The sequence below is a fragment of the Kangiella shandongensis genome (assembly GCF_020005365.1).
GTDB lineage: Bacteria > Pseudomonadota > Gammaproteobacteria > Enterobacterales > Kangiellaceae > Kangiella > Kangiella shandongensis.
The window spans coordinates 57,672-115,342 of the sequence record NZ_JACNML010000007.1 but is presented as its reverse complement, the minus strand read 5'-3'; the positions used below and the strand labels follow the sequence as shown (position 1 = coordinate 115,342).

Annotated in this window: 49 protein-coding genes, 5 tRNA genes and 1 riboswitch (3 of these 55 running past the window's edge); of the genes, 9 read left to right on the top strand and 45 right to left on the bottom strand. The window is 44.9% G+C overall.

Annotated features, from left to right (window positions below):
- A protein-coding gene (locus tag H7708_RS09355) for a DEAD/DEAH box helicase (protein ID WP_223670454.1) crosses the window boundary here: on the top strand, positions 1-19 show its 3' portion. The gene continues 1,310 nt to the left of window position 1, outside the view; the window shows 19 of its 1,329 coding nt (coding positions 1,311-1,329); its start codon lies beyond the left edge, outside the window; it ends in the stop codon at positions 17-19.
- Positions 20-610: 591 nt separating this feature from the next.
- Here the strand turns inward: H7708_RS09355 and H7708_RS09350 are convergent.
- Together H7708_RS09350 and H7708_RS09345 are read right to left on the bottom strand one after the other, a co-directional pair.
- Positions 611-847, bottom strand: a complete 237-nt coding sequence (locus tag H7708_RS09350; protein ID WP_223670452.1) for a TMEM134 family protein — start codon at positions 845-847, stop codon at positions 611-613.
- A gap of 3 nt (positions 848-850) precedes the next feature.
- Positions 851-1,915 (bottom strand): 4-phosphoerythronate dehydrogenase, encoded by a 1,065-nt coding sequence (locus tag H7708_RS09345; RefSeq protein ID WP_223670450.1) that lies wholly within the window; start codon positions 1,913-1,915, stop codon positions 851-853.
- Between the two features lie 85 nt (positions 1,916-2,000).
- On the opposite strand from H7708_RS09345, the gene folE reads away from it, so the two are divergent.
- Positions 2,001-2,555 carry a GTP cyclohydrolase I FolE gene (gene folE, locus H7708_RS09340; protein WP_223670448.1) on the top strand — a complete coding sequence of 185 codons (555 nt, stop codon included), beginning with the start codon at positions 2,001-2,003 and terminating at the stop codon, positions 2,553-2,555.
- A 6-nt stretch (positions 2,556-2,561) separates the two neighbouring features.
- Positions 2,562-4,445: a tRNA (5-methylaminomethyl-2-thiouridine)(34)-methyltransferase MnmD gene (mnmD, locus tag H7708_RS09335; RefSeq protein ID WP_223670447.1), complete on the top strand. Its 1,884-nt coding sequence runs from the start codon at positions 2,562-2,564 to the stop codon at positions 4,443-4,445.
- On the opposite strand, the gene H7708_RS09330 is transcribed toward mnmD, so the two are convergent.
- From H7708_RS09330 to H7708_RS09290, 9 genes are all read right to left on the bottom strand, one after another.
- Positions 4,434-5,144, bottom strand: coding sequence for an ABC transporter permease (locus tag H7708_RS09330; protein ID WP_223670445.1), 711 nt, complete (start codon positions 5,142-5,144; stop codon positions 4,434-4,436). The genes mnmD and H7708_RS09330 overlap by 12 nt on opposite strands.
- Positions 5,145-5,150: 6 nt before the next feature.
- Entirely contained in the window at positions 5,151-7,064 is a 1,914-nt protein-coding gene (locus tag H7708_RS09325; protein ID WP_223670443.1) for a monovalent cation:proton antiporter-2 (CPA2) family protein, read from the bottom strand.
- 1 nt (position 7,065) lies between these two features.
- Complete coding sequence (locus H7708_RS09320) at positions 7,066-7,653, bottom strand: NAD(P)H-dependent oxidoreductase (RefSeq protein WP_223670441.1); 588 nt, start codon at positions 7,651-7,653, stop codon at positions 7,066-7,068.
- Between the two features lie 500 nt (positions 7,654-8,153).
- Complete coding sequence (locus tag H7708_RS09315) at positions 8,154-9,293, bottom strand: ATP-NAD kinase family protein (RefSeq protein WP_223670439.1); 1,140 nt, start codon at positions 9,291-9,293, stop codon at positions 8,154-8,156.
- Positions 9,281-9,865, bottom strand: a complete 585-nt coding sequence (locus tag H7708_RS09310; protein ID WP_223670438.1) for an elongation factor P hydroxylase — start codon at positions 9,863-9,865, stop codon at positions 9,281-9,283. Before H7708_RS09310 ends, H7708_RS09315 begins: the two co-directional genes overlap by 13 nt.
- Positions 9,865-10,785, bottom strand: a complete 921-nt coding sequence (gene prmB / locus H7708_RS09305; RefSeq protein WP_223670437.1) for a 50S ribosomal protein L3 N(5)-glutamine methyltransferase — start codon at positions 10,783-10,785, stop codon at positions 9,865-9,867. Before prmB ends, H7708_RS09310 begins: the two co-directional genes overlap by 1 nt.
- Positions 10,782-11,591, bottom strand: coding sequence for a lysophospholipid acyltransferase family protein (locus H7708_RS09300; RefSeq protein ID WP_223670435.1), 810 nt, complete (start codon positions 11,589-11,591; stop codon positions 10,782-10,784). Before H7708_RS09300 ends, prmB begins: the two co-directional genes overlap by 4 nt.
- 49 nt (positions 11,592-11,640) lie before the next feature.
- Positions 11,641-12,117 carry a SixA phosphatase family protein gene (locus tag H7708_RS09295; RefSeq protein ID WP_223670433.1) on the bottom strand — a complete coding sequence of 159 codons (477 nt, stop codon included), beginning with the start codon at positions 12,115-12,117 and terminating at the stop codon, positions 11,641-11,643.
- Positions 12,114-13,130, bottom strand: a complete 1,017-nt coding sequence (locus tag H7708_RS09290) for an adenosine kinase (protein ID WP_223670431.1) — start codon at positions 13,128-13,130, stop codon at positions 12,114-12,116. Before H7708_RS09290 ends, H7708_RS09295 begins: the two co-directional genes overlap by 4 nt.
- Before the next feature lie 86 nt (positions 13,131-13,216).
- On the opposite strand from H7708_RS09290, the gene H7708_RS09285 reads away from it, so the two are divergent.
- Positions 13,217-14,068 (top strand): 6-pyruvoyl trahydropterin synthase family protein, encoded by an 852-nt coding sequence (locus tag H7708_RS09285; RefSeq protein ID WP_223670429.1) that lies wholly within the window; start codon positions 13,217-13,219, stop codon positions 14,066-14,068.
- On the opposite strand, the gene H7708_RS09280 is transcribed toward H7708_RS09285, so the two are convergent.
- The 3 genes from H7708_RS09280 to H7708_RS09270 are packed head-to-tail and all read right to left on the bottom strand — an operon-like array spanning position 14,065 to position 20,194.
- A complete protein-coding gene (locus H7708_RS09280) occupies positions 14,065-17,505 on the bottom strand; it encodes an AsmA family protein (protein ID WP_223670427.1) in 3,441 nt (1,146 codons plus the stop codon). The genes H7708_RS09285 and H7708_RS09280 overlap by 4 nt on opposite strands.
- Before the next feature lie 26 nt (positions 17,506-17,531).
- Entirely contained in the window at positions 17,532-18,350 is an 819-nt protein-coding gene (gene xthA, locus H7708_RS09275; protein WP_223670425.1) for an exodeoxyribonuclease III, read from the bottom strand.
- Positions 18,350-20,194: a M61 family metallopeptidase gene (locus tag H7708_RS09270; RefSeq protein ID WP_223670420.1), complete on the bottom strand. Its 1,845-nt coding sequence runs from the start codon at positions 20,192-20,194 to the stop codon at positions 18,350-18,352. Before H7708_RS09270 ends, xthA begins: the two co-directional genes overlap by 1 nt.
- 103 nt (positions 20,195-20,297) lie before the next feature.
- On the opposite strand from H7708_RS09270, the gene H7708_RS09265 reads away from it, so the two are divergent.
- Complete coding sequence (locus H7708_RS09265; protein ID WP_223670419.1) at positions 20,298-20,654, top strand: hypothetical protein; 357 nt, start codon at positions 20,298-20,300, stop codon at positions 20,652-20,654.
- Positions 20,655-20,678: 24 nt separating this feature from the next.
- On the opposite strand, the gene H7708_RS09260 is transcribed toward H7708_RS09265, so the two are convergent.
- The 4 genes from H7708_RS09260 to H7708_RS09245 all read right to left on the bottom strand — a co-directional run bounded on the left by H7708_RS09260 (position 20,679) and on the right by H7708_RS09245 (position 23,197).
- A complete protein-coding gene (locus tag H7708_RS09260; RefSeq protein ID WP_223670417.1) occupies positions 20,679-21,038 on the bottom strand; it encodes a hypothetical protein in 360 nt (119 codons plus the stop codon).
- Positions 21,039-21,071: 33 nt separating this feature from the next.
- Positions 21,072-21,578: a hypothetical protein gene (locus H7708_RS09255; protein ID WP_223670416.1), complete on the bottom strand. Its 507-nt coding sequence runs from the start codon at positions 21,576-21,578 to the stop codon at positions 21,072-21,074.
- A gap of 279 nt (positions 21,579-21,857) precedes the next feature.
- Positions 21,858-22,520, bottom strand: a complete 663-nt coding sequence (locus tag H7708_RS09250; protein WP_223670414.1) for a DUF2589 domain-containing protein — start codon at positions 22,518-22,520, stop codon at positions 21,858-21,860.
- A 62-nt stretch (positions 22,521-22,582) separates the two neighbouring features.
- A complete protein-coding gene (locus H7708_RS09245) occupies positions 22,583-23,197 on the bottom strand; it encodes a DUF2589 domain-containing protein (RefSeq protein ID WP_223670413.1) in 615 nt (204 codons plus the stop codon).
- A 222-nt stretch (positions 23,198-23,419) separates the two neighbouring features.
- Here H7708_RS09245 and H7708_RS09240 point away from each other — a divergent pair, with 222 nt between their 5' ends.
- Both H7708_RS09240 and H7708_RS09235 read left to right on the top strand, forming a co-directional pair.
- Positions 23,420-26,533: an nSTAND1 domain-containing NTPase gene (locus H7708_RS09240; protein WP_223670412.1), complete on the top strand. Its 3,114-nt coding sequence runs from the start codon at positions 23,420-23,422 to the stop codon at positions 26,531-26,533.
- Position 26,534: 1 nt separating this feature from the next.
- Entirely contained in the window at positions 26,535-26,891 is a 357-nt protein-coding gene (locus H7708_RS09235; RefSeq protein ID WP_223670410.1) for a hypothetical protein, read from the top strand.
- A gap of 31 nt (positions 26,892-26,922) precedes the next feature.
- Here the strand turns inward: H7708_RS09235 and H7708_RS09230 are convergent, their stop codons facing one another.
- The 3 genes from H7708_RS09230 to H7708_RS09220 are packed head-to-tail and all read right to left on the bottom strand — an operon-like array spanning position 26,923 to position 30,015.
- The gene (locus H7708_RS09230) at positions 26,923-27,444 is read right to left on the bottom strand and encodes a DUF6580 family putative transport protein (protein ID WP_223670408.1); all 522 of its coding nucleotides are present in this window, start codon (positions 27,442-27,444) and stop codon (positions 26,923-26,925) included.
- Positions 27,445-27,454: 10 nt separating this feature from the next.
- Positions 27,455-28,021, bottom strand: coding sequence for a cob(I)yrinic acid a,c-diamide adenosyltransferase (locus H7708_RS09225; protein ID WP_223670406.1), 567 nt, complete (start codon positions 28,019-28,021; stop codon positions 27,455-27,457).
- 14 nt (positions 28,022-28,035) lie between these two features.
- On the bottom strand, positions 28,036-30,015 hold the full coding sequence (locus H7708_RS09220) for a TonB-dependent receptor (RefSeq protein WP_223670404.1): 1,980 nt from the start codon (positions 30,013-30,015) through the stop codon (positions 28,036-28,038).
- Positions 30,016-30,087: 72 nt separating this feature from the next.
- Positions 30,088-30,267, bottom strand: a riboswitch (cobalamin riboswitch).
- Positions 30,268-30,467: 200 nt separating this feature from the next.
- On the opposite strand from H7708_RS09220, the gene metH reads away from it, so the two are divergent.
- Entirely contained in the window at positions 30,468-34,151 is a 3,684-nt protein-coding gene (metH, locus tag H7708_RS09215; protein ID WP_223670402.1) for a methionine synthase, read from the top strand.
- Between the two features lie 418 nt (positions 34,152-34,569).
- Here metH and H7708_RS09210 read toward each other — a convergent pair whose 3' ends face one another.
- The 11 genes from H7708_RS09210 to uvrY all read right to left on the bottom strand — a co-directional run bounded on the left by H7708_RS09210 (position 34,570) and on the right by uvrY (position 42,212).
- Positions 34,570-35,046, bottom strand: coding sequence for a cupin domain-containing protein (locus tag H7708_RS09210; RefSeq protein ID WP_223670400.1), 477 nt, complete (start codon positions 35,044-35,046; stop codon positions 34,570-34,572).
- Positions 35,047-35,387: 341 nt separating this feature from the next.
- Positions 35,388-36,548, bottom strand: a complete 1,161-nt coding sequence (locus H7708_RS09205) for a cation:proton antiporter (protein WP_223670398.1) — start codon at positions 36,546-36,548, stop codon at positions 35,388-35,390.
- 231 nt (positions 36,549-36,779) lie between these two features.
- Positions 36,780-37,115, bottom strand: coding sequence for a DUF6488 family protein (locus H7708_RS09200; protein ID WP_223670396.1), 336 nt, complete (start codon positions 37,113-37,115; stop codon positions 36,780-36,782).
- Between the two features lie 12 nt (positions 37,116-37,127).
- Complete coding sequence (locus tag H7708_RS09195; protein WP_223670394.1) at positions 37,128-37,670, bottom strand: hypothetical protein; 543 nt, start codon at positions 37,668-37,670, stop codon at positions 37,128-37,130.
- Positions 37,671-37,688: 18 nt separating this feature from the next.
- Complete coding sequence (locus H7708_RS09190; RefSeq protein WP_223670392.1) at positions 37,689-38,384, bottom strand: HupE/UreJ family protein; 696 nt, start codon at positions 38,382-38,384, stop codon at positions 37,689-37,691.
- Positions 38,385-38,595: 211 nt separating this feature from the next.
- Positions 38,596-38,682: transfer RNA gene (locus H7708_RS09185), tRNA-Leu, on the bottom strand.
- A gap of 25 nt (positions 38,683-38,707) precedes the next feature.
- Positions 38,708-38,781, bottom strand: a tRNA-Cys gene (locus H7708_RS09180).
- Positions 38,782-38,842: 61 nt separating this feature from the next.
- A tRNA-Gly gene (locus H7708_RS09175) sits at positions 38,843-38,918 on the bottom strand.
- Between the two features lie 150 nt (positions 38,919-39,068).
- Positions 39,069-39,635, bottom strand: coding sequence for a CDP-diacylglycerol--glycerol-3-phosphate 3-phosphatidyltransferase (pgsA, locus tag H7708_RS09170; protein ID WP_223670390.1), 567 nt, complete (start codon positions 39,633-39,635; stop codon positions 39,069-39,071).
- A 74-nt stretch (positions 39,636-39,709) separates the two neighbouring features.
- Positions 39,710-41,563 (bottom strand): excinuclease ABC subunit UvrC, encoded by a 1,854-nt coding sequence (uvrC, locus tag H7708_RS09165; protein WP_223670388.1) that lies wholly within the window; start codon positions 41,561-41,563, stop codon positions 39,710-39,712.
- A 10-nt stretch (positions 41,564-41,573) separates the two neighbouring features.
- Positions 41,574-42,212 carry a UvrY/SirA/GacA family response regulator transcription factor gene (uvrY, locus tag H7708_RS09160; RefSeq protein ID WP_223670386.1) on the bottom strand — a complete coding sequence of 213 codons (639 nt, stop codon included), beginning with the start codon at positions 42,210-42,212 and terminating at the stop codon, positions 41,574-41,576.
- Positions 42,213-42,304: 92 nt separating this feature from the next.
- On the opposite strand from uvrY, the gene H7708_RS09155 reads away from it, so the two are divergent.
- The gene (locus H7708_RS09155; protein WP_223670385.1) at positions 42,305-42,829 is read left to right on the top strand and encodes a hypothetical protein; all 525 of its coding nucleotides are present in this window, start codon (positions 42,305-42,307) and stop codon (positions 42,827-42,829) included.
- 53 nt (positions 42,830-42,882) lie between these two features.
- Here the strand turns inward: H7708_RS09155 and H7708_RS09150 are convergent, their stop codons facing one another.
- Positions 42,883-43,992: an ABC transporter permease gene (locus tag H7708_RS09150; protein WP_223670384.1), complete on the bottom strand. Its 1,110-nt coding sequence runs from the start codon at positions 43,990-43,992 to the stop codon at positions 42,883-42,885.
- Between the two features lie 5 nt (positions 43,993-43,997).
- Positions 43,998-44,894, bottom strand: coding sequence for an ABC transporter ATP-binding protein (locus H7708_RS09145; RefSeq protein ID WP_223670382.1), 897 nt, complete (start codon positions 44,892-44,894; stop codon positions 43,998-44,000).
- Between the two features lie 184 nt (positions 44,895-45,078).
- Complete coding sequence (locus tag H7708_RS09140; protein ID WP_223670376.1) at positions 45,079-47,121, bottom strand: TonB-dependent receptor plug domain-containing protein; 2,043 nt, start codon at positions 47,119-47,121, stop codon at positions 45,079-45,081.
- A gap of 96 nt (positions 47,122-47,217) precedes the next feature.
- Positions 47,218-48,195, bottom strand: coding sequence for a hypothetical protein (locus H7708_RS09135; RefSeq protein WP_223670371.1), 978 nt, complete (start codon positions 48,193-48,195; stop codon positions 47,218-47,220).
- Complete coding sequence (locus tag H7708_RS09130; RefSeq protein ID WP_223670370.1) at positions 48,195-51,374, bottom strand: type I restriction endonuclease subunit R; 3,180 nt, start codon at positions 51,372-51,374, stop codon at positions 48,195-48,197. Before H7708_RS09130 ends, H7708_RS09135 begins: the two co-directional genes overlap by 1 nt.
- Positions 51,371-52,387 carry an SIR2 family protein gene (locus H7708_RS09125; RefSeq protein WP_223670369.1) on the bottom strand — a complete coding sequence of 339 codons (1,017 nt, stop codon included), beginning with the start codon at positions 52,385-52,387 and terminating at the stop codon, positions 51,371-51,373. Before H7708_RS09125 ends, H7708_RS09130 begins: the two co-directional genes overlap by 4 nt.
- 2 nt (positions 52,388-52,389) lie before the next feature.
- The gene (locus H7708_RS09120) at positions 52,390-53,760 is read right to left on the bottom strand and encodes a restriction endonuclease subunit S (RefSeq protein WP_223670367.1); all 1,371 of its coding nucleotides are present in this window, start codon (positions 53,758-53,760) and stop codon (positions 52,390-52,392) included.
- Positions 53,750-55,519, bottom strand: coding sequence for a type I restriction-modification system subunit M (locus H7708_RS09115; RefSeq protein WP_223670366.1), 1,770 nt, complete (start codon positions 55,517-55,519; stop codon positions 53,750-53,752). Before H7708_RS09115 ends, H7708_RS09120 begins: the two co-directional genes overlap by 11 nt.
- Positions 55,509-56,741 carry a PDDEXK-like family protein gene (locus tag H7708_RS09110; protein WP_223670365.1) on the bottom strand — a complete coding sequence of 411 codons (1,233 nt, stop codon included), beginning with the start codon at positions 56,739-56,741 and terminating at the stop codon, positions 55,509-55,511. Before H7708_RS09110 ends, H7708_RS09115 begins: the two co-directional genes overlap by 11 nt.
- A 184-nt stretch (positions 56,742-56,925) precedes the next feature.
- Positions 56,926-57,016: transfer RNA gene (locus H7708_RS09105), tRNA-Ser, on the bottom strand.
- A 152-nt stretch (positions 57,017-57,168) separates the two neighbouring features.
- Positions 57,169-57,245: transfer RNA gene (locus H7708_RS09100), tRNA-Pro, on the bottom strand.
- Between the two features lie 88 nt (positions 57,246-57,333).
- Positions 57,334-57,671 carry the 3' portion of a MerR family transcriptional regulator gene (locus H7708_RS09095; protein WP_068990037.1) on the bottom strand. The gene runs 13 nt beyond the window's last position, so 338 of the gene's 351 nt are visible here — the last part of the coding sequence; its start codon lies off the right edge, out of view — the gene reads right to left on this strand; the stop codon is at positions 57,334-57,336.
- Positions 57,665-57,671, bottom strand: the final stretch of a protein-coding gene (locus H7708_RS09090) for an integration host factor subunit alpha (RefSeq protein WP_046560878.1). Its footprint extends 293 nt past the window's final position; 7 of the gene's 300 nt are visible here — the last part of the coding sequence; the start codon falls outside the window, past its right edge — the gene reads right to left on this strand; its stop codon occupies positions 57,665-57,667. The genes H7708_RS09095 and H7708_RS09090 overlap by 20 nt, the downstream gene beginning before the upstream one ends.

The following is a 57,671-nucleotide window of genomic DNA, read 5'->3' as shown; positions in this document are numbered from 1 at the left end:
AAAGAAGTCTGATAGCTGAGCACGTAACTCACGCTACACACTGTATAATTTACCCTTTTCTTTGCTTGTCCAAAGAAAAGGGCGAAAAGAAAAGACACCCCAAAAGTTAGGTCCAAAAGGCTTCCCTCAAGCACCTATATTACTAACGAGCCGTCAAACGAAACGTCCCTGCTTCGTCTTAACTAAATTGGGCTTTCCTGCCCAATTTTCCCGGTAATATAGATACTTGTAGCTAACTTTGAAGGGGACTTCCCGAGAATGCTTTTCACAGAAGCTCCCTCGATAAGCCATGGTGGAAATCCTTTGTTACCACAGGATGACAAAACAGAGGATTTATCAGTATCGCACCAATTCCCCCATAAAATAGAGCTGAGAATCACGCAAAGTATAGCAATTTGAATCTTGGATGATTCAAATAGTGGAATTCAGTCCAGGGAAGGACTGTATTTCACGGTGCGTCAATACTTAAGTGATTTGAAGGCAGTCGGAAAGACCTCTATTTTGGGGTGCCCTTCTTTGGGTCACTTTTCTTGGGCACGCAAGAAAAGTGACATCAAACTACTTTAGCAAAAACTAAATATTAAAAACCAAGCATAAATAACAGCTAGAACTAACTCTTATACAAATCATACAACACAATAAAAAACCCACCAATCATACTCACCAACCCAGCCACAACAACAAAAATAGAAACTAAACCCAGACTTGTTTGCAAAAAGCCCGATGGTACAAAGGAGGCTAGAAACATTAGCGGTAGACCAATAAAGGCGGCTAGAAGAAAACTTAAAATAACAATTTTCCAACCTCGTTGAATTTTAGCTTTTAAAATATATTTAATCGGATTCATAAATTATAAATTGTCCAAAAATTCTAAACGTTGCGGGTAATTTTTACGCAACCCATCAAATTGATTGTTTATATCTGACTGCACTTCTCGCATGCGCTGGTCATCGGCTTTCAGATCATAATAGGGTTTTAGACTCTGGTATAAGGCGTCTAAAGAGCCGCTCCATTGCCACTTGGGCGCTTCAGGCAACAGCTCCTCAAGCTTAATACTGTCCTCTGCTCCCTGCCACTGATTAAATGCTTGATACAGCTGATAGGTACCGCGAATTTTACCTTCCTGCGAATAGCCGGCGATATGCGGCGTGGCTATCATGGCCTGCTCCATTAGCGGCACATAAACATCGGGCTCACCTTCCCACACGTCCAGGATATAATCGATGCGTTTTCCGGATTGTTTTACTTCAAATGCAGCTCGATTATCGAGTACCGGGCCACGCGATGTATTGATTAATAGGCCCGCGTCGGGCATTGCTCGTAAAAACTCTGAGTCAACTAAATGATGCGTCGGATACTGACCACTCTTCTCCAAAGGTACGTGGCATGTCACAACGTCACACTGCCCAATATCCTCGAGTGACACGAAGTTTCTGCTATCGCCAGCGGCCTCTAACGGCGGGTCGTTCAGTAAATAGCGAATACCTAATCGCTCTAACACCTTGGCCACACGGCTACCGACATTACCTGCGCCAATGATCCCTATTGTTACGGAGCTTAAGTCAACCTGTCGTTGCTCAGCCCAGTAAGCGATACTGGTTAATACGTATTCCGCTACGCCCTGAGCGTTACTGCCCGGCGCACTGGAAAACTCAATGTCTTGCTGTGATAAGTAGTTTAAATCGATATGGTCAACACCGATTGTGGCGGTACCGACGAAGCGAATGGGCGTGTCCTCCAATAATTCCTGATTAACCTGAGTAATGGAGCGTACCAACAGAATATCGGTATCATTTAAGTCGTTTCTTGATATCTGCCGTCCTGCTAAACGTTTGATACCCCCAGATTTACCGGCAATATCGGTAAACAGCTCCTCCACCAAAGGCATATTTTCATCAGCAACAATATTCCACATGCTCTAACACATTTGTCATAATTATTTGGGTATTGTAACGATATCCATTAGAATTACGACTGAAATTGAAACTGGAAATGGCAAGATGTCCGACAAATTAGCGAATTTATATAAAGAAGTATTGGTAGAGATCGGCGAAGATATTTCGCGTAATGGTATTCTCGATACTCCAACCCGTGCCGCTAAAGCGATGCAATTCTTAACTCAGGGCTACGAACAGGACCTGAATGCAGTGGTTAATGGTGCTATTTTTGACTCAGATAACGACTCGATGGTTATCGTCAAAGATATTGAGCTTTATTCAATGTGTGAGCATCACATGTTGCCATTTATCGGCAAAGCCCATGTTGGTTATCTGCCAACCGGTAAAGTCATCGGCCTATCCAAGATTGCGCGTATCGTCGATATGTTTGCTCGCCGTTTACAAATCCAGGAAAATCTGACCAAACAAATTGCCGAAGCGATTCTGGACGTTACGGGGGCCGCCGGCGTTGGTGTTATTATTGAGGCGCAACATATGTGCATGATGATGCGTGGTGTCGAAAAGCAAAACTCCATCATGCAAAGTTCAACCATGCTTGGCCAGTTCCGTTCGTCACAAAATACTCGTAATGAATTCTTATCGTTAATCGAGAAATAATCTACCATGCACAATGCTTTTCTTGGCGTTAAGCCTGCCATTATTGAATGGCGACAACATGATCCAGAAAAGCATCAATGGCTTAAGGCCGACAGGAGCCAGTTAGGTGAAACCAATAACCAACTGGCGCCCTACTCTGCAGTCTTTGACGATATTTATTTCAACCCTGAAGACGGTGTTGCAGAAAGTGATTATGTCTTTCTGCAAGGCAACGATCTGGAAGAACGCTTTACAGCAATTCATAAAAACGAACAGCCCGGACCTTTTCATATCTTCGAAACCGGCTTTGGTACCGGCCTTAACTTTCTACTGACAGCCAAGCTATGGCAGCAAACTCAGCAAAAAAAATCACAGGCCGAACTTCATTTCTGGTCTGTGGAACAGTTCCCAATTAGCCCTGACGACCTGAAAAATATCTACCAGCTACTGGGCGTCGAGTCAGAGCTCAGCCATTCGCTGTTGGAGCAGTACCCTGATGCAATGCCAGGTGTTCACTCCATTGCGGTTGCCCCCAATATCACGTTGCACCTACTGCTCTATCCATTGAGCAAAGCGCTAAGGGAAATTGCGCTGCCCAACGGTTTTGCCTTTGATGCCTGGTTTATGGACGGCTTCGCACCGAGTAAAAACCCTGACATGTGGGCCAAGAACTTACTTCACTTTATGGCACTGTATAGCGCATCGGGAACTACGTTAGCGACCTTTACCGTAGCTGCCGCCATCCGCAAGCAACTGCCTCATTACGGTTTTCAGATTGAGAAACGCCCAGGATTTGGACGCAAACGCGAAATGCTGACGGCAATGTTTAGCGATAAAGAGCTGTCTCAGCCAAAACCCACTCTGGCCGATGATTTTATCCAGCCCCGTACGAAACCACATAAAGTGGCAGTGATAGGAGCAGGTCTCGCGGGCTGTGCCACAGCATACCAACTGCATCAACAAGGTGTTGAGGTTCATCTGTTTGAACAGTCATCTTCGATCTGTGCTGGCGCATCCAATATGCCATCGCTAGTTGCTTCGCCAGCCATGTCCATCGATCATAATGCCTACAGTCAGCTGACGTTTTTAAGCTTTGAGTGGCTGCAAGCATTTGTGCGTATGCACCCTCAGCTTGCTAAAAACACTTTTGCACACCAACTCAGCAATACAAAGTACTCACAGCATCATCTTGAGCAATATCAGACGGTTTATGCAACTCAGAGTTGGGACGCGTCCTTTTTCCAGTTTGAAGATATTGCAGTCAATGATACGGCTAAGCGAAGCTTAAAAATACCGGCCATACAGGTGAATGGTCCCGAGTTTTGCCGTAGCCTTATTGCCGACGTCCCCCAGCAAAACATCCATCTGAATACCGCAATTAACGATCTGAAGGAGCTGAAAGACTTTGAGCATGTGGTTCTATGTGGCGGCTACCAACTGCCTGACTGGGGCTTAAAACTGCCGCACACTGCACCGATGCGCGGCCAACTGACAACCCTTAAAACGACCCTTGGGCATAAGACTCCCGTTAATCATGACGGGCACTTAACGCACTTCAATAATCAGCTTGTGGTTGGCGCCACTTTTGAAAGCAGCGTTGACGATACAGTCCAACGTGCCAGTTCATTACACAACATTGAGAAGGTCAATCGCCGCTTTGGGCTTAATATCAAAGAAAAGCACATAGTTGGAGAGCATCCGGGGATCCGGGCGACCAGTTACGACCGTTTCCCTTTTTGTGGTTATTTTGCTCACACCAACGAGCAAACCCTGTGGCTTAATTATGGCTTTGGCGCACGCGGCTTATGCTTTTCCCTGCTCTGTGGCAAGGTGGTTACTGCCGCGATGCTAGGCCATGCCTCGCCATTACCGAAGACATTGCTCAGTCGTATATCACCGTTACGAATCTGAGTGCGACTGTTTATAACGTCGAAAGACGTACCAGGCCGTTGAAAAAGCCGATGAACACAGAATAGCAACCATGATTACAATCTGGTAACGCACCGCTATTAACGGGCTCACTCCTGACAGGATCTGTCCTGTCATCATGCCTGGCAAGGCCACCAGACCAACTGCCAACAGCCCATTAACCTGTGGGATCATGGCAGTATGAAATGCTTTATTACGAGCCATTTCCGCGCTGTGTCCTGCTTTAACCTCAGTCTCAAAACGCTCCCCTGATAAGCTCAGACTGTTCATGGTATTAGCCAATAGCATACCGGCCAGCGGAATAACGTAACGTGGCTGATACCAGGGACTTAGATCCAGCACGAACAGGATGACTAAAGCCAACATAAAACCACAGCCAATTAGCAGTGCTAAAGATAATTGTCCGATATGAACCAGACTTTTATCGGCCAAAGGCCGCATCGCAATCCAGCCAGCGGCTAACAACATAATCGTCATCACCAGAAGCCCTAACCAAGTCGACGTTTCCTGAAACAAGTAAACCAGAACAAACCCAATGGCTATAAGCTGGCCGAGCATGCGCAGGGTAGCAAAGATCAATTCCAGACTGTTGGTTTTCCATAGGTGAAAAATAATCGCCACCAGTGCCACTGGCAGGCAAGTAATGAGTAACTCTATATATCCAATATCAGGCAGTGTCACGGCTCTCTAGGACTCTTTTGATTCTGCTTGAGGCTCCTTGCCGGAACCTGACTGTTGTGACTCGGTGTCTGAGCTTTCCGGCGAAACCGGCGTATTCCACGAGCGTCCCATCGCCTGACGGTCTTCCAGATCGGCTTTCAATACGGCTTCCAGCATTTCCGCCCGTTCAGCAGCTTCAATCACATACTGCTTATCATCCCCCCACAAGTCCGCCAGTTCTTCCAGGTGTTGCGAGTCGTAATGATAGAAAGCTTTCGCCGTACGGTGCGCCTGATACTTCCTATAGCCCAGCGCGATCAAGGCTTCTCGACCTAAAATGACCGCCGAGCCCAGGGTTTCTCGCATCACAAAGTCTGCACCAGCTTTCCTTTGCTCAAAGGCCTCACGGCGACCTTTGGCGCGAGAAAATATCTTCAAATGAGGAAAGTGCTTACGGCACAGTTCGATAACTTTAAGCGTTTTTTCCTGATTACCAACGGCGATAACCATCATCTTTGCGCTATCAGCACCAGCCACTCGCAGGACTTCCTCATTCGTAACATCACCATAATAGGCTTTGGTTCCGAACCGTTTCACCAAATCGATCTGAACAGCATCATACTCCAACAGTGTGGTGTTAAACCCCTGGGAACGCAGTATTCTGGATACGATCTGACCAAAACGTCCGTAACCGGCGACGATGACTGGAGTTTCACCGTCATCCACCTGATCGAACTCCCGCTGTTCTTTGCCGTATGATAGTCGTGGAATAATCAGCTTTTCACATACAATCAGCAGCAACGGCGTAAGTGCCATCGACAGCGCAACGACTACCGTTAACAGAGAAATAATGTCATTACTGAGTACGCCATTTAAGGAAGCAAAGGTAAAGAGCACGAAAGCAAATTCACCGCCCTGCGCCAAGGCAAAAGAAAACAGCATGTTTTCAATCAGCGACATCTTAAACTGCTTGGCTAATAACATCAGGACACTGATTTTAATCAGGATCAAGAGTACGAGCAGTAAAGCAATCAAACCGGGCGACTGCATTAAAACTTCAAGATTTATACTGGCGCCCACAGTGATAAAGAACAGCCCCAGCAACAAACTCTTGAAAGTTACTAGGCCGACTTCAAGTTCATGTCGGTACTCACTCTCTGCTAGCACCACGCCCGCCAAAAAAGCACCTAAAGCCGGAGACAGGCCAACCATCTCCATGGCAATGGTAATACTGATGACCAACAGTAAGGAGGTAGCGATAAAGATCTCTCTTAATCCCGTACGAGCAATCCAGTTAAATAAAGGCCGAATCAGGTAACGACCACTAATAATGATGCCACTAATTACCACGAAAACCAGTGCAGCCTGCTGCCAGGCCTCAAGTTCTGTATGTCCAATCGACTTAGTCGTTTCAACTGGCAACGTTGCCAACAAAGGCATCAATGTTAGCATTGGAATGACCGCGATATCTTGAAACAACAGAACAGAAAAGGCCGACTTACCAGCATCAGTGCGTAACAAGTCCTTTTCCGACAGAGTTTGTAAAACAATCGCAGTTGAAGAAAGGGCGAGAATTAAACCAATGGCTAAAGCCATTTGCCAGCGCAGATCAAACAATAACGCAACAGCTGTGATCAAAATGGTCGACAACACAACCTGTAGGCCACCCAGGCCCAAGATGGGCATCCGTAATTTCCACAGTTTTTTAGGCTGCAACTCTAAACCAATTAAAAATAGCATCACCACCACACCGAACTCGGCGAAGTGCATAATGTCGTTAACATCCTGACCGACCAGCCCCAAAACAAAGGGACCAATGAGAATACCTGCAATTAAATAGCCTAAGACCGAGCCTAACCCCAGATGCTTCGCAATGGGCACACCAACAACAGCGGCAAACAAAAAGACAAAGGCTTGATGAAGTAAACTTGCTTCTTCCATTTCAAGCCTCCTCTACCGGTTCAGCCCCACCGCTGGCGGCCTTCGCGATATCCAGCCTGTGGACCAGAGACTCAATATACTGACGGTATCGTTGCGCTTCCTTTTCCACTGCACTGTGACCGATGGTTTCAGACTGGTACATAATAAAAGGCTTAACGAACGTCATTCCGCAAAAGTTAGCGGTCTGTTCAAATGGTCGTAACAGTTCTTCAGTGGAAAACTTGTTAAACCCATGGGATGCATAGCTATCTTCTGAGGCTCCGGCGGTAACAGCATTGAGCCAGTACCGATCAGCCAGCTGATAGCCTCCTTCACCGTAAGCAAAGCCTTCAGCCAATACCTGGTCCTGCCATTCTTTCATCAAGGATGGCGAGCTATACCAGTAAAATGGGTGTTGAAAGATAATCAGAGAGTGTTCCAGTAATAAGCGTTGCTCGCGCCGAACATCAATAAAAAAGTCAGGATACTCTTCATACAAGTCATTTACTTTAACGAAATCCAAGTCTTTTACCGCTTCCAGCATGGCCTGATTGGCCCACGACTTCTCTAAAACTGGGTGAACCAAGTTTAATAAGACTCGACTGCTCATCTTCCCCTCTGGCAACAGTAAACAAAGAATATAACTTGTAAGCTTACATTCTCGAGTCTACACAAGTTTGCCTAAAAAAAGAAATTAAGTTTTCGCGATAACTTGATGAATACTCAAGAGATATAAATAACAGGCAAAATAAAAGCGGCCTAAGCCGCTTTATAACATAGGATGAGTCCGTCCCACTGTTGTCCATACCCTACCTTGGATAATAATTCCGTTTATTGACGTCCTTTATTATTATTCCATAATTCGATTTGTAGATAGCGCGTTCTCCCTGAACACGGAAGCTACTTTAGCAAAAAGAACGTTTCTGGCAATCAGGAAAATGATTACAAATTGATGACGCCGACATAACAAAAACAAAAATTTATTATTTATCAATAGGTTGTAAAGATGCATTAAAAATATAAGATTAAGTCGGATAGCCTTTTCAGCGTATGCTTATGGCTTTGTGCGAGATCTCTTACAACGGACAGAGCGAAAAGAGTAACAGTGAGCTATGTCTCAATTCCAACTGGATACAAAACAAAGTCCTCATAACCGGTGATCACCTTAGTCACACCAGCAAAACGCTGGTTAATATCAGGCTCATCACTATCCACAATTAAGGGACGCCCTTCCAGTTCTTTCAGCTTGGTTTTGGTGGCTATTATGCTAATGTCATCCTTATTCAACTGCGACAATACTGCAGAGCTTAGCTGCTGATTACCGCGACCAATGATATGTCCCTGGCCGCCGATGACCGTGATCACCACTTTGACCTGTTTTGGATGGTCTTTTAGTAGCTGCAAGATGTCCGCCTCGGTCATGTCACTGGCAATAAGTTTGCCCTGGTGAACACAATCAATTCCTAACAGTGTATTCTCCAGGCCCAGCGCATCCATCACGACAGCACAGGTCGAGCCAGAACCCACCAGGTAATATCGCTCATCCTCCATATTGTCGATAATAAAGTCCGCAATATCCTGCAAAACAAGCTCTTCTACCTCGCGCCCGCCGGACTTTGTTGCCTGTATATAGCGGTGCTCTGCGGGTACCTGCATCTCACCATACTGCTTCGCTCGCACGACTCCCTGGCGAAAAGCCTCTTCATCGATGTCCATCACCGAGGTTTCCAACAAACTGACCAGCTTCTGATTGAGCATCTTTTCAATCACTAATCCAGCAGCATGTGGGGTTACGGCGTAAACTCCCGAATGGATTTTAACGCCGGCCGGGATGCCAAGAACAGGAACCGCTTCATCCACCGCCTCATAAACATTACGTGCAGTGCCATCACCGCCGGCAAATAGCAGAACTTCGACTCGGTGATGACTGCCGTCAAGGCCGGCCATGGTTTTGGCTGCTTCGATAGTATCCTCAAAAGTCGACGGTTCACGGCTGTCGTGTACCACCTGATAATTGAAACCCATATCCTGCAACAGGTTTTCTCCCATGTCACCCGATGCGGTTAACACCTCTAATTTGTCCTGATAGTCCAGCAGTGACTCTAACGCCACGCGGGCTCTTTCTACAGCCTGCGGTTTTGCACCACGGGCAAAAGCCTCGGTCCGAATAGCTTCGCCGTCGCTGCCCTTAAGGCCAACTTTGCCACCGATCCCGGCGAATGGGTTAATGATAAAGCCTAAAGTAAACATCTGCTCTTCTGCGGTAATTGAATGGGCTGTTGATTGCGGTATAAACGACACAACAGGGCGATAAGTCGCTGCGCTCGATACGGGAAGCCTGCGTTGAAATAATGCTTCAGCTGACTGAAAACAGCATCCCTAAAACATTCCACCTCGCCGTTTTGCAGAGCGGTGTTATTGAAATTATCCAGACTGAGGCGAAAAGGCAGATCGGCAGCCAGGCTAAAAGCCCATTCCAGCGCCTGTGGTTTTTGTTCTACCTGGTAAAACAGCTGCTGAAGCTCTGCACTCCGGCCATCCGGTTCATACCAATAGCCATAATCATCTCGCTGACGACGCTGTTCACCGGCAATACACCAATGAGCTAATTCGTGTAAAGCGCTCGAAAAGTAGTCATAGGTGGAGTAGATAATAGCAAACTCGGAAGCACTCCGGGCAGCACGGTAAAAGGGTTCATCAGCTCCAGGGATTAACTGGATGTTACATTCAGCAAAATACTGATTAAAGTGTTTTGCAAACTCGTAAACACAATGCTCCTGTTCTGAATTGATTTGCTTAGATATCGGCTGCTCAAATAACATTAGTCGATCGCAAAATGCTCCAATAACTGCTGTTTAGTTAATGCGAACACTCCATCCCCGCCCTGCTCGAACTCAACCCAGGTGAATGGTACGTCGGGGAGCGCCTCTTCTAGCGCCGGCCAGCTATTACCTACTTCCACAATCAGGATACCCTGATCGCTTAAGTAGTCTGCCGCTTGCTCTAGAATCTGTCGTGTTAACTCTAAGCCATCGACTCCAGAGCCCAGACCAATCTCAGGCTCGTGGTGATACTCTTGCGGCATATCGGCCAAATCTTCGGCATCAACATAAGGCGGGTTAGAGACAATCAGATCAAAAGACTCACCCTGCAGCTGATCAAACAAATCCGATTGCACGGCACGAGCTTTATGGTAAAGCCCCAAGCGCTCAATATTAATTTCAGCCACAGTCAGGGCATCTTGCGAAACATCGGACATGGTAACTTCAGCATCATCAATATAAGCAGCAACCGCTAAACCGATACAGCCGCTACCACAGCATAAATCCAGCACTTTGGGATTATCCGCTTCCAACCAGGGATAGAAGTCGTTGTGGATCAATTCCGCGATCGGCGACCGTGGTACTAACACGCGCTCGTCTACATAAAATTCGAGGCCTGCGAAGTAGGCTTTATTGGTAATATAAGCCAAAGGCTTACGCTTGGTTACTCGGGTCTCAATGGCATGAAGCAGGTGCTTTTTCTCTTCAGCCAACACCTTAGCATTCAGCATACTCTGCGGATAGTCAGCGGGCAAATCAAGCATTTGCAGTACTACCGCTACTGCTTCATCCCATGGGTTATCTGTGCCATGACCGAAATACAAGTCGGACTGGTGAAACTGAGTTGCCGCAAAGCGTACAAAGTCAGCGATGGTTGATAACTCCAGTTCGGCTTGTTGGTAAATATTGGATTCATTCATGACGCTTTCTCGTTTAGCAGAGTCTGTAAAGAATTATACACTAAATCACGCAATTCATTACGTTGATCTACGGCATAATCACGACAATCGATCGCCTTGCCTACATTCACCGTTACTTCCTGATTTAATCGCATATTGAGCCACTTCTTGTCGGGCAACACTTTATAAATATCCTGAATCGCAACCGGGATGATCACGGCATTGGTATCAATAGCCAGACGAATGGCGCCTTTCTTCAAGGGTAACAACTCGCCCGTTTTTGAGCGTGTTCCTTCCGGGAACATGCAAATTCGTATCCCACTTTCCATTTTACTCTTAGCAGTGGCCAGATCCTGGATAGCTTGCTGTCGATTTTGCCGATCGACCGACAAAATCTCAGCGGCTTTCATCGCACTGGAAAGCAAAGGCACTTTAAATAATTCTTTTTTGGAAATCATGCGGATACTTCCCGGCAAAGCGGCAAATATCAGTGGAATATCATAGGCACTGGAATGGTTCGCCAAAATAATGACGCGTCGTCCTTCTTCGATTTGTGAGTCAAAATCACCTTTGACCGTCCAGCGTAACCTGATGCAGCTTACCAGGCTTTTCCCCCAGCGATGGATAACACTGTCGACCTTAGGTCGCAACACTTCAGTATTACGCTTTGAAAACAGCGCATGATATAAAGTAAGCAGGCAATACTTCCCCGTCGAGGCAATTGAAAACAAAATAACCCACAAGGCTCTGAGTAGACCAGCTTTTTTAACTTTTTGTTGTTCCACGGCAAATGTCACGCAAACGTCATAAACCGCAATGCTAGCCATTTTTGCCGCGGACTTCCAGTGATAACGTTATTTACATTGTATCAACGACTTACTCAGGACTGTGGAAAATAATTTTTTTACCCGTTTGAGAAGCATTATCAGGATCAATGGAGAGGCAACCCATCGCTGCCGTTGGAAAATACTGGGACTCACCGCCTAGCCAAGAAGCCCAGAGATTAGAAACTAATGGCATATGACTAATCAAGACGGTTGTGCCGTTGGTAGTTTGCTCAACATAGGGAATCGTAATATCGGCATTAGCGTCTGGAGCGACCAGCGGCTCAGTTTCCCGGCTCCAACGCCCCCCCATCACTTCTTTTAGCGTTTTCTCGAAGGTATCGGCCGTTTGCTGCGCCCGTAGTATGGGACTAACCAATAAGGTACTCAGAATGTCATCTTGCTGCTTCAGCTGTTCAGCAAACCAATGAGCCATCTGTGCGACCTGTTGATGCCCCGCATCGGATATTTGACGCTCCCCATTAATATAAGGAGCGTCGCCATGTCGCATAATCCAAATCGATTTCATGACTTCAGGTTAAATTCCTTCTGTGCAAACTGTACCAACTCATCAACCGCAGTGGGCTTTAAGCGCGGGCCAAACTGGGTGACTAAGTGAGCGGATGCAAAGCTGGCGAGCTTGCCCGTTTCCGCCCAGTTCAGGCCATTAGTTAAGCCAAACATAAAGGCGCCAGCAAACATATCACCCGCGCCATTAGTATCCACGGCCTTAACGTTAAAAGGTTCGATCCGGTGGTTCTGCTCACCGTTAAAACTCAGAGCCCCCTGTTTACCCTGAGTAATAATCACTTGTTTGGCCTGTTGCGATAACACCTCAAGCGCTCTTTCAACAGTCTCAACCCCAGTGTATTCCAGCGCTTCATCGTCATTACAGAATAACAAATCCACCCCGCCATCTAAAACCTGCTCGATCTCGGGTTTGAAAAAGCGAACCATGTTCGGATCGGACAATGTCGTCGCCACTTTGACGCCTTCCTCACGCGCAAAGTTACGCGCCTTGATTGCAGCCTGGTGAGCTTCCGGGGAGCTGACTAAATAACCTTCAATATATAAATACTGGCTAGCTGCTAAAGCATCATAATTAACGTCCTGCTCTTTCAGCTCGCTGCTGATCCCCAGATAAGTATTCATAGTGCGATCGGCATCCGGCGTGATCATGACCAGACACTTGCCGGTCTTACCGTGGTTATCTTCCAGATGCTGAAGCGTATTTGCGACACCCGCATTATTTAAGTCATCGGAATAAAAGACGCCCGCTTCATCTTTAGCCACCTTGCATGAATGAAAGGCCTTGCCTCCTAGTTGGGCCAGCGCAATCACGCTGTTGGCAGCCGAGCCGCCAGAAGCCCGTTGGTGAATATTACCTTCTAAGTGACCTAACAGATAATCATGACGCTCTTCATCCACCAGCGTCATCACGCCCTTTTCAACGCCCAGACGCTCCAGCTCAGTCTCCTGAACTTCGACTTCGATATCGACCAGGGCATTACCCAGGGCATACAAATCATATTTTTGTGTCATGCTTAAAATCTTCATTAGAGTTTGCACTGATTATGCTATAATTTAGCTTAAGATTAAACGCAAACGACTCATCTTCGTGAAACATTATGCCAGCACTTTTTGTTGATCAACTTACCGTCATTGATTTCGCCTTCTTCGATGTTCACCGGGGAATTGTTGGGGAAAGCTGGATTGTTGACTTGATTCTCGAGGGTGAGCTCGATGAACAGGGCATGGTTTTCGACTTTGGCGATGTCAAAAAGCGTATCAAGCAAGCCATCGATGCCTCTGTCGATCATAAGTTTGTCGTACCCACACAGAGCGAGCATGTGTCATTTGAACGTAATGATAAAGGACTGCACTTAACCCTGTCCGACACCTCCAGTAACCGTTATTACCACCAGTCTCCTGAACAGGCCGTAGTCTTACTTGAATCCCCGGAAGTGTCCATGGAAGCAGTAACCAAGGTACTCAATAAAGCCTGTTTAGAGGTTGTGCCAGGCAATGTCGCTAAGATCCATCTTAAATTGAGCACCGAATCGATCGAGGGCGATTATTATCATTATGTACACGGCCTGAAAAAGCATCTGGGTGACTGTCAGCGCATTGCCCACGGTCATCGCTCACAAATCCATATATTCAAAAATGGCGAGCGTAGTCAGGAACTGGAAGCGCTATGGTGTGAAAAGTGGGAAGATATTTATATCGGTACCGAAGAAGATCTGGTGAGTACTGAAGTAGAAAACCCGAACGATTACTATCGCTTTGCTTACACCAGCGAGCAGGGGTACTTCTCACTGGAGCTGCCTAAAAAACGGTGTCACCTGATGAAAAGTGATTCTACTGTTGAGCTAATTGCTAATCATATTGCAAAACAACTCAGACAGATTGAGCCGAATGCTCAAATAGTGGTAAAAGCTTTTGAAGGTGTGAATAAAGGTGCTATCGCTAACGCCTAAACGCCCTCATCATTTTCAGTTTCATTAGTGGAGTCTTCGCTACCGCTTTCCTCTCCCTCTTCATTGAAAGTGCGCTGTTTATCTTTCGGAATGATCTCAACGCCCTCCTCAGGGTGAGGCACCTCGCCATCATAAACCGACGAACAGGCGCCGCCAGTTAATAAGCCAACGCCTTGCTTAAATAAGCCCACCACCGAACCGGTGACCGCGTCAAATGCCGCAGTAAAGGTTTCAATCTCAGGAGAAGCCAAACTACCGTTTAAGGTTTGTCCGTATTCGCTACAGCCTTTTTCGTTAATGATGTCGAATTCAAAATCATTAAACTCTTGCTTACCCAGGTCGATTTGACCGTTAAAAGCAAAACGATATTTTTCCGTCGCTACCGCAACATCTTTAGTTTGCAGCACGCCCTGATCAAGCGTCATATCAACGTGCATATTAGGGATTAAAGTATCACCTCTATCGGCACCAAGCTGGCTCAAGGTATCCTGCAGACTGACACCCTGCGATGCCAGTAACCCAACCGGGCCAGCCAGCAGGAAACCGCCAATATCCAGCAGACCAAAACTTTGACTGTCGAGGAAGCTGCGTAGCACTTCATTAACGTTGAGGCGATGCAAGGTCACCAATGTCTGGTTTTCCACTAAAATCGAACCTTGCAGACTCGACAGAATACTCTCTGGCTCTAAGCCGTCGAATTCAAGGTTGATATCCCCATCGAGCTGACCTGATAAAGCGGCGCTTTTTTCATCGGCTGGTTCAATGAGTTTTTCCAGCGCCAGATCGTTAAAGGTCGAAACGTAAGTTGAGTGATAAGGCTGCTGGCTTAAATCAATATTCCACTCAGCGCTTAAAGGCGCTTCGTTGTAGGTCAGACGTAAAGGTTTGACGCGAATATTCTGGTTGCTTTGAACGGCTGTTACCGTCAAGTCGCGAATGTCGTTTTGTTTTTGCTGAACATGCTCAACATTTAAGGCTATCAGTGAAAACGCATTTTCCAACTGTGAGCCATACCACTGGTCAATGGTTTGGTTATTTTTCACCAGCATTAACTCAGTAGCACCTAAATATAGATTGTTAACCCGAGTTTGAACCTCACCCTCTTCTGTCTGCTGAGTAACTTCAGCATTCGTATTTTGCAACTTTAAATCTGCGACTTTAAACGTTCTCAGTATGAAAGCTTCTGTCTCAGATTGAGTTTTCGCCACAGCCCCTTCATCCGAAGAAGTGTCATCGGCAACAGCTTTAGGCAGCGTCAGTTTAAATTCGGCCGACTCAGTGATGAAGTGATCCAGACTCAAATCTCGCTGTCGTAGTACCCCTTGCGTACTTAACCCTCGAATAGTGCCCTGTGGTATCGTGATACTTGCTATGTTGAAACTAAGCTGGTTCGAACCTGACTGCATAAAGTCAGCAGGTTGACTTAAGAGCTGGCCATTACGAATTAACGGTAAACTTTGTAACCGTATGTCTGCATTGCTGATACTGTACTGCTCTTCCTGTTGCTGATAAGTAAAGCTAATATTGTTTAAATCAATGCCCTGCAACTCAACGGTGTCTATCGGCAAAGGTTGATCCTGCGCCTCAGCGGACTGTACTTCGTCCTTTGCTACCACGGCTAAATCGGCCTGCTGTAGAGCAAGACCATGAACCAGTATGGTTTGATTTTCTATCGATGATGCAGCCGTTATCCCCTGTAGGCGACCCTGAGGAAGAGTTATGGTAGCAGCTTCCAACTCTAACTCTGTCTTACCCTGCCATTGATTGGGTTGTGCAATCACCCACTGTGAGCCGGCATACACAGGGACAGTCCTAAGGTCAATATTTACCCCTGTCCCCGCATAAGTTGAGTCATCTTGCGTGACCTCGAAACCAGCGCCTGATACAGCTAGCTGCTCCAACTGAATGCTATTCAAAGCAAATGGCGTCGCTTCCGAAGCGCTTGCCGTTTCTTCAACAGCTGGTGAGTCGGGCAACCGATAACGAATTACCGGGTCCATCAAAGCCAATGTTTTTACCGATAAATCAGCACCCTGTAACGAAAGATGGGAAGCGACTTGCTCAATCTGGCCAAAGTTACCGTTATAACTGGCATTCTCAAGCTGAATCGTAGCGAGCGTTTGCCCAACGTCGAGTTTATTATCATCGAAGATTGGCTTATTGTTTCGAATTAAAGGGAGTTCGGACAGCTCAATATTCACCCCCTGAACCTGATGATGCTCTTCTCCCTGAGTGTATTCGAATGAAGCCTGTTCAATCGTACCATTTTTTAATACCGCACGTTTAAACGGCAGAAAAATTGCGGGGGCAGAAGTTTCTGGTGATGAGCTTTCAGCAGTACTTGACTGCACAGTTACTGTCGGCTGTTTTATATGCAGTTCAGGGAAAGTAAAAGTGCTCTCCTTCAGCCGGCCTTTAAGCTCCAGAACTTGATAGCCCAGCACTGACGATTCCATAACGTCAGTGCGCAGCTCAAAGCGACTGTTTTGGCTCTGGTAAAACTGTGGCCAGTCGAGCCATAACGCCTGCTTGTCTTTGACCAGTAACAACTCGTTAAATGAAGCCTCAATATTTTTTATCGAAAGCGGCTCTTTATCTTTAATCGCCAGATTGGTTTTGCCAAGCGCAATATGTTTAATCATCACATCGTTAAATGGCAGTTGCAGCGGCTCGCTGTCAGCTTGAGCCACTGTTGCTGGCGCTGAACTGGTTGCTGAATGGTCCAGTAAGTCGATCATTAAATTCGAGTGACCAGACTTTAAACTTTCAATGATCAACTGCTCTTTATCTACAAATGCATGCAGCTCTAATTGGTTTAATTGGCTTTTGTCTGAACTTAGAGAACCAATTGATGCATCCACTCGAGTTTTACTGGCTTTAACCAGTCGTTCCAGATCTCCAAATAATAAGAAACCTTCCTCAGCGACAGGTAAATCAAGGATCTGAACATTGGCATTCTTTATAACAAGGCTAACGCCATCCTCATAAATAAAATCAAAATTATTGATATCGATGGCGGTGACGTTAATAAAGTCAAAAAGCAGCGACGAATCTTCTGACTCGGGTTCATCCGATTCTTTAAGCTGAAATTCAAAGGGGTAACGTAGCTTAGTATTGGTCAGTTCAACCCTTTCCACCGTCAGACGGCTTGACCAGAGCTCGCTGTAATCAAGCTCACCTTTAAGGCTATCGAACTGTATATAGGGCTTATCCTTAGGGCCAATAACACTGGAGCTAACGTTAATGGTTCCACTGAAGAGCGATACGTCTAACTCGCCAATATCCGCCTTAAGGCCGAAATTATCGCTAATATAGCCTTCCAGATAAGCTTCTGAGTTAACCAGATAGACCAGAACGGAAACGGCTAGAAACAGTAAAACGAAAAGGCTTAATAATACCCACAGAACTCGTTTGAACCATTTCCAGCTCTTCGTCATAACAAACTCCCTCTCCAGTTTTGAGGCTATCTATCTAAATCAAACTCCGTCCATACTGGTGCGTGATCCGATGGACGCTCCATAGAGCGTATATCATAATCAATATCCGAAGCCACCGCACGTTGATTAAGCCAGTCACAGGCAAAAATAGAATCAATTCTCAACCCACGCTTCGGCTCACGCTGGAACCCACGACTCCGATAGTCAAACCAGCTGAATTTATCGTCTTTGTCCGGATTTATCGTACGGTAAGTATCATACAACCCCGTACTTAACATGCGCTGAACCCATTCGCGCTCTTCCGGTAAGAAGCTACACTTACCTTCACGCAGCCAACGCTTACGATTTTGCTCGCCAATACCGATATCAATATCAAGCTGCGACACATTAATATCGCCAAGGACGATAGTACGGCTGTTTTCTCCATCCTGATTTTCCAGATACATCTGCAAGTTTTCATAAAACTGCTTCTTGTAAGGAAATTTAGTTGGGTGCTCCCGATTTTCACCTTGCGGGAAGTAACCATTTAAGACTTTAATCGTTTCATCACCATACTGGTAGCTGGTAATGATCATGCGACGCTGCGCATCTTCAGGCTCATTGGGAAAGCCTTTTTCTACTGTTAATGGCTTTTCCTTACTGAAGGTCGCCACTCCATAATGAGCTTTACCGCCATGAATTTCAATGTGGTACCCCAGGTGTTCGTACAAGTCGAAAGGGAACATATCGTCATGTACTTTGGTTTCCTGAATACAGATAATATCCGGATCATGGTTCTCTACCAACGCTTCAATTTGGTGGACCCTAGTACGAATACTATTAATGTTGAATGTAACTATTTTCATTATGATTGTGTTCCAGAATTATGAATATTTAACCAAGAGTTAAAGCAACTCTTCTTATCGTCAAAGTTCTCAGCATAAGTGATATAGGCAGTATCACATTCCGCAGCTTCTAATACCACCTCAAATTCCATCAGTTCATCTCTTCGAAATCCGGACAGGGTAATGGTTTCACCAACTGGGATCTGTTGTATATGGCTATCAAAATCATCTGCCGCAATTTTTAACCCATTCAAGGCAATCAACTGATCGCCAGCAGCAACTCCGGCCTTGCCTGCTGCGCCATCGGCATAGACATTTTTTACCAGAATACCCGTTGCTTTAGACTTAAATTCAATACCTAAAGCGGCCAGTTCCTTATACTGTGGAAGTTCCTTCTTAAACTCGCCCCGATCATTACGCTCCTGGCGCGGCAAACACTTAAACTCTAGCCCCACGGACTGTAGCAACGACACTGTCGGTAACTGCTCTGTACTATACAAAGCCAGTTGGAAAAAGTCCTTGATCTCCTGACATGCCGACTCAGGAACTTCCTCTAATACAAGACTTTGAATGGTATCGTTTTCAACGCCCTGCTGTGCTTTACCGTATTCTATCCATAAACGTCGCATGATGTCTTTCAGGGATTTCTCCCAGTCCGTTTTCTGACGAATCAGCAAGTCCAGACACAAAGCCACTTCCGCGCCTTTAGTATAATAGCTAACCACTGCATTAGGTGCATTTTCATCCTGTTTATAAAACTTCGTCCAGGCATCAAAACTCGAGTCGGTGACGGTCTGAATCATGCGTCCCTTTGAGCGTCGTACCGAGGTCAAAGTTTTAGCCAGTCGTGTCAGGTACTCCTCAGCACTGATCGACGCCGTTTGCGCTAATGCCAGATTATCATAGTAGGATGTAATGCCTTCAAAAGCCCATAACAGCTCAGTGTAACTTTCACTCTGCATATCATAAGGCAGGAACTCGGCCGGCTTAATGCGCTTGACATTCCACGTATGAAAATACTCGTGGGAACACAAATCGAGAAACGTCTGGTAGCTGTCCTTAACTTTATGTGTATCGTCCGTCTCCAACGGTAAATCCCGTCGACTACAGTGCAAAGCCGTCGAATTACGGTGTTCTAGACCACCAAAGCCATCACCGAGAACATAGGTCATAAAAAGATAACGGTCCATCGGCGCCGGTTCGCCGAAAAACCGAATATGATGCTCACAAATCTTTTTCAGATCCGAAGCCAGCCGCTCACTATCGACCCGATGACGACCGGTTAACACCATATGATGAGGAATGTCGCAGGCTTCAAAGCTGATCAAATGAAAGTCGGCCATTTCAACCGGACAGTCGATAAGCTCATCATAATCGGCGGCCTGATAGCGACCAAAAGCAAACTCTTCGGTACCCTCGACTGGCTTCAGCCCGGTTGCCAGTCGCCAGTGAACATAGTCCTTTCCATCAGGACGACTGATGTCGAGAGAGCAGGTTTCACCTTCCCTTCCATCCACAGCAAGAAACATACAGGTACCGTTAAAAAAGCCGTGAGTTTGGTCGAGATGGGCGCCGCGCACCGACAAATCCCAGGCATAGACCTGATAGGTCACGACCAGCTTCTCTTGCGAAGCCGGTAACAGCCAGGACGACTTGTCGAGCCGTTGCAACTGCAGCTCACCCGATGCAGATTCAGCTTTTATCCACTGAATATGTTTAGCAAAGTCCCGGATCATATAGCTGCCCGGGATCCAGTTTGGAAGGTATAACTTTTGGCCAGCCTCGTTTTTGACGGGATCCAGGTGAAGTTTGACTTCAAATAGATGAGCCTCTGGATTGACCGGATGGATCTCGTAATGAATCATAAACTAGACTTTTCGCTTAGCGCGTTGTAGATTTCAATTTGGCCTAATTATAGAGAAATCACTATGATTTTGCAGGGCAAACTGCAAAAGTCTGTTAAAACTTATGACACATCTGGAATTGAGTAATCTCACTGAAGAACAGTGTACAAAAATCACACAGGGCATTGTCAACGACTTGATCAGAGCATTGAATTTAGGTAATTACTCATTAATTTGGCGCTATTTTACAGACGGTTGCGCTGAAGAAATAAGTGCGGAGCGATTTCTAACATTGCGTCGCAAAATAACCGAGGAATATCAGGAGTTACAGTCAGCGAAGCTTGAAACAACACAATCAGCCAATAACCAGATTGAACAAAAGTGGGTTATCCAAACAAATCATTCCAAAGAACTTGTTTTAAAGATAACCCTGGTACCAGTAAAAGAGTTTCTGGCCATCGACTCATTTCACATTAAGTAAACAAGTCGATGCATACGTTTAGTGTCAACAATTAGACGATAATTGATGTGGGTAGCGCTCATCTTCAGGAAAGGTCCCTTCATCGTGAAGCCCCTCAATCACACGACAAACATCATCAGGCGTTGTCATTGACCAATTCTCCCAACCACAGATATAGGAGTGACCGGGAGCTACAAATTTTCCATTTTTAATATGAATATGGGCAACCACACACAACCTGTACCCACCGAAGTCATAGTAGGTGTAAGCTGAACGTGTTCCTTTGTTATTGTGGGTAACTACAAATATTGACTGTGAGAAATCTGCGTCATTCACTGCACCTAAGGCAGCAGCATCGGTAAAACCCTCCGGGGTTCCCCATATACACTTATTATTCCAAGGCATAATAATTCTCCTGTTTTTTTACATCTTAATCAACTAAAGCGATACGCATCTCTGTACTTCATAGCTTTTTATTGCGCACTCCTGCACAGCTTCCATTTCTACAGTATCCGCGAGTAGATTAGGAATGATTAACTCAATCTCACTATCTTCGTTGTTGTAACACCGAAAAACATAACCCAACTGACCTAATTTAGGCATCAGGTAATCTGTGTTCTGAACAGTAACGCCCTTATCCCGCAGCGCTTTTTTTAAAGCAGGAATATCAACATTACCTCTTTTAAAAGACTCATCAAAACAGCTGATTATAGGCATATCCTGTGCCAAGCGTACTTTATGGATATAACCAGTCCCATTTCCACTCCGATCGGCGTAATCGGGTAAATAACCACAGCACACAGCTTCATTGTTAGCAATGTAAAGCCCTGCCCAGTCAGAATCATTAGTGGCACCTTGCATGTAGGTATTGGCATCCCACTCTCGGTATTTAGCTGCTTTAAATCCGACCGCGCCTAGATCGATAGTTCCAATCTCAATATTCATAAATAACCTCCTTACTTAAAATATGACTATCCTTTAGCCTGCTGAGCGACTTTCTCAAAAGAAGTGACAGCGGATGAAACAACATCAGTACTGTCCTCAGATAAGGACAATTTGGCCTGGCAGCATTTGCAATGAAATGACTCCCCTCCTACAAGCCCCTTTAAATCTATTGGGATCGGACTTTGGCAGTTAGGGCAGTTTATTTGGGTTAACATAGTGAACTCCTTTATAGTTGTGACTAAGGCCATCCGAAAATGACCTTAGTCGGTTAGACCTCAATTAGGCAGCTGTCGGCATTTCAATTGGAGAAATGCTGTTGGTAAAGGCTGTGATAATGGTGGTTACTCCTTTTGGTAATTGGATTTGTCCGGCATGGACTTTAACGCTGTATTGCGCCGAATTACTTTTCTCATAGTGTGTATCATGAGAGGAAGAACTACTGCTGTCATAACTTACGCTGCCAGTCACTTCAGCAGAGAAAACGCCATAGCCGACTTTAGTTGAAAAACTGGACTTTGCACTTAAAGCTTCCTCTGTTTTCTCATTTGTAGACTCACTAAAGCTTGACTTAACTTCCATATCAAACCCAATTGACACATCATCAACGGCCAATGAATTAAGAGGTAATACAGTCAATAATGGCAGGTCGAAAGTTGTTTCTACCTGTTCGATTTTAGGTTCTTGCTCGGGCTTATCAGGGTCTACAGGAACCAAGACACCTCTTGTTAACGTCATCTTAATGAGAACTGGCTTATAATTTTCTTTACCATCAGATGTCTCCTCCTTAGCGAAACAAGTATCTAATAGAAACTTGGTCTGGGTTGCTGCCATCGCTGAATTCGCTTTAGCAGCTGCCATTAACGGCGCTCCAATCAAGTCTCCCATTGGCAGCCCTGTAAATTGCTCTGCCATTCCAACTAATGGTGGTTGTGCACTAGGCATAATGTATCTCCTTATATTTTCTATTTAAGTTAAAGTGTGTTGCAAAATTAACCCAGCTCTGGCTATCCAGGGATCTGGGCTCTTAGTGCTCGGTCGTAACCTTCCACAAGCTTCTTCAAACCTTGTGGAGGCTCTATACAGTCAATAACGACTTCCAGAGTGGCGTGATGAGAATCAGCGTTATCAGATTCTTTAGATTTTTTTAGCAAACCCGCTTTCTTTTGTTCGGGGAAGGAAATCTGTAACTCATCATCAACAACGCTGAGAGCCAGGTCTGTAGTAAACTTCAGCTTTGACAATTGAATTGAATTGAGTGGAACAAGGCTTAGTAATGGCACCCTCACATTATGTGACTCCCCGCCTTCAGAAGTGATATTCGGATAGCCAATATCAACACACCTAGGAATTAGAGCACCGCTGTTACTATGGCCTGACTTTTTCAGTGCGTCAGATAAACTGTTTAGAATGTCTTTAATTTTTTGTTCTTCTTCTTCGTTCTGACTATCCAACTCAGAAATAGCAGATATAGCTGACTTGGCAAGGTCATCAATTTCAGTACCATCTTCTGCATGCTCAAAAAAATCATCCAGGATTTCTAAATTCTTCTTAGCTACTTCTGCTGAGGCTGATATTGCACTTTTCTGAATAACTGATACTAGCTGCTTTAAATTAATCATCTCTTACTCCCTTAAATCTTAAGTCATTTTTGCATTCATTATTTTTGCGCTACTGCACGTAAAACTTGATCAAGTTATGCAACATTGGAGAACAAAAGTCCTTCCGGAATACTGGAGAAAGCTGGAGGAAACCTGAAGACAAAATAACCCTTTAAAAACAACCGGTTAACTGGGCTTGCTAGTAGTTACTTTCATCTAAAACAAACACTTCTGAGGAATACAATGGGAAAGAAAATGATCCAGATAGGAGACTGGCTTGTTCAGCCTGATACTAATAAATTCATATATGCAACAAATCAGGCAAAACAACTCACCATAGAACCCAAAAATATGGATGTGTTATTGTGCTTAATTGAAAAAGCCGGAGATGTTGTTCCATCAAGTATTATCATTGATCGATGCTGGCCGAATCAGTTTTTAAGCGACAATCCTCTTCATAAAAGTATTGCTAATTTAAGAAAGTCACTCGGTGATAAGTCAAAAGACCCGCAATATATACAAACCATCCCTAAGCGTGGATATAAGCTTGTTGCAGCCGTCCAACACTTATCAGAAAGCGCCCCACAGTTAAGCGACACAGTAGCCCCTTATCCAGGACCCAGAGCATTTAATATTGATGAGTCTCATTTATTCTTTGGCCGTGACTATGATATACAGCAGCTCTGCGGATATTTAACCCAACCTAATACTAATAGCCATTGGCCTCAGAGAAACACCTTACTGATAGGGGATAGCTCTCAAGGCAAAACCTCCCTGATACATGCAGGAATCAGATCAAAACTTCTCAATACCGGTATAGAACTTCTGGTATTCGATGGTGACGAAGTCAATGATAGTAACCTGGCCCACGCCTTTAATGCATTTCTTGCCCAGGTTGATTCTAAGGCAGCCGGCTCGTTTATCATCTGTATCGATCATATTGACTTCACAAAACTATTGCCGATATCCGCGGCAATCAACAATCCGCCATTTCTTAATAAGCTGGAAAACCTCATCAGTAGCAATACAACTCCTGTACTACTATCCATAAACTACAAAGATTTCCATGCAATACATTACTCTGGGAAATATTCTGCGCTTGCTAATAGTCATAGGTATGAATTAAAAAGTCCCAACAGAACAGAACTGCATCAGATAATACATGAACCTGCCAAACTATCAGGGTTAAGTCTTGGTTATGACCATAGAACCAATACATCCCTTACCGATAGATTAGTTAATGACGTATTAAAAAATAATCTAGATTTAAAGCGATTACAGGAAATTTTGCATCGCCTGTTACTATATAAAGAGAACAACAGCATAAGTCATCACTCATACATCAAAATAAAACAAAAGGAACCTAATCTTCTACAACCCTGTGGACTACCGCTTCTGGAACAGCTAACAGACTCAAAAGATGTCATTTACCAACTACTCTCTCACCTCATTACTGTAAAGTTTGATGGTCAGTTTCATATCGCAATCAAGAGCTTAAACCTAAACCACATCGACTCTGGTGAAATGTTGCAAGTGATTCATAAGCTCATAGAGCAAAAATTATTAGTGTGCAATATACAACATAATCAAGTTTCTGTTCGATTTTATAGAAAAAGCCTTATTCACAAGTGGAACCTTTCTCAGAGATGGATAACTACCAATTACAGCAACCTTATCGCTGAAGAACATATTACAACTAACTGCGAATTATGGTTGAAGCATAACAAGGGGGATGAGTGGTTGCTGGGACAGGGAAAAGCTTTGGAAGAGGCGAGATACCTGATGAAAAACTCACATAAACTAGCTGAAGAAACACAAGAATATATTGAAAAGTCGATTAACGTTATTTCCAGAAAAAAATGGTACAAAAATGTTATGATTGCTTTTATCACCAGTCTTTCTCTGATATCACTAGCAGCTCTATTTATTGCTAATGATGCTCGGCTTCAGCAAAAGTCAGCTCGAGCCAGTGCAGAAAACTTGATTTCATTCATGAATCAAGAATTGAAAAAGGAGTTGGTACCAGTGGGCAAACTGGATCTACTGGCAAATGTCGGGACTAAAATCCTCAACTACTATAATCAAACTAAAATATCAGACTCAACTGCAAAGTTTCATGTCGCATTAGCCCAAAAGCTTCTTGGTGAAGTCTATAGCCAGCAGGGGAGGTTTGATAAGGCCAGGTCTTTATTTAACAAAACAGAGACGACACTTAAACAAGTCATTTCAATCAACCATGGTTCTACCAGAGCAAAGATGCACTTAGGTCAAACTTATTACTGGATTGGCTATTTAGAATACCTGGAGAACAATTATTCCAATGCCCAGAAACATTGGCAGCAATACTATAACCTGGCACATACCTTATATAACCAGGAACCGACCAATAAAGAATACTTGAAAGAACTCTCTTATGCTCATAATAACCTTGGAACCATAAGCTTATATTCAGGAAAAGCCCAAGAAGCACTCCCGCATTTTAAGAAATCAGCGAAACTGAAAAAACTGTTCCTTAGTAAAGAGCTCGACCAGAATGTCCAGATAGAATATTTAGACACGCTATCCTGGATCGCACGAGTTTATAAAGATATGGGAGACACTTTCAACAGTAAGCAGCAATACTCAAACCAATTACAGACTCTATCCAAACTACCTAAAAAGGTTCAGAGCCAGAAAAACTACCAATATTATAAAGCGGCAGCTCACCAAAATTTAGCTGAGCTTGAATATTTATTATCTAATTACAATAGTTCATTACATCATATCAACGAGTCTAAGCTATTACTAAAAAAGCTCATCACTTTTGACCCCAGTAACATTGAATATAAAGAATCTATGGTATTTTCAATGATTCACTTAGGAACGATATTTCGACTACAGCAAAAATTTGACAAGGCCACGATACAGTATGAAGAAGCTTTAAGCTTACTTAACTCCCTGACAAAGGGGCAAAAAACAGATGTCGCCACACTTTACTCCGCTAAAATCAACTATGAACTGGGTCGTTATCACCAACAGTTAAACCATGAGCAAAGTGCTCGATATTACTTTAATAAAAGTCTGGATTATGTACGTAATAACAGTAGCAGTAAAAGTATGAAGCACCTGTATGGCTTAAATCTTTTGCGTTTAGGCGAGATGGACACAAAGTCAAAAAAGCAGGAGCAGGCAGAAACATTACTCAATAAAGCCCTTGAAGAATATAGAGGACTGACTGCAAATAATAAATCAATAGCATATATGTTACCGTATTGCCTGTTAAGCGATTACCTGGAGACAAAGAGTACTGCTCCCTGTTCAGGACAGCGGCATTTAGAATATATCAATAACCTTAACCCACCTAAAAGAAGGAAATAATATGAAAACAGAACTTACCGTGGTTTACGTTGGTGTTAATGGCAACTCCAACCGGGGAAAATACTTTTATAGCTATGACCCGTCCATACTGTTAATTGAAGAACATGACTGTCCGATAACGTTTAGTCTGTCAGATGAGACCCCGAAGCACTATGCCATAAAAGATATTTTTTTCTCTAGTTCTGAAAAACAATTTAAGGATATTGCAATCAGCTCTGATGGACGCTGTGTCAGCTTTACTAATAAGAATAGTAAAAAGCGTCTAATCAGTCTTTCGATATTGGTTGAAGATACCAAACTCAACAATCTAATTAATTGCGATCCTCAAGTCATGAATAAACCACCTAGCAACTCTTAGTGAAAAACAAGTAGCTAATTAGTCTATCAGGCTAACTAGCTACTTTTAATGCTCTATAAGACTTTGCAAAATACCAATAACTGACAAACAAGACTCCATTAAATAGCAAATCGCCTAATAAAGTTCGCTGAAAAAATGGGATTGCCATGGTGTAGCAAGTCATTAAGCCTTCCCAGGTAGGAGGATAATAATCGTTGACCAACCAGACGCCAAAGTTTGAAACGGTAAAAAATATGACGGAGCCTGCAACCGACGCCGCGATAACTTTCAGTGGCGACACCGAGCGTCGCAATAAAAAACCAATAGATACCGCCAGCACTATCGCACCATAAACAAATAACAGTGTGTTATGAAAACCGAGAAAGATATCAGCGATAAACATTGAAACCAGCGGGATAACAAAAGCCATCCACCTCTTATCAAAATAGGTACCGGCAAATAATCCCATCGCCATCACCGGCGTGACATTAAACGGATGCGGAAACAGTCGATACAAACCTATCGCGACAATCATCGCGATCAGGCTCAGTGTTTTCACTTGAATTCTATTCATCATTTTCCCCTTAACGCCGCCACTGCGGTTCATTCTGTGAGTCGAGACGCCCAAGCAGACGTGCCACAATGAAGAAGGCATCCGACAGACGATTCAGATAGCTTAACAGCTGACTTGAAACTCCCTCTTCCTGATGCAGCTGTACCACACTTCTTTCAGCCCGTCGCGCGATACAGCGGACCATATGCGCATGCGCCGATGGCAGGTTTTGCCCCGGAATAACAAACTCTTTGAGCGGCGGCAGCTGCGTATTATGCTTCGTAATGAATGCATCAACATGGGCTACGCCCTCTTCGGACACAAAGTGCTGTTGCGGCAATGCCAGCTCTCCTCCGACGTTAAACAGTTCATTCTGAACATCACGGCAGAACTGGTAAACCTGCCCTACCAGCTCGTTATCCGCCTGGTGTACAGCATCCAGTGAGGCAACTAGCAGGCCAAGCGCTGCGTTTAACTCATCCACCTCACCAATGGCGTTAATGCGCAGGGAGGCTTTGCTTAACTGCTCGCCTGAAGCAATACTGGTTTCTCCAGCGTCACCTTTTTTGGTGGTGATCCGTGTTAAACGTTCTGTCATCTGGTTTACCTGTTTTAGAAACGATAGCTCAGTTTAACATAGCCATAGCGGCCAGCAGCCGGGTAGTAGCCATTAAACTGGGCATAATCAATATACTCTTCATCCAACAAGTTATCGATACGAAGGCCCAAGGTGAACTCCTGCCAATGCCAATTAACTGCTGAATTGAACAGGACATAACTATCAATTTTAGGGAAGCTGTTCGCCAAATCGCCTTCCTGGTAACGGTCACCTCGATAATTCGCTTCGAAATGCCAGTTAGTAGAAGAATTCAGCTGATAATCAAACCAGGCGTTAACCGTATGCTTTGAGACGCCAGGCACCGTACTTTTTTCCGCCGCTACACCATATGGTTTTACTTCAGCATCCACATAATGGTAATTAGCGCCGGCCTTCAGCAGAGGGTTCAGCTCCACCTCATAATCCAGCATTAAGCCTAAACGCTCCGAGCGGCCACCATTTACATTAGCGCCTGGAAACAGGGCCCCCGAGGGCGGTGTTGCACCCGGATCAAAAAAGATTTCATTATCCAGCTCTAACTGATAGGCCGAAACGCTGACAAGCCCATCATCAAGTAACAGCTCCCACCCCAGCTCAATAGAATCCCCGGTTTGTGGCTCCAACCCAAAGACATTCTCAGGGGTATAGGCCTGCTCATCGACTTTGGCAAACCGATAATTCTGACTGTAACGCAGATAACCCTTGGTATGCTCCGAAAAGTGTCGAGTAAAACCAATATCATAAGCATGCGCCGAGTTTTTAAGTTTGATTCCCTGCGGATATACCGTTAAATCTACCAGGTCATCTTCGACACGAGCATAACGCCACGCCAGCTCCATATCCGTATGAGTCGAAATAGGTATCAGGAGCTGTGAATAAAGGCTCTTGATAACCTGCTCATTACTTCTGCCCAAAAGCGAAAAGTCATATTCAGCATGATCAAAGTCGACCCCACTGGTCCATTCAATACTGCCACTGTCGGTTATAAACTGTCCCTTGATGCGCGGATATATACTCCATTGCTTGCGATCGGTGGTATTGATTGTCGTCGTCGGGAAATTAAGAAAGCTGTTGATGCTTTCTATATCCGAATCCAGATAATTGATATCGAGTGCATACTGCCAGTTGGCGTCGATCGTTTCCTGCCCAAAGATCCGAAGTACATCCTGCTTAGTATCCACATAATCGTTAGCAAATTCAGGGCGAGACTGTGTCGGCTGTGACAAATCAGTTTCTACCAAGGCTCCTGGAGTCTGCAAATCTTCATCATTTTTGCCGATCTCGAATAACCAGTCCGAACGCTCAGTCAGGTAATTAAATTTTAAAGCCAGTTGTTGCTGCTCTCGTTCATTATGATCGCGGTAATTATCCGTTTCCAGATAATTAGCACTGAATAACATGGACCACTCAGGACTTAGCTCGTGACTCAGGTTAACATTGCCTTGCAGCGTACCAAAACTACCCACAATAAGGTTGGCATTAGACTCCTTGGAGCTACCGCTTCGGGTAATAATATTAATCACCCCAGCCACCGCCTGATCGCCGTAGAGCGAACTGGCTGCGCCACGAATAATTTCAATGCGCTCAATATCTGAGACTAAAACTGACTCCAAATCAGGAGCCGCAATATCGGTATAATTAAGGCGACGGCCATCCACCTGAATAAGTACATTATTGCTCGCCTGCTCCGCAGAAATACCACGCATACTGACGATCGTTTTACCGCTTGCGGAAGACAGCTGAATACCTGCAACATTGCGTAACAGCTGTGCAAGCTGTGTCGTATTGCTGCGCTCAATATCTTCTTTTGAGACAACCGTAATACTGGTAGGTAGTCTCGCCACCTTTTCCTTAAAACGTGAGGCGGTAATAATCACAGTATTGTCATCCGCCCCTGCTGTTTCGCTGGCAACCGTTAAAGGTGCGTTAGTCGCCAGAGCGGTAGCCACCAAAGTTGCGGTTAGTGATTTGCTGGCTGGTAATTGTTGTGTCATTGCTAGATCTCTTTCATCCTAGCGGGCATTCCCAAAAATAATCATTGTAAATATCAACAGAGCCCACCGTTCTGTTTCGTTACTAACAAGGCCGGTCTCCGGACTCACAAGCATGGGTTATTTCTCCTTCCCAAACCTTTGAGGTTCAGTGGCTCATGAAATAACCTTCTTGTTTACCGTTGCGGGGGCAGTACCAGCTTTTCACTGGTTTCCCGATTAATCTGAAAGAGAACCTTATTAGCCAATAATCATCACATATACAATGATGCGGAAGTTTAATCATTTACGGCAAAATAACCATAAAGTGGTTCACCCTTCCCCAAGCTGATGGTATTATAGCCACAAGATATTTAGACGTCTATACATCTTTAAGCAGTTTGCATATACATCATAGTTATAACATGTGCTGCTTAAAGCTATGACTCGGCATAAATAATAGTTTGGCGACTGCAATGACGACAAGAACTTCAATTAGAGAATTACTTAAAGAAAAGATTCTGGTGCTGGATGGCGCCATGGGTACCATGATCCAGCAATATAAATTGGAAGAAGAAGATTATCGTGGTCAACGTTTTGCAGACTGGCACAGCGACATTAAAGGTAATAATGACCTACTGAGTTTAACCCAGCCACAAATCATTAAGGACATTCACCAGGAATACCTCGAGGCCGGTTCTGACATTATTGAGACCAATACCTTCAACGCCACCCGTATCGCCATGGCCGATTATGATATGGAGGAGTTATCAGCAGAAATTAACTTCGAGTCAGCACGACTGGCAAAAGAAGCCGCTGAAAAATACTCCACGGCAGAAAAACCGCGCTTTGTCGCTGGAGTACTCGGGCCAACGAACCGTACTTGCAGCATCTCTCCTGACGTTAACGATCCAGGCTTCCGAAACATCAGTTTTGATCAACTGGCCGATGCCTATTATGAATCAACCGAAGCACTAATCAAAGGTGGCGCTGACCTACTACTGATTGAAACTATTTTCGATACCCTGAACGCCAAAGCGGCAATTTACGCCGTCAAAAAATACTTCGATGATCATGACGTTGAATTGCCTATCATGATTTCAGGCACGATAACCGATGCCTCCGGTAGAACCCTGACGGGGCAGACTACACAAGCTTTTTATAACTCGGTACGCCATGCCAACCCAATATCCATCGGTCTAAATTGCGCACTTGGTCCTAAAGACTTGCGCTCCTACATCAGTGAACTCCATCGTATCAGTGAATTTAACGTCTCTGCCCACCCCAATGCTGGACTACCCAATGAATTCGGCGGCTACGATGAAACACCACAGGACATGGGCCAGGAAATGCTGCAATGGGTCGACGAAGGTATGATCAATATTATTGGCGGCTGCTGTGGCACTACACCCAAACATATTGCTCATTTCAGTCAATTAGTCGAAGCTAAAAAGCCACGTCAGCCTTTGGCACAGGAACATAAATGTCGTTTATCTGGCTTGGAGCCGTTAACGATTGATGATGACAGTTTATTTATAAACGTTGGCGAAAGAACAAACGTCACAGGTTCAGCACGCTTTTTGCGTTTAATCAAAGAGGATGATTACGAAACCGCCATTGAAGTCGCATTACAACAGGTAGAAAGCGGCGCACAGATCATCGACATCAACATGGACGAAGCCATGTTGGACTCGAAAGCTGCGATACAGCGCTTTTTAAACTTAATCGCATCAGAGCCCGACATCAGCCGCGTGCCGGTCATGCTCGACTCTTCCAAGTGGGAGGTGATCGAGACAGGATTGAAATGCATTCAGGGCAAAGGCATCGTCAACTCGATCTCTTTAAAAGAAGGCGAAGAGACCTTTGTCGAACAGGCCAGACTGGTTCAGCGCTACGGTGCAGCAGTGATCGTTATGGCCTTCGACGAACAAGGCCAGGCAGATACCTTTGAACGGAAAACTGAAATTTGTGAGCGTGCCTATAAGATTCTGACGGAAGACGTTGGCTTTGATCCCAGAGATATTATTTTCGACCCCAATATTTTCGCCATTGCCACCGGCATCGAAGAGCATAATAACTATGCCGTGGACTTTATTGAAGCTACCGGGTGGATTAAACAAAACTTACCCCACGCCATGATTTCAGGCGGCGTATCCAATGTGTCTTTCTCCTTCCGCGGTAACAATAAAGTCCGCGAAGCCATCCATGCCGTATTCCTTTACCATGCCATTAACGCCGGTATGGATATGGGGATCGTCAATGCCGGGCAGCTCGAAGTGTACAGTGAGGTCCCGCAGGAGCTTCGTGATGCAGTAGAGGATGTGGTGTTAAACCGAAAAGATGATGCCACTGATACCTTGCTTGAAATTGCAGAAAAGTATCGAGCCGACGCCTCCACACATAACCCAAAGAAAGATTTAGAATGGCGCAGCTGGGAGGTAAATAAGCGTCTTGAGCATTCACTGGTAAAAGGCATTACTGAATTTATTGAAGCGGATGTCGAAGAGTCTCGTCAAGGGTTTGAACGACCGCTGCATGTGATTGAAGGTCCTTTGATGGACGGCATGAATGTAGTCGGTGACCTATTTGGCTCAGGCAAAATGTTTCTGCCACAGGTGGTCAAGTCCGCTCGTGTCATGAAAAAAGCCGTTGCTTACCTGATGCCATTTATGGAGGAAGAAAAGAAACGCCTGAACCTCGCCGACAAGCCGAAAGGGAAAATCGTCATGGCTACAGTCAAAGGCGATGTGCATGATATTGGAAAAAATATTGTCGGTGTTGTCCTGCAATGTAATGGCTACGAAGTGATCGATCTCGGCGTCATGGTGCCTTGCGATAAAATTCTGGATACAGCAATCAAAGAAAACTGCGACATCATCGGTTTATCAGGCCTGATCACACCATCGCTCGAAGAAATGACCCATGTTGCCAAAGAAATGCAACGCCGCGGTTTGGATCTGCCGCTACTGATCGGTGGGGCTACCACTTCAAAAATACATACGGCAGTAAAAATTGAACCACAATACGATCACGCCACACTGTATGTCGCCGATGCCTCGCGAGTGGTCGGTGTTGCCAGCAAACTGCTCGGTGGTGACAAAGATGACTTTGTCAAAGAGAACAAAGACGAGTATGAAAAACTTCGTGTGCAACGCGAGCAACGCATGAACAAAAAGTCCCTGGCTTCATTGCAAAGTGCCCGGGAGCATACAGTAAACATTGAATGGAACGCGAATGATATTGTTAAGCCAAGTTTTTTGGGTACAAAAGTCTTTGATGATTACCCGCTTGAGAACCTGCTCGAAAGAATCGACTGGACGCCCTTCTTCCGCTCATGGCAACTGGCAGGGAAATTCCCAAAGATTTTAAACGATGAGGTTGTTGGTGAAACCGCAACCAGGCTTTATGAAGACGCGCAGGCCATGCTAAAAACCATCATCGATGAAAAATGGCTAACCGCACGCGCTGTTATCGGCTTCTTTCCTGCCAACTCCAAAGGCGATGATGTTGAAGTCTATGCTGATGAAAACAGGAGTGCTATTTCCTATAAACTGCATCACCTTCGTCAACAAAAACAAACACGCAAGGGGAAGTTTAACCACTGCCTATCCGACTTTATAGCGCCAAAAGAAACCCAACTTAATGACTACATCGGTGCTTTTGCAGTTACCGCGGGTATCGGTATTGATCAACATGTGGAGCGCTTTGAAAACGCCCATGATGATTACAACGCAATTTTGTTGAAATCACTTGCCGATCGCCTGGCAGAAGCCTTCGCGGAGAAAATGCACGAGCTAGTACGGAAAGAATACTGGGGCTATGCCAAAACAGAAGATCTCGATAATGAAGCATTAATCTCAGAAAAGTACCAAGGTATCCGCCCCGCTCCCGGTTACCCAGCCTGCCCCGATCATACCGAGAAAGGAACCTTGTGGGAGATGTTAAAACCGGATGAAACCATCGGGCTAAACATTACCGAACACTTCGCCATGTACCCAACGGCCGCTGTTTCTGGCTGGTATTTTTCCCATCCCGAAGCAAAATACTTTGGTACGGGTAAAATTGAAAAGGATCAAGTGGAAGATTACGCCAAACGCAAAGGCTGGACGTTGGAACATGCAGAGCAATGGCTGGCACCTTCACTCAACTATGACCCATAGCGTCTTCGTGATGGAAGCCATAAAGAGATAATACGTAATAATGGTAAATCACTACTGAATTAATGCTTGGGGACCTTCTGCTATGAAGAAAACAAAACAGGTAGCAGTAAAAGATAAAGAGTATAAGACCTTGCCTGTTTGCTTTGTCGCAGAAAAAAATCGTGTAGCCACTTGTTGAACTATCACACCCACTAATACAGCAGTGAGAATTAACAAGCCTAAATTTAAATAGTTTATTTCCATGCTATAGGTATTTTACTTTTTAATATTGCTAAGTATTAAATCAAACAAGCATGTTAGTAGCAATAAAGCTATTTCAACAACACAATTTTTATTTGACTATAAGATGAAGTTGCAACAATGTGGCTTAGACATTAAAAAAGGCCGCTGGTTTGCGGCCTTAGTACTAGAGGATTACTTAGTGTCGAGGGGTATAAACAATTTCCGGATCAAAAATGTCCTTGGCTCCGGCACAACTACAACAATAGCAGTAGCCCATAATGGCACCATGCGGGCCGACTTCGAACTCATAGTCTTTACCCGCGGGGATAAACATCCAGTCTCCGGCAGTCAACTCTTTACCTTCATAAATAATAGAGCCTTGGGTGATGAATCGCAGGCCATCACCCTCTTCGTGAGCATGACGTCCAACTTTAGCACCCGGATCGGCTTGAGTCATAAAAATTTGAGTTGGCTCCATAAGGAATGGTAACTGCCATTTTTTAAAGCCCCGAGGCACGTTTTTGATCTGCATCGCTTCCTTCAACCTTTCAGAAAGTCTGTCTCGAGACGTTAAAATTTGTTCGTGGATATCGACCTTAGCTTTTTTCAGAAACTGCTGTAAGTTTTCGCTGCCTTGTTTAAAGCTAACTTGATTGGGATTAAAGTTTTCCATAGTGAACACTCCTTGTATATCCATTCATTTGCTTTAGTGCAACCCTTGCACTAATTATCAGTATACGCTTTTAGTCGTAAATTTCAGCGTTAGAGTCGGTGTAAAGCAATGCAAAAATGACTGGTTGGAGTTGCCACAAATGAATTGCTGAAAATACGGCAAAGGCCTTTTCTGAAACCATGTTTATGTGCTTTAACGAGGACTAACGTGATTGCTTTGACCCTTTACCGTTATAGCTCGCTTACCCTGCCGCACTATAAGTATGTGCGGCGTTAAAACACTGAACTGGCGCCGTCAGAAAACATATAAGGGATGATGGGTAAAGGTAACAGCAAGCAAAGCTATTCGGTGCGTCTTAAGGCGATTCGTGTGCAAATAGGACCAATTACCTCAAAAATAACGGTAGTACCGATAATGATGGAAAGGATAGTTTGCTGGTATTGCGGGTACTCATTAGCCGCCAGCAGCGCCATGCCAATTGCAACCCCGGCCTGTGGTAGTAACGCGAAACCCATCCAGCGCCGTGTTTTATTATCGGCTCTGGAAATCGTTGCACCAAGCCAGGCCCCGGCAAACTTGCCGATAACCCTGGCGAGTATATAAAGTCCACCAAGCAGGCCGATCCCTGTTAACGAACTGATCTCGAGCGATGCTCCCGCCAATAGAAAGAACACCACCATAAACGGCCACTCGACATTCTCAATCTCATGAAAGGGATATTCGTGATGCTTCGCTAAATTCGTAATCATGGCTCCCATCGTCATGGCCGCAATGAGGAAAGAGACCTCCAGCCACAGCGCCAGTCCGCCACAGATAAATACCAGCCCCAGTGCTTCGGTTAACATCGGCTCACCAGGGTTAAGACGTCCGGTAAAATAGGACGCGGGTAAACCTATCACCACGCCTAACAACAAGGCTCCGCCGGTCTCATAACCCGCTTCCAACAGATACAGGCTGCCGTTATCACCACCGTTTAGAATCGAAGTAACAGCCAGACCAAAACTGAAAAGAATCAAGGCCCAGGCGTCGTCTATCGCCACGATTGCTAATAGCAGTTTTGAAAAAGGCGACTGACTCTTCGCCTCAAGAACGGTAGCCATGGTCCCCGCGGGAGCTGTCGCCGATGCGATACAACCTAACAGCAACGCAATCGATATCGGGAAGCCAAACAATAATAAAATAACGGTAACAATCAGAACAACGCCGAGCGCTGCCGATAAAGAGATCCACATCAGCTGGCGCCCGTCCTGACGTAAAGAATCCACCGTCAGTTTGCCGCCGAGCAAGAAACCGACCATCAGCAGCGCCATATTGGTAATCAATTCGAAGCGATCATGAATACTGTCTGGAATAACAGCCAGAACCTCATCACCAGCAATAATGCCAAAAATTAAAAGTAAAGTAACTCGTGGTAGGAAAGTTCGCTTACCCAGAAAGTCAGTGACCAGTCCCAGTAACAGCAAACCGCCAACTGCTAACAGAAACTCCGCTATATCCGACATTACCTCATCCTTTCTCGATTATCAGCAACAGGTGCTTTATTAAGAGAGTAATGCCTTTTAGGGTTTAGATGCAAATCAAGAAGTTACGCTGCCGAATGGACTCAGGATGACAATCCACGATAAACCGTATCTTATGAGCTGCTTTGATGTTATACAGAGAGCGGTGATTACCGAAGCACGCTCTCTATTTTAAAGCCTCGAGTTGCTAGCGCTCGCCGAGGCTCTGATGACTTAAAAGCTTTCTTTATGACTAACGTCTATCACTTCTCCATTAGGTGAAATCTGAAAGTAAAGTTTACTATCATTTTCTGGGTTACTGGCTTCGACAATGTAGTGCCCTTCAATAATATTCAGAACATTGATATTGCCCTCATTAACACTCTTCCACTCTTTTGTCAGCTTTCCCGGTTCAAAACCAAAATCTTTGAATGTCATCTGCTTGATAGTCTTACTAGCAATCGCCACCGCCTGATGACCGCTAATCACCCCATGATCGCCATGTGCCGTTGCCAGTTGACTAAAGCCAATCAACATCACGAAAAACCCGATAGATACAATATGCTTCATACGTACTCCTAACTATTGTTTTAAACCTAAAATTTTATACTGTCCTTTCACCATCAGCTGAACCGATACGTCCTGCTCAGAACTGTTTTTCCAATACCAGCCATGAGAACCTGCAAAAGGTGCGGTAAAGCTGCCTTTCATTTCTCCCGCAGTAGCGATGGTATAGCTCTCAAAATAGCCAGTGGTATCGCCTTTCGGCTCGCCATGTAAGTCAAAATACAATGGCTGCCCGTCTGTAATCCATTCGTATTCCATTTTAGCGAACTGGTCCATTTCAAACTTGTACTCGATTCCTCTGCCCGCCGGTACCGTGACTTCAATAACATCATCGGCCATACCCTTACCGGTACTCTTATCTTCCGCTGCCGATTCTTGTGTTGAAGCTTCTGCAGTCACCTCTTCCGACAGAACAGTTAAACCAAGTGCGTTACCTGCCCCGGTAGGATCAACATTGTATTCTGCAGGTAATATAATGATGACTAACGCAATAGCTGCAATGACTAGCGCTACTAGCGTCGCTTTAATTAAACTCTTGTTACTTACTGTAGGTTGCATAATCAATTCTCTATCGTATTAATTTAAAAAGTATCCAGCCATTTGAAAGCCGACCAACATAAATCCTGCACTCATTAATGCAGTGTTTGTGCCAACAGCAAATCTTTCGTAGGAAGGAAGCTTACGCCAAGCGTTAATGAGCAATAAAATGATTCCCAATGCAGCGAACTGCCCCAGCTCCACACCAAGATTAAAGGCAATAATGTTACTCAACAATCCGTCATCAGGAATCTTAAATTCCTGTAACTTGGTAGCCAGCCCAAAGCCATGAAACAGACCAAATATCAATACTGCGAGCTTTGTGTTGGGCTGCTTCCCAAACACTTTCTTAAAGCCGCCTAAGTTATCAAAGCCCTTGTAGGCAACGGATAACCCTATAATGGCATCAATAATGTAAGGGTTAACATTGATATCGTTAAGTACCCCATAAAGTAGCGTCACGCTATGACCGATAGTAAACATGGTCACGTACAGTAAAACATCTTTGCTTTTATAGAGGAAAAATATCACACCAACCAAAAACAATAAGTGATCATAACCTGTCACCATATGCTTAGCGCCGATATAAAGAAACGGTATAAACTGAACACCTGTATTGTTTTCCAGAAAATTTCGAGTGCTGTCGTCAACACCATGCGCAAAGGCATCTGACGAGACAAAAGCCATCAGTAGCGCAATCACCTTTAAGCAAACGCTTAATAGTTTGTTATTCACGAATATAACTCCTTCAGCGAAGGGATTTTTATAATTGATTAATATAGAGCCGCTATAAGACTGTGTCGGAAATATTATGAAAGGCTCTATAAGTTATTGTTGCGCCAAAATCATAACCTATTGACGGCACAAACAGCAAACCCGCGAAATAAGGATGATACGTAAGGAGTTTAGGTAGCTAACGGATTACTAAAAAGAGGAATATATATGATGGTGCCCAGGGCCGGAATCGAACCGGCACGGTGTTGCCACCGAGGGATTTTAAGTCCCTTGCGTCTACCAATTTCGCCACCTGGGCAGATGACTGTTTTCAGAGAAATTAATGGAGGCTGAGGCCGGAGTCGAACCGACGTCCACGGATTTGCAATCCGCTGTATAGCCACTCTACCACTCAGCCAAAACAACCGTCTCTGAAAAAAAACCTCGGACTTAAATCAGCACCGAGGTTTTCTAGAATTTGGAGCGGGAAACGAGATTCGAACTCGCGACCCCAACCTTGGCAAGGTTGTGCTCTACCAGCTGAGCTATTCCCGCGTCGTTTTGATGGCGTGCATTTTACTGTGAATTTATTTTCTGTCAACAAGAAAAATCACTTTTTTTGCACTTTTCTTACGATTGATTAAGGCTTGAACAAAGTGCTGATTTTTCAGCCAAAATCACGGTGCGTCCCGTAAGAAGTGGTTATTATCCTTCTTTCTTTTGCGATGTCAAGTATGGCCATGCCGCTTTTAAATAGACGGCCATCGACCACAAAGTCAGTAGCGCAGCGACCCACATAAAGACATAACCAAAGGTCTTCGATAGACCAAAAATCGCTGGCGATGCCAGTAGCAATAAGAATATGGCCAACAACTGGCACATGGTTTTAATCTTACCGATAGCGGAAACGCCGACTACCGCGCGGCTACCCAATTCCGCCATCCATTCTCTTAATGCCGAGACGGTAATCTCACGACCAATAATAATCATTCCCGGTATCGCCAACCACGCCGACCCTTCACGACCGATTAATAATATCAAGGTGATAGCGACCATCAGCTTATCGGCTACCGGATCGAGAAAGGCGCCAAACGGCGACTCATTATCCATTTTACGGGCCAGAAAACCGTCCAGCCAGTCAGTGGCAGCAGCGGTACAAAAGATTGCCAACGTCACCCATCGAGCCGTCACTCCATCAATAAAGAAGAAGATGACAAATAAGGGCAGTAAAATAATCCTAAAAATGGTCAATATATTGGGTAGATTCCACATACAGGTCTCTGTTAAGGCTAGTTAGACGCATTGTTATGGAGCTCATTGTACCCTATGAATCTTAAAAAATACTGCTAACTATGTAAATAATCATAGATTTTTTGGGCCAATGACAGGCTGATCCCCGGCGCCTTGGCGATATCCTTTGCGCTGGCTTTTTCGATTTCCTGCCAGCCGCCAAAATGGCGTAATAGCGATTGGCGACGCTTCGCACCAACCCCTGGGATTTCCTCGAGTAACGACTTGGTACCGGATTTTTTACGCTGATGGCGATGCTTGGTGATGGCAAAGCGGTGCGACTCGTCACGAATGTGCTGAATAAAGTGCAACGCCTTGGAATCTTCGTCCAGTAATAACGGACGGTGCTGTCCCGGGAACCAGATCTGCTCCATGCCCACTTTCCGATCCGAGCCTTTCGAGACCCCGATCAAAGGCACATTGCCGATTTCCAGCGCCTCGAAGACGTCCTCCGCTTTGGCCAGCTGTCCTTTACCGCCATCGACGATAACCAGATCCGGTAGTGGCTTTTCTTCTGTTTTCAATCGCTTATAGCGACGCGTCAGCACCTGTTCCATGGCCGCGTAATCATCACCCGGCTCGATGCCTGAGATGTTAAAAATACGGTAATCCGACTTTTTCGGACCGTTATCATCAAACACCACACAAGAGCCAACGGTCTGATTGCCCTGCGTATGGCTGATATCGAAGCACTCCACATGCTTCGGCAGCGATTCCAGCTGCAGGGCTTTCTGTAGCTCCATCAGGCGCTCAGTAAAATTGGATTTACTGTTAAGCTTTGAGCGCAACGAATGTTGTGCATTCTTATCGGCAAAAGCCTGCCATTCTTTGGGTTGGCCGCGACTGGCTACCTTCAGCTCGACTTTCGAGCCTTTGTGCTGAGACAGGGCTTCACTGATAGCTTCCGCATCCTCGGGAAGCTTGTGCATAAAGACCTGCTTCGGCACCTCGGCCCCGGACAGATAGTAAAACGTCAGAAACGACGTGATGATTTCATCCAGATCACTGTGCTTTGGCACTTTCGGATAATAGGTTTTATTACCCACAATCAAACCATTGCGGATAAATACCAATAAAATACAACAGGTGCCGGAAGCATAATCCACACCCACTACGTCGAGATCGGACGAGGTGCCACTAATGACCTGCTGCTGCATGACGTGGCGCATCTGCTTGATCTGATCACGGTAGCGCGCAGCCAGTTCAAACTCCAAGTTCTCGCTGGCCTTATCCATCTTCTTCTGTAGGCGACTGATCACCTGCTCGCTTTTACCCCGATAGAACAGGCGCACATTTTCCACATCCTTGGCGTAATCCTCTTTCGAGATGTAATTAACGCAAGGCGCGGTACAGCGCTTAATCTGGTACTGCAAGCAGGGTCGCGAGCGATTAGCAAAGTAGCTGTCTTCGCACTGACGGATCTGAAACACCTTCTGCATCAAGGACAGACTCTGACGCACCGCCGAGGTGCTGGGGAAAGGCCCGAAGTAATCGCCCTTCTCCTTTTTCGCGCCGCGATGATACGCCAGACGTGGATAATCGCCAGCCGATAAAAAAACATAGGGATAGGACTTGTCGTCACGGAAAATAACGTTAAAGCGCGGTTTGTACTTTTTGATCAGGTTATTTTCGAGTAATAAGGCTTCCGTTTCGGTGTCGGTAACGGTGGTATGGATATCCTCAATATAGGTAACCAGCAACTCCGTTTTCGGCGACTGAGACATCTTTCCAGGAGAATGCTTAGTAAAATAGCTTTTAACACGATTACTGAGGTTCTTTGCCTTACCGACATAAAGCGTCTCACCGTCTTTATCCAGCATCTGATAGACGCCCGGCTTTTTGCTGAGGTGAGCGAGAATTTTTTTGATCTGGGGCTTGATAGTACCGCTGTCAGAATCGTTAGCCGACATGCTCATTCATTTATTGCGACTCAATCACATTATAGCGCAAAGCTAGGTGAGTAAGCCCAACATCATTTTCGACCCCCAGCTTTTCGAACAAGCGATAACGATAACTATTGACCGTCTTCGGACTGAGGTGCAAGGCATCAGAAATATTCTGCACTTTCTCACCGCGCGTAATCATCAACATAATCTGCATTTCGCGCTCAGAAAGCTTGGAAAAAGGATTATCATCGTGCTGCGAGAACTGGCTTAGCGCCATCTGCTGCGCCACTTCGGCAGCGAGATATAACTTACCGCAATTGACCGAGTGGATTGCTTTAACCATTTCCTCGATATCGGTGCCTTTGGTTAAGTACCCCATAGCGCCGGCGCTGATAAACTGGCTGGGATAAGGCTCGTCACCATGAACCGTTAGCGCAATGACTTTTAAATCAGGATCGAAGCGCAACATGCGACGCGTGGCCTCGAGGCCGCCGATACCCGGCATATTGGCATCCATAAGGACGACATGAGGCTGGTGTTCTTTTTGGTGAGTTAGTGCTTCTTCGCCAGATTTCGCTTCTCCAATGACCTCAATGCCGTCAGCATCAGATAAAAGTCGACTTAAACCAGTACGTACCAAGTCGTGATCATCAACTAGCAAAACCTTTATCACACTACCCCCTTCTGGAACATCAATTAGCGGTTCAATTATTATGAAATTAGGTTAAGATAGCAAGCAAGTTCAGCATAAGTTTGGAAGATTGTATGATTATTAAACGCATTATGGTACTTGGCGCACTGTTAGGCTTCAGCTATAGCATTAACGCGGCTTCAACGGCCGAAGATTGCGCTGCGATTACTGACGATACGAAACGTTTAAAATGCTACGATGCATTTTTGAAAGCGCAAAAATCAACCGAAGAAGCTAAGCCAGCAAAAGCCGCAAAACCAGAAGTGCCACAACCGCCAGCGGCCCCGGTAAAACCAGAGCCCGCTGAACCAGAACTTACAGCAGAAGAACGATTTGGTGCTGAACACCTGGATAAAGCTGATCAAGACAACGGCGAACTGGATGTCATTAAATCTCGCGCTCTTGGCCTGTACAAATCCTGGGATAAAGGTCTGGAAGTTGAACTGGAAAATGGTCAGGTTTGGGAAATTACTGATTCACGCAGCGCCTACTACAAAGTAAAGAATCCAAAAATCAAGGTCGAAAAAGGTCTGTTCGGCAGCTACATGCTACGCATCGATGGTCTCAATAAAGGCTTCCGAGTGAAACGGGTAAAATAATCTGCTTCAAAGGGAGTTAATACTAGCTCCCTTTTATCACTCCCCTCACGCCCTTAAAGCGTACGCTTAAACTTAATAATACTCAGCCCGACAAATAATACAGCAAATCCCATCAGTGCCAGATAGTCGATCATAAGATCCTGCCACAAGGTATGCTTAATCAGCAGGCCTCGAATCACCTCAACAAAATAGGTAAAAGGAATACAATAACTCAACGGCCTGACGCTACCGGGGATCGCCTCCAGAGGAAAAATAAAGCCGGACAACAGTATTGAAGGAACGATAATAAAAATAGCGATAAACATGGCCTGCTGTTGCGTTTTCGCTAGCAGAGATATCAATAATCCGAGAGCAATCATTACCGCCACAAAAACAAGAGCGAGCAGAAACAACAAAAAGTGTGACGACGGTTGCGGCAAATCAAACAATAACCAACCAGCCGCTAGAATAAAATAAAAATCTAACAAAGCGATCACCACATAGGGCAAGACTTTACCCATAACAAAAGAGATCTTACTTACTGGCGTTACCAGTAGCTGTTCCAGCGTTCGTTTTTCACGCTCACGTACTACTGAAATACCGGTCAGAATTAGTGCGACCTGCATAATCAAAACCCCAATGACACCGGGCAGGAAAAACCAGGTTTCTTTCTCGCCGGGGTTAAACAGTACTTCCACGTCCAGAATAAACGGATCCTCCGCAATCACGACCGGTGTTTCATCTGGCTCCTGAAAATACATATCATGAGTCACTTCAGAGTCCGTGGTACTATCGGAGTTATACTTCATTGCCGTAGTTAATGATGGCATGGTGCCATCGACAAAAATCGTAACGTGTGGCTGTTCGTTCTCGATTAACTCGGCAGTAAAAGTTTCAGGAATCCATAACCCGGCCTTAGCCCGCCCCGACCTGATCTCCTCGGTAATCTGCTGCTTTGAATCCACCTCATACAAATCAAAATAACCTTCCGACCACAAATGTGTCCTGATATTAAGAGCAAAGATGGAGCGATCCTGATCATAATAAGCCATACGGACATTATCCGGCTCCAGTTTCAAGGCAACGCCAAACAGAATCAGCAGCACCAAAGGCATGACAATCATCAAGGCAAGCAATCGCGGATCACGCCACAACTGCAATAATTCTTTTTTTATAATCGCCATCAGCATCAGTCTGCCCTCGACTGAGTTAAAGCAATAAAAACATCTTCCAGATTCGCCGTCGTTTTATCCAAGTCGGAAGCTTGCCCAGTGATATTGCTTATCCTGCTCGCCAACTCCTGCTGGCTTAAGGATGCACGCACCACAAGCCGTAGTTCATCGCCAAACTGATTCAGCAAAACCATCCCCTCCAGCTGACTCAGTTCCTCTCGTAATTCAGGTTGGTACGACAGGTGCGTTGCATAAACATCGACGTCACCAAGCGCAGATATAATGGATGAAGGCGTGCCGCGTGCAACAATTTTTCCCGAAGAAATAAAGGCCAACTGATGACAGCGCTGTGCCTCTTCCATGTAATGCGTCGTCACGAATAAAGTTTTCCCTTCGCCGCTTAAACGGTAAAACTCATCCCACAAAATCTTGCGCGTTACCGGGTCGATACCCGCCGTTGGTTCGTCGAGGAATAACACTTCTGGATCATGCGCCACAGCACAGACTAAAGCTAACCGCCGCTGGTATCCGCCAGACAGCTTGCCGGCCGGCCGATGTTTAAAGGTATCTAATTGATAGCGAGATAATAACTGCTCAAGATGAGCCGTGTCAGTTACATTGTACATCTGAGCGTAGAACTTGAGGTTTTCCCACACCGTCAGCTCTTCGTACTGACCAAAATACTGAGCCACATAGCCGTAATGACTTTTCGCAAGAAGCCCGGTTTTATCGTCAATGGACAGATGCCCGCCGTCGGCTTTAAGAATTCCGCAGAGCATACGAATAAGCGTTGTTTTGCCAGCTGCATTCGGTCCCAGCAGACCGAAAATCTGCCCTTTGGGGATCGATAGCGATACCGAATCCACGGCAAGGTTCTGTCCAAAACGTTTCGTTAGATCAACGGCTTCAATCATTCAATTAATCCCTCAACCAGAACCATTCACAGCACTTATGGTTTAGTCATCTGCTCCTCTTACCTGCTTCATACTCTCACAATAAAAATCACAAGGCTAGCCACAGCAATACCGAGTAAACCGATTTATCAATGGAAAGCCCTGGGATCATACCCGGGGCTTTTACCGTTCTTCCATCAAAAACTTAGAATCGATACTCTACTCCAACGTAAAGGTTCTGACCTAAACCCGGTAATCGTTCACCAACGGCAATATCCGAACCTCTGGCGCGATTCACCCCGCCCAGGTGCTCGCGGTATTCTTTATCGAAAATGTTTTCGATGCCCGCCTTGATCAATACACCAGAATTAAAGCAATAATCCGCGTACCAGTTCCAAATCATATAACCCGGCGTGCGCTGCTCTTCGTTTATGTTTGAAGCCCGGTTTTGACTGGCATAAATCATGGCATCAAAACGACTCGACCAGACTCCGTTATCATAACCCCAGGTAAAGCGCGTATTCAGCGGTGCAATCCGATAGAGGTTATCATCGATATCATCGCGCTCACCGCGAACATAACTAATATTCCCCGCCAGGTACCAGTCCGACGCGAACTGATACTGCCAGTTGGCATCAAGCCCCCATAAAGTCGCATCCACGTTACTGAACTGTAGCGGTGCGAGATCGCCCATCATCTGCGCTGCCATAACGACGCGCGGATCGGCGCTTGGGTTGGCTTCGATATAATCGGCGATGTCATAATAAAAAACTCGTGGCGAGGCCGAGAAGCCGCCCTGCTGATAATTAAAACCCGCTTCCAGCTGATACGCCGTTTCCGGATCAAGATTGATATCGCCGACATAGGTTTTGCCATCGGCGAGTCCACCTGTAGCCTGCATCGGAACCCACAGATACCGCTGCTGATAACTGGCGGCTTTCTGCTTAACCGCTGCGCTGTAGTTCCAGCTAAAAGAATCGCTGAGCGCATAAGTGCCATGATAGGTCACGTCATAAGTCAGTTCATTGACCGACTTGTCCGCCCGATTAAAATCGTTCTGTAAGCCCTGCACCGCGGGCATCATCATCGCCATCGAACTGTAGACTTCGCCCGCATCGGCCTGATTGTATTTCACGCGTGCGCCAATCGTATGCTCAATAGCATTAAAAGACTGGCTCCACTGCACAAAGGCACTATGGCGATCATCCTGAACCTGATTGAAATTGCTCACCACAAACATCGGATTATTAGGATTGGTAATATCCGCATCATGCTCAGCCAATACGCCATCCACTCCCAGACTCCAGTCGCCGACCCGATAGACCAGGTGATAATCCCTGCTGCTGCCCCCAGCGAAGGTATAGCGATGCATCTCTGGCATAGGATTTAAGCGCTGACTAAAGTTATCCATGCCATGCTCATTCTCCATCACGCCAAAACGCCATTCCAGCTCAGCGCCATCAAGCTGATGCGAGCCATACAGACTCCAGTCGTCACTGTCGATAAAGTTAATATCCATCGGTAACGCAAGCGTGCCACTGTGTTTGGTGTTGACCTGATTCCACGATAGTCCAACACGATGAGCACCAAAATCATAGGCCATATCCGCGCCAAACAGCTCGCGCTCATAAGCCGAAGTAACCACTTCATTGCCCTGCGCATCCTCATAGTTCTTAGCGCTCTGCTGACTGCCGTAGAGATAAGCCCCGAAATCCTTTAAGCCAAAGTTAATATCGCCAGCATAATGCTCAGCATCATTGTTCGACGCATAATGACTGATCAAACTACCATCAACCATAAACGAGTCCGACACAGCCGCCTGCTGACGCTGCACATCCACCGCACCGCCAATGGTATCAATCCCCGCCGTTACCGGCGCTATCCCACGATACACCGTCATCGCCTCGATACTCACAGGCACCGCATAGCTCAACGGCGCATCCATCGCATTCGGCCCAGCGCCAATAATGGTGCGCCCGCCGATACTCTTACTGATACGATCACCAAACATCCCGCGATACTGCGCAATCCCCGTCACCGGGCCATTACGATTCACATTCGCCCCAGGCACCGACTTCAACCAGCTCGCCACATCCGCGCTAACCGGATCCGCCTCCGCCAGATGCAAATCCTCCCCGACACGCTCCGCACGAACGACGATAACATCAGCCGAGTCCTCAGGCTCCTCAGCCCAAACAACATTCCCCGATAACGCGATAAAAACAGCACATGCAATACGACTAACCATAACCACAATCCAATCAATTTTTGTGGTCGCTATTTTAGAAAGAAGTGAATATTAAAAGAATGCGACATATTGTCGCAGTGGGAGCTAATATGTTTACTATGAGGTTAGTTGATAGCTCGGCAAAAGATTTCTCAGATCTTCTTCAGGGTATTCACCATATTTCCCCAAAACCATTTTTTGTTTCGGAGTAAGCTCAACTTTCCAGCCAACTCGATGATTATCAACATGACTATCAAATCTGTCTCTATAATTTTTAAGAGTATTTCTATTTATATTAAGTAATCCTGCTAAGTAGTCAAAAGTTTCACCCTGATTACCAATATTAAGACGATGATGGTCAAAACGAGATAAATATAGTGCAGATATTAGCACTTGCTCAGAGTTGACCTCGCTATCAACTACATCTATCTCATCGATATTGATTTCTTCCTCTGTTGAAGGATTAATATAGTCGTCCACGAAAGGAGCTATTAGTTGCCAACTACGCATGAAAATTTCTGAAGTATCAGCAACTTCACTTCTTAAGTCTAAAACTTCCTTTAAAACCCTAGAAAAAAAATCATCTCCTGTTATTAGCTCTATCGTAATACCAGTCTCTTGCTCAAAAACTTGTCTAGCCTTATTGACGGCCTCTGACACTGCTGTGAGGACTCCAGGCCTTATAAAAGGAGTAATGAAGTAAATATTGGTATCCGCCTTGGAGTAATAGGTCATCGCTAATAACGCTGAGCGAACCAACTTCTTATATATTTTTTGTGCAGACGTTTGGGCATCCCCATAATTAAGGCCGTTAGAGTGGAAAGCAATATCAACAAGATGCAAAATAGGCTCATCCTCCAAAGATTGCTTATACCCCAAAACATCGATTTCAGATTGCTTCAAAAATTGACTAAGATTATTAGTACTTATTGAACCAGGCCACAAGTTTTTTGATGAATCAAATAAAGACTGAATCGTGTCATTCGGCTCTTTGCTCCAAGTTGATGAAGGCTTCCAATTTAATTCAGCAAATTCACAACCCTCAACGTGTCTAAGCCAAGATCTAATTAAGGACTCTCCTACTTCAACTTTCATTACTTAGTCCAAGAATTTGAGAGGCTTTCAGCTTGCTTTAATACAAGCTCTACCGCTTCTGGAGCTTTGTCAGGCGGATACTTGTAGCGTTGCAGTGTGCGGCGAACGAGTATCTTTAATTTGGCTCTGACGCTGTCTCTAACTTGCCAGTCCACAGTCGTCGATCGTCTAAGTTTTTCGGTTATCTCGACAGCAATTTTCTTGAGTATTTCATCACCCAATTCTCGCACTGCGCTTTCGTTATTTGCTAGCGCATCGTAGAAGGCGATTTCATCTGGATTTAGCCCAAGGTTGGCTTCACGCTCCATTTCCTCTTGAAACTCTTTGGCCATCTGAATGAGCTCTTCGATGACCTGTGCCGTTTCAATAGCGCGGTTGTTATATTTCCGAAGCGTCTCCTGCAGTCTGTCTGCATATTTCTTTTCTTGAACGACGTTGTTTCTTGTTTTGGCTTTGATGTCGTCTTTGAGCAGCTTCTCTAATAATTCAACCGCCAAGTTTTTCTCTGGCATCTGCCGAACATCTTCAAGAAATTCATCCGACAGCAAACCGATATTGGGCTTTTCCAAACCACACAAGGCAAATACATCCGCAACACCTTCTGCGATGACTGCATTATCTAAAATTTGCTTTAATGCTGAGTTTTTCTCTTCTTGAGTTCGTTTTTTATCCACACTTGTGAACTTGCTGATGGCCGCTTTAATTGCCGAGTAGAAAGCAATTTCTTTGCGCAGATCCTTCGCTTCATCCAATGTGCTACAAAGCGAGTATGCCTTGCTTATGGCTAAGACAAGATCAAGAAAGCGTTTTTTACCATCTTCCAATCCGAGTACATAGTTGGCAGCGGGCACCAGTATCTTATGTGCCTCTGATTCAAAACCTGATATGTCTAGACCATCTGCTTTGGGTGTCTTGGCAAACATGCCTCGAATGGCATCGAGTTTTTCAAGAAGAATCGCAAAGGCTTCTTCAGCATTAAGTGTGGGTTCGCCTTTACCTTTGGAGTCTGTATAAGTTTTCAAGGCCTGTTTAAGTTCATTGGCAATGCCGATGTAATCAACCACCAAGCCTCCAGGCTTGTTCTTAAAAACCCGATTAACTCGGGCAATTGCCTGCATGAGGTTATGGCCCTTCATAGGCTTGTCCACATACATGGTATGGCAGCAAGGTGCATCAAAACCGGTAAGCCACATGTCTCGCACGATAACGAGTTTTAGCGGGTCGTTCACATCTTTAAAGCGTTTCTCTAAACGTTTTTTCGTTTTCTTGTTGTATATGTGAGGCTGTAATAACGGCTTATCAGAAGCGCTACCTGTCATCACAATTTTGATGGCGCCTTTTTCTGGATCGTCTGAATGCCACTCAGGCCGTAGTGCAACAATTTCGTTGTATAGATGCGCACAAATATCTCGGCTCATCGCTACAATCATGGCTTTACCATCCATGGATGCGTTGCGCGACTCAAAATGCTCAATTAGGTCGGCGGCTACTTGGCTTAAACGAGGGGTTGCACCCACAAGTTTTTCAAGCCGACTCCATTCGCCCTTGGTTTTTTCACGGGAGGTGATATCTTCTTCATCTTCCACAACCTCATCGACTTGATCAGACAAAGCGGCAATTTCATCGTGGTTCAAGTCAAGCTTGGCAAGTCTAGACTCATAGTAAATGGGTACCGTCGCGCCATCGTCGACAGCATCTTGAATGTCGTAAATAGATACATAGCCACCAAAGACCGCGCGGGTATCTTTATCCTCCTGGGATATGGGGGTACCGGTAAAGCCGATAAACGAGGCATAAGGTAAGGCATCGCGCATGTGTTTGGCGTAACCAAATTTATACTGACCAGTATCTTTGTTTAACTGGGCCTTCAAGCCATATTGGCTTCGGTGCGCCTCATCCGAAATCACCACAATATTATGTCGGTCATTAAGAATGGGGTGGTGGTTTTCATCGTCTAGCAGTGCAAACTTCTGAACGGTAGTGAATATAATGCCGCCTGACTCTCGCTCCGCTAATAATTGCCTTAGCGCGTCACGGTCACCCGCTTGTACCGGGGTTTGCTTTAGCAGTTCTACCGCATTGCAGAAAGTGGCGTACAGCTGCCCGTCTAAGTCATTCCTGTCGGTCACCACAATGAGGGTCGGATTGTTCATTGCTTGCTGCTGAAGTAACTTGCCTGCATAGCAGCACATCGAAATACTTTTACCGCTGCCCTGGGTATGCCAGACAACACCTGCTTTTTTGCTACCGGGGACAACTTCGTCACCATAGCTCGCCCGCTGTTCTTGAATAGAGAGGCCAACGCCTTGAATGTTTTGGGCAGCGACAACGGTTGCCTTTACCGCTTCTCTTACTGCGTGGAATTGATGATAGCCCGCAATTTTTTTGATAATTGCTTCGCCATCCGTTTCGAATAATACGAAAAAGCGAATGTAATCAAGCAGCAGCTCTCGATCAAAGAAACCGCGCACCATGGTTTCTAGCTGCCATTCAAGTAAAGGCTTATCATCTTCATGCTTAATGGTGCGCCATGGCATAAAGCGTTCTTGGTTGGCTGTTAACGAGCCAATTCTGGCTGTGTAGCCATCACTGACGACCAGTGCCTCGTTGAAAATGAAAAGGTCGGAGACCTCATCTTTATAGGTCTGTAATTGATTGAACGCATCCCAAATATCAGCGTTTTCATCGCTTGGGCTTTTCAATTCCAGAACGGCAATGGGCAAGCCGTTGATGAAGCAGATGACATCCGGTCGGCGCGGCTGCTTCGTGCCCGATATCGTGTATTGGTTGACGACCGCAAACTGGTTGTTTGCGAGATTTTCAAAGTCGATTAAAAACGCGTGATCTGAGGCTGGCTCACCATCGTCTTGTTTGAATTCAACGGGTACACCTTCAAGCAACAACCGATGAAAGGCTCTGTTATTAGTGATCAAATCCAGGCTTTCGGGCTTAAGGGCGATAGCTTTCAACTGCTCATAGCAGCTGTCAATTTGGTCTGCAGGTATATGTTTGTTTATTCGCTTAAATGCATCAAGCAAATGTCCATCCAGCACAACTTGCGCATAATCCGAGCGCATCGGTGTTGCGCTATCGGGAGCTATATCGGGCCCATGCAGTACATCCCAGCCGCCTTCTCGAAACCAGTCTAAGCAGAGGTTTTCTAATTGTTCTTCGTTCATTGATTTAATCCCTCTGTTAGCTTTTCCAGTAAGGCTTCAATTGATTCGTCATGATCTTCGGTATACCAAATAGGATAGATATTGGCCGCCGCTAATTGATCTCTTCTCGCAAGCCTGTCTTCACCTTCATTGAGCTTTAAAAATGCATAGTGACGCGGAACATTTTCATGCCCTTTGCGATCGACAATACGGCTTAAACATTGAATGGTCCGATCAATGGTCAGGCTACAACCCAAAAATAACAGAGTTCGATTGCTTATTGCCTCTATTACAGCTTCTAATGCCTGATCATCTTGGTAGTGGTTGTCGTACTCGTTTTTGGTAAGTATGCGGTTGCGAGAGGAGCTTGCTTTGCCATGCAGCTTGACCAATACCCGCTTGTTTTCTCCTAAGGCTCTTGGAAGTTCTTCAGCCCCAGGGCCGAGTAACTCTTCTTCAAAATTGAAGTTAGCGTTCTCGTAGCACCGGGTGAGCACATTATCAAAATTGGTTGTCACCACTGCTTGTTTAAATATCAGTGGCAAACGTTGCACCACGCCCCAAATTTCTTGATTAGCACCAAATGCATTTTCTACATGCTCAAGAAAGCAGCCTGCAGGTAAAGCGTCGCTGAGCATTTGCGCCGCTTCTTCGTATTGGCCATCTGCGATTGTTGAGTCAAAAGCATCTTTATTGACAGTTGTCTCGTCAAGAACTTGATACAGAAATTTTGTCCAGCCAGGGTATTCACTGGGCATGGACATACCTGCGCCAACGAAAGGAATAATGGCACCGCGAGCAAATATTTCTTTAAGTCTCTGAAAGCGGGTTCTATTGTCATGTAGCGCCAATATTTCATTGGCTCTGGTTAAATTATCCAGTTGGCGTTGTTGTAGCCACTCGTTAAAGGATTCTGTGTAACCTTCTTGCTCAAGCTCTTTTAGAATATTATCTCGACGAAAGAGGTATCCTGCGACGTCTACATCACCTTCTTCATTTAGGTAGTCATGAAATTGAGGGATTAGATATTCCATATCTAAATTCCGCCTTTATTACCTGACAGCAATTCTGGGAGCAGCGTTTCCCTTGTTGCGGAAAGGCTAATACTTTGCTTTTCAAGCTCAGCAATATGACTATTTAAATTGCTGGCAATCACATCAAAATATTTATCTATGTCATTTGATGGCTTTGTGAACTTTATGTCTTCTAAGACCTGCTTTCGAAGTTCCGTCTGGCCTGTACTACCTGCGCCACTTGCTTCAATGTAGGCTTCGTTTGTTAGCATTAGCCCAGTGAGGAAAGATTTACTAATCTTTGCCGTATTGGCTCTAACTACCGTTACATGACTGTCTACTACTACTGTTGTTTCATTTAAAAACCTTACGGGAGAAAGTCTGCCTAATGTTCCGACCCCGGTTGAGTTAACAAGTACATCGCCAATTTCAATTTGCCTTCCGTCAATTTTTCTTTTTGTCGGATCATTTCTTCTGGCTAATGAAAAATTGATTGTATGGTTTCTAATACATTTCTGATTAAGTACTAGAACGCCGCCTTCTTCGGTATATTTAGGCGATATTCCTCGGCGTAACTCTGTAGTACACGAGGCCAAATCAGAAATTGTCCAACCCTCAGGAATCTTTCCAAGCTCCGACTCCTGCATGGCTGATGGAAAGAGCGCAGCGGTTCGGGCTAGTTGATCGTATGCATCAGGTTTTGATTGCTTTAACTCAGCTAATTGTTCGGAGCTTTTGGCTGCAATCATGCTCATGGCTGCTAGCTCTGCTTCTTTAGCCGTTCCGCTAGCCTCTAAAACAGAAATTTTTGCTTTGACCGGATCAAAATCGACAAACCAGCTTTTGAACAATGCTTGGGCAATTTGCTCTAAGGTTTGGTTGGTTTTGGCGTTTAAAGCTACCTTGTCATCAATTTCTTTTAAAAATTTACCTGCTTCCTTTCTTATATCCTTATCTGGGTAATCGAACTCAAACTCCGCAAGTGACTGCCAAGCCACGCGTTGCCGACCAGATGTTCCTTCCATGCGTGATTGTGCATAGGCCCTGAATTCGGGATGCCTTGCAAGGTAATAGACATAGTCCTCGTCGTATTCCGGTTCTTTGGCGGACATGACAATAAATTCTGTGGATCCATGCCCATGCTCATCCTGATTTAAACAGTTTACTTTTGCTGTCTTTCCATTCTCGAGACAAGGTGTTATTCGTGCGAATAGCGTATCGCCATTTTTAAATTTTGATCCCCCTCCTTTAAACTCTCTTTCTCCGAGTTCGCTTACATCTCGGTTGTCGACTGGTAAGGCCGCCATTTCTATGAAAGGCTTGGTCTCTCCCTTCTTAATCGGTCGTTTAGGGTTAAAATCGACAATGTCTGATATGGTTTTGTTAGAGCTCATAACCAATCCCCGCTAAATTGTCCTTAATAGCTTTTTCTAATCGATCGGATTCTTCAAACTGGGACTTAAGCTGTACTGTCAAACGCTGCATTTTTTCTGGGAATGGCTCATCGTCTATGTCGATATCCGCCGCTCCCACATATCGACCAGGTGTTAATACAAAGTCGTGTTTTTTAAGGTCATCCAAAGATGCGGAATAACAGAAGCCTTTAATATCTTCGTAATTCTCACCTTTTTGCCAGGCGTGGAATGTGTCAGCAATTTTGGCAATGTCTTCGTCTGTAAAATCTCTCAAGACACGATCTTTTAAGAAGCCTAGATTTCTAGCGTCGATAAATAAGGTTTCGCCGCGACGGTCGCGTTTGCCATTGCCGCCTTTTTTGTTTTTAGTTAAGAACCAAATACAGGCTGGAATTTGAGTGTTGGTAAATAGCTGTCCGGGTAACGCCACCATACATTCAATAAGATCACCGGGGACGTTATTTTCTGTATTACCTAGAATTAGAGATTTTCTGATTTCACCCTCATTGTTGGTATTCGAACTCATGGAGCCATTTGCCAACAATAAGCCCATCGAGCCGTTATCGTTAAGGTGATGCAGCATATGCTGGATCCAGCCGTAGTTGGCGTTGCCAGCAGGTGGTGTACCGTATTTCCAGCGAACATCACCTTCAAGCTTGGCATGCCACCAGTCTTTGATATTGAATGGAGGGTTGGCCATCACATAGTCAGCACGCAGGTCTGGATGCTGATCATCTAAGAAGGTATCCGCATTCTTTTTACCAAAATTAAAGTCAATGCCACGAATGGCCATGTTCATCGCAGCTAGCTTCCAGGTTGTTGGGTTACTCTCCTGGCCATATACAGAAATATGCTTTCGTTGTTCGGCAGCGTTATAGTGCTTATCCAAGGCATGGGCTTCGATAAATTTATCGTTGCTGACAAAAAATCCACCGGCTCCCATGGCGGGGTCATACACACGGCCTTGATAGGGTTCCAGCATTTCAACAATGAGCGTAACAATGCTTTTTGGGGTGTAGTATTGGCCGCCTTGCTTGCCTTCTGCTAATGCGAATTGCCCAAGGAAGTACTCATACACATGACCAAGAATATCTTTGCTATGAAGGTCTAGCTTTTGCCCTTTATATTCTGGATTGCGGAAACTGGTATCTGAGAACTTATTGATAAGCTCAGTTAAGTTGTGGTTGTCTACTTCATAACGACTGATACGAGGTAGAACGCCTTTTAGCTTCGGGTTGGCGAGCTTATCATCAATCTTGTAGGTTTCGATGGATTCTAGGGCGTTGTCTATCAGCTTTGAGATAGAGGTGAGTTTGAATTTATCCCCCCCCTGGCCATTGAGTAGAGAGCCTAGTTCAATTTCAGTGCCGATTGGAAGCGCAGCAGAGCTTTTTAAAAACTCCCAACGCGCTTGCTTGGGTACCCAAAAGACATTTTTTTCTTGGTAGTATTCGTGTAACTCTAGCTCGTTATTGATGGCTTCATTGTATTCTTCGTCGCTGTCATAATCGTCACGCGGCATGTAGTAGATGTTGTCGTCACTGCTGTCTTCGGTAAACAGAGTGCGCAGTTCTTGCTGGCGCTCTTCAAATGCGTCTGATACATATTTTAGGAAGATAAGGCCCAGTACAACATGCTTATAGTTTGCTGCATCTAAGTTGTTGCGAAGTCGATCAGCTGACTTCCATAGTTTATCATCTAAATCTTTTAAAAACTCTTGTTCTTCTTTATTGGTCATTGCTTTTCTCAATAGTGTTAAATAGCGCTTTAAGCTCTGTGGTTTTTGGTTGCAGTATTTTCTCTAGCTTTTTATACAGTCTCTTGGCTATTTTCTTTAATTCATCAAATTCATTTTCGGACTCTAACGCATCAAGGATATTTGCCCTTTCAGAGTAAGCCCTTGAGTATACCGCTCCTTCTTTAAAGGCAGCTTTAGTTAATTTAAACCCTTCTTTATCGAATACTTTGACTATCTGTGCTCTAAGCTTGGGATCGGCTACTGGGCCAATCTCGAAACATAGACTAAGCTTCTCTCCCTTGCTCGTATTTCTAAACCAACAATAATATGGGAATTTATAATTTAGGCGCTTCCATCTCGATAGTTCTACTTCAGGGGTTACCTCAACTATTTCTTTTGGCAGGAAGAAAAGCATATTGCCGCACTCTTGAATTACCGCTCCTCTGTCTTCGGACACTCCTAACTCTTCAAGAGCTTCGACACACGCTTCATTTAACCTTGACGAGGCACCGTAAGAAACAATCAGATCTATTGCGTCTCGATGCTTTCTGTAAATACTCTTACAGAGCTTTTCTAGTTCTTCGTCTTGCATAGTTAACCTTTTTAATATTTGCAGGTAGTTATCAATAAAACCTATGGCTTCTTGTGTCTGGCTTTCTTGAAATCTTAATTGCAGTTTTTCTAAGAGCTCTAAAATTAAACTTAGACTTACAGGTAAATAGCCGAGTTTGATGCCTTTGTGGGACGGTGGTTCGCCCTCAACGGTTAGGAAGATGGGTACGACGTTATAATCGCCCCAGCCTTCTTCTACTGTATTGATATATTTTTCAAGTTGATGTTCGCTTTCTTTGGCTTTGATTTTATTTTCGATTATTACGACTAAACTATTTTGCTCGCTAACCAGCAAAACATCTATATTTTTCCACTCTCTATATACCTGTAAATCGGCGTACGTCGACAACTCAACGTCTGAGGCAGATATTGGTGCTTCATATTCAGATTCGTGAATTACTCTTGATAAAAAGCGCTGAAAGAATTTATACCCGAAATTATGGTGTCCTTGAGGATCAAAAAGCCAAGCTAAAGTATTACTATGACGAATTTCATAGTGTGTAATACCTAAGACATCAAAGATATTAAACTGGGCCAGCCTATCTGATACAGAATCCAGCTCTGCATTATCAACAATAAAGTTATTAATTAACTGATTTTCATTATCCATACGTAAGCACTATTATTTTTATAGATGTATAGTTTTTCTTTTATCCTAATGGATACTAGCTCTTTCAGTGAACCAGTTCAACTTTCAAGGCAAAGCAAATTTGCATTAAACATATAAAAATAAAGGTAAGGAAGGTAGGAATTCAGACATAAAAAAACCGCCAATTAAGGCGGTTTCTTTAATATGGCGGAGAGGGTGGGATTTGAACCCACGAAGGGCTACAAACCCTTGCCGGTTTTCAAGACCGGTGCATTCAGCCGCTCTGCCACCTCTCCGAATTGCGCGAAATAATACCGTAACCACTGGTTAGATGGAAGCCCTTTTTTGAAAAAAACGTAACTTTTTTGGGCTTTTACCTAAGTTTTAATCAATTCGTTTATTCTTTGCTCAAAACTGAAGTCGATATTAGTTCTAATACTGTTTTAATTGGTCGGAGCGAGAGGATTTGAACCTCCGACCCCTTGCACCCCATGCAAGTGCGCTACCAAGCTGCGCCACGCTCCGACAAGATCTCATGATCAGAAAAACGATACGAATAGTACCGTTTTTCTCATGAAATGCAATGTAAAAATTGAAGTATTGGTAAGAAAGATTAAATCGTCAGGAATCGTTTAATTTTTTCTAGTTCTTCAATGATATCATCAATTTGGGCTGATTCGGCCGCATTGCCGTTTTCACCACCCTCTTCCAGGCATTGGCGCGCACCACCAATGGTGTAGCCATGCTCATACAATAGAGAACGGATCTGGCGAACGATGAGGACGTCTTCGCGCTGGTAGTAACGACGGTTACCACGGCGCACAGGATCAAGCTGATCGAACTCTTGTTCCCAATAACGTAATACGTGCGGCTTCACCGCACATAAGTCACTCACTTCTCCAATTGTAAAATAGCGCTTACCTGGAATTGCTGGTAATTCATTATTATTGC

What these genes read in the sequence shown, in the direction of transcription:
- H7708_RS09315 (WP_223670439.1), bottom strand. Translation starts at nt 9,293, where the DNA reads ATGTTTACTTTAGGCTTTATCATTAACCCATTCGCCGGGATCGGTGGC.
- H7708_RS09130 (WP_223670370.1), bottom strand. Translation starts at nt 51,374, where the DNA reads ATGAACGAAGAACAATTAGAAAACCTCTGCTTAGACTGGTTTCGAGAA.
- H7708_RS09125 (WP_223670369.1), bottom strand. Translation starts at nt 52,387, where the DNA reads ATGGAATATCTAATCCCTCAATTTCATGACTACCTAAATGAAGAAGGT.
- H7708_RS09270 (WP_223670420.1), bottom strand. Translation starts at nt 20,194, where the DNA reads ATGATTCATTACGAGATCCATCCGGTCAATCCAGAGGCTCATCTATTT.
- H7708_RS09255 (WP_223670416.1), bottom strand. Translation starts at nt 21,578, where the DNA reads ATGAATATTGAGATTGGAACTATCGATCTAGGCGCGGTCGGATTTAAA.
- H7708_RS09245 (WP_223670413.1), bottom strand. Translation starts at nt 23,197, where the DNA reads ATGATTAATTTAAAGCAGCTAGTATCAGTTATTCAGAAAAGTGCAATA.
- H7708_RS09240 (WP_223670412.1), top strand. Translation starts at nt 23,420, where the DNA reads ATGGGAAAGAAAATGATCCAGATAGGAGACTGGCTTGTTCAGCCTGAT.
- H7708_RS09150 (WP_223670384.1), bottom strand. Translation starts at nt 43,992, where the DNA reads ATGGCGATTATAAAAAAAGAATTATTGCAGTTGTGGCGTGATCCGCGA.
- xthA (WP_223670425.1), bottom strand. Translation starts at nt 18,350, where the DNA reads ATGAAAATAGTTACATTCAACATTAATAGTATTCGTACTAGGGTCCAC.
- H7708_RS09265 (WP_223670419.1), top strand. Translation starts at nt 20,298, where the DNA reads ATGACACATCTGGAATTGAGTAATCTCACTGAAGAACAGTGTACAAAA.
- H7708_RS09145 (WP_223670382.1), bottom strand. Translation starts at nt 44,894, where the DNA reads ATGATTGAAGCCGTTGATCTAACGAAACGTTTTGGACAGAACCTTGCC.
- H7708_RS09230 (WP_223670408.1), bottom strand. Translation starts at nt 27,444, where the DNA reads ATGAATAGAATTCAAGTGAAAACACTGAGCCTGATCGCGATGATTGTC.
- H7708_RS09235 (WP_223670410.1), top strand. Translation starts at nt 26,535, where the DNA reads ATGAAAACAGAACTTACCGTGGTTTACGTTGGTGTTAATGGCAACTCC.
- H7708_RS09210 (WP_223670400.1), bottom strand. Translation starts at nt 35,046, where the DNA reads ATGGAAAACTTTAATCCCAATCAAGTTAGCTTTAAACAAGGCAGCGAA.
- H7708_RS09290 (WP_223670431.1), bottom strand. Translation starts at nt 13,130, where the DNA reads ATGACACAAAAATATGATTTGTATGCCCTGGGTAATGCCCTGGTCGAT.
- H7708_RS09300 (WP_223670435.1), bottom strand. Translation starts at nt 11,591, where the DNA reads ATGGCTAGCATTGCGGTTTATGACGTTTGCGTGACATTTGCCGTGGAA.
- prmB (WP_223670437.1), bottom strand. Translation starts at nt 10,785, where the DNA reads ATGAATGAATCCAATATTTACCAACAAGCCGAACTGGAGTTATCAACC.
- H7708_RS09350 (WP_223670452.1), bottom strand. Translation starts at nt 847, where the DNA reads ATGAATCCGATTAAATATATTTTAAAAGCTAAAATTCAACGAGGTTGG.
- H7708_RS09345 (WP_223670450.1), bottom strand. Translation starts at nt 1,915, where the DNA reads ATGTGGAATATTGTTGCTGATGAAAATATGCCTTTGGTGGAGGAGCTG.
- H7708_RS09135 (WP_223670371.1), bottom strand. Translation starts at nt 48,195, where the DNA reads ATGAAAGTTGAAGTAGGAGAGTCCTTAATTAGATCTTGGCTTAGACAC.
- H7708_RS09320 (WP_223670441.1), bottom strand. Translation starts at nt 7,653, where the DNA reads ATGAGCAGTCGAGTCTTATTAAACTTGGTTCACCCAGTTTTAGAGAAG.
- H7708_RS09155 (WP_223670385.1), top strand. Translation starts at nt 42,305, where the DNA reads ATGATTATTAAACGCATTATGGTACTTGGCGCACTGTTAGGCTTCAGC.
- H7708_RS09110 (WP_223670365.1), bottom strand. Translation starts at nt 56,741, where the DNA reads ATGGATAATGAAAATCAGTTAATTAATAACTTTATTGTTGATAATGCA.
- H7708_RS09195 (WP_223670394.1), bottom strand. Translation starts at nt 37,670, where the DNA reads ATGCAACCTACAGTAAGTAACAAGAGTTTAATTAAAGCGACGCTAGTA.
- H7708_RS09115 (WP_223670366.1), bottom strand. Translation starts at nt 55,519, where the DNA reads ATGACCAATAAAGAAGAACAAGAGTTTTTAAAAGATTTAGATGATAAA.
- H7708_RS09325 (WP_223670443.1), bottom strand. Translation starts at nt 7,064, where the DNA reads ATGGAAGAAGCAAGTTTACTTCATCAAGCCTTTGTCTTTTTGTTTGCC.
- H7708_RS09260 (WP_223670417.1), bottom strand. Translation starts at nt 21,038, where the DNA reads ATGCCTTGGAATAATAAGTGTATATGGGGAACCCCGGAGGGTTTTACC.
- H7708_RS09205 (WP_223670398.1), bottom strand. Translation starts at nt 36,548, where the DNA reads ATGTCGGATATAGCGGAGTTTCTGTTAGCAGTTGGCGGTTTGCTGTTA.
- H7708_RS09295 (WP_223670433.1), bottom strand. Translation starts at nt 12,117, where the DNA reads ATGAAATCGATTTGGATTATGCGACATGGCGACGCTCCTTATATTAAT.
- pgsA (WP_223670390.1), bottom strand. Translation starts at nt 39,635, where the DNA reads ATGTGGAATCTACCCAATATATTGACCATTTTTAGGATTATTTTACTG.
- H7708_RS09285 (WP_223670429.1), top strand. Translation starts at nt 13,217, where the DNA reads ATGCCAGCACTTTTTGTTGATCAACTTACCGTCATTGATTTCGCCTTC.
- H7708_RS09280 (WP_223670427.1), bottom strand. Translation starts at nt 17,505, where the DNA reads ATGACGAAGAGCTGGAAATGGTTCAAACGAGTTCTGTGGGTATTATTA.
- H7708_RS09220 (WP_223670404.1), bottom strand. Translation starts at nt 30,015, where the DNA reads ATGACACAACAATTACCAGCCAGCAAATCACTAACCGCAACTTTGGTG.
- H7708_RS09310 (WP_223670438.1), bottom strand. Translation starts at nt 9,865, where the DNA reads ATGTTATTTGAGCAGCCGATATCTAAGCAAATCAATTCAGAACAGGAG.
- mnmD (WP_223670447.1), top strand. Translation starts at nt 2,562, where the DNA reads ATGCACAATGCTTTTCTTGGCGTTAAGCCTGCCATTATTGAATGGCGA.
- folE (WP_223670448.1), top strand. Translation starts at nt 2,001, where the DNA reads ATGTCCGACAAATTAGCGAATTTATATAAAGAAGTATTGGTAGAGATC.
- metH (WP_223670402.1), top strand. Translation starts at nt 30,468, where the DNA reads ATGACGACAAGAACTTCAATTAGAGAATTACTTAAAGAAAAGATTCTG.
- uvrC (WP_223670388.1), bottom strand. Translation starts at nt 41,563, where the DNA reads ATGTCGGCTAACGATTCTGACAGCGGTACTATCAAGCCCCAGATCAAA.
- H7708_RS09120 (WP_223670367.1), bottom strand. Translation starts at nt 53,760, where the DNA reads ATGAGCTCTAACAAAACCATATCAGACATTGTCGATTTTAACCCTAAA.
- H7708_RS09250 (WP_223670414.1), bottom strand. Translation starts at nt 22,520, where the DNA reads ATGCCTAGTGCACAACCACCATTAGTTGGAATGGCAGAGCAATTTACA.
- H7708_RS09140 (WP_223670376.1), bottom strand. Translation starts at nt 47,121, where the DNA reads ATGGTTAGTCGTATTGCATGTGCTGTTTTTATCGCGTTATCGGGGAAT.
- H7708_RS09225 (WP_223670406.1), bottom strand. Translation starts at nt 28,021, where the DNA reads ATGACAGAACGTTTAACACGGATCACCACCAAAAAAGGTGACGCTGGA.
- H7708_RS09200 (WP_223670396.1), bottom strand. Translation starts at nt 37,115, where the DNA reads ATGAAGCATATTGTATCTATCGGGTTTTTCGTGATGTTGATTGGCTTT.